27 protein-coding genes and 1 pseudogene are annotated in these 41,355 nt (G+C 72.5%); 15 read left to right on the top strand and 13 right to left on the bottom strand.

Annotated elements, in window-relative coordinates; translation table 11 throughout:
• Nucleotides 1-344: 344 nt before the first annotated feature.
• Both M1E25_RS18225 and ptsP read left to right on the top strand, forming a co-directional pair.
• A complete protein-coding gene (locus M1E25_RS18225; RefSeq protein ID WP_251416885.1) occupies nucleotides 345-794 on the top strand; it encodes a PTS sugar transporter subunit IIA in 450 nt (149 codons plus the stop codon).
• A gap of 59 nt (nucleotides 795-853) precedes the next feature.
• Complete coding sequence (gene ptsP, locus M1E25_RS18220; RefSeq protein ID WP_251416883.1) at nucleotides 854-2,524, top strand: phosphoenolpyruvate--protein phosphotransferase; 1,671 nt, start codon at nucleotides 854-856, stop codon at nucleotides 2,522-2,524.
• Between the two features lie 51 nt (nucleotides 2,525-2,575).
• Here the strand turns inward: ptsP and M1E25_RS18215 are convergent, their stop codons facing one another.
• Nucleotides 2,576-3,463 carry a DUF8829 domain-containing protein gene (locus tag M1E25_RS18215; RefSeq protein WP_251416881.1) on the bottom strand — a complete coding sequence of 296 codons (888 nt, stop codon included), beginning with the start codon at nucleotides 3,461-3,463 and terminating at the stop codon, nucleotides 2,576-2,578.
• A gap of 100 nt (nucleotides 3,464-3,563) precedes the next feature.
• Nucleotides 3,564-5,582, bottom strand: coding sequence for an acetoacetate--CoA ligase (locus M1E25_RS18210; RefSeq protein ID WP_251416879.1), 2,019 nt, complete (start codon nucleotides 5,580-5,582; stop codon nucleotides 3,564-3,566).
• Between the two features lie 222 nt (nucleotides 5,583-5,804).
• Here M1E25_RS18210 and M1E25_RS18205 point away from each other — a divergent pair, with 222 nt between their 5' ends.
• Nucleotides 5,805-7,919: a glycoside hydrolase family 31 family protein gene (locus M1E25_RS18205; RefSeq protein ID WP_251416877.1), complete on the top strand. Its 2,115-nt coding sequence runs from the start codon at nucleotides 5,805-5,807 to the stop codon at nucleotides 7,917-7,919.
• A gap of 27 nt (nucleotides 7,920-7,946) precedes the next feature.
• Here M1E25_RS18205 and M1E25_RS18200 read toward each other — a convergent pair whose 3' ends face one another.
• The gene (locus M1E25_RS18200; protein ID WP_251416874.1) at nucleotides 7,947-8,459 is read right to left on the bottom strand and encodes an NUDIX domain-containing protein; all 513 of its coding nucleotides are present in this window, start codon (nucleotides 8,457-8,459) and stop codon (nucleotides 7,947-7,949) included.
• Nucleotides 8,460-8,541: 82 nt separating this feature from the next.
• On the opposite strand from M1E25_RS18200, the gene M1E25_RS18195 reads away from it, so the two are divergent.
• The 5 genes and pseudogenes from M1E25_RS18195 (at nucleotide 8,542) to M1E25_RS18175 (ending at nucleotide 13,872) form a co-directional block, all read left to right on the top strand.
• The gene (locus tag M1E25_RS18195; protein ID WP_251416872.1) at nucleotides 8,542-9,351 is read left to right on the top strand and encodes a M15 family metallopeptidase; all 810 of its coding nucleotides are present in this window, start codon (nucleotides 8,542-8,544) and stop codon (nucleotides 9,349-9,351) included.
• 265 nt (nucleotides 9,352-9,616) lie between these two features.
• Nucleotides 9,617-9,970 (top strand): Mpo1-like protein, encoded by a 354-nt coding sequence (locus M1E25_RS18190; RefSeq protein WP_251416871.1) that lies wholly within the window; start codon nucleotides 9,617-9,619, stop codon nucleotides 9,968-9,970.
• Between the two features lie 332 nt (nucleotides 9,971-10,302).
• Nucleotides 10,303-11,019 carry an MIP/aquaporin family protein gene (locus M1E25_RS18185; protein WP_251416869.1) on the top strand — a complete coding sequence of 239 codons (717 nt, stop codon included), beginning with the start codon at nucleotides 10,303-10,305 and terminating at the stop codon, nucleotides 11,017-11,019.
• 13 nt (nucleotides 11,020-11,032) lie between these two features.
• Nucleotides 11,033-12,555 (top strand): annotated as a pseudogene (gene glpK, locus M1E25_RS18180) (glycerol kinase GlpK).
• 102 nt (nucleotides 12,556-12,657) lie between these two features.
• Nucleotides 12,658-13,872, top strand: coding sequence for a DUF4032 domain-containing protein (locus tag M1E25_RS18175; protein WP_251416868.1), 1,215 nt, complete (start codon nucleotides 12,658-12,660; stop codon nucleotides 13,870-13,872).
• 218 nt (nucleotides 13,873-14,090) lie between these two features.
• On the opposite strand, the gene M1E25_RS18170 is transcribed toward M1E25_RS18175, so the two are convergent.
• From M1E25_RS18170 to M1E25_RS18160, 3 genes are read right to left on the bottom strand one after another with little or no spacing between them, the layout of a single operon-like run.
• Nucleotides 14,091-14,501, bottom strand: a complete 411-nt coding sequence (locus M1E25_RS18170) for a DUF742 domain-containing protein (RefSeq protein ID WP_251416867.1) — start codon at nucleotides 14,499-14,501, stop codon at nucleotides 14,091-14,093.
• A 36-nt stretch (nucleotides 14,502-14,537) separates the two neighbouring features.
• Nucleotides 14,538-14,966: a roadblock/LC7 domain-containing protein gene (locus M1E25_RS18165; protein ID WP_251416865.1), complete on the bottom strand. Its 429-nt coding sequence runs from the start codon at nucleotides 14,964-14,966 to the stop codon at nucleotides 14,538-14,540.
• Entirely contained in the window at nucleotides 14,963-17,503 is a 2,541-nt protein-coding gene (locus tag M1E25_RS18160) for a sensor histidine kinase (RefSeq protein WP_251416864.1), read from the bottom strand. Before M1E25_RS18160 ends, M1E25_RS18165 begins: the two co-directional genes overlap by 4 nt.
• A gap of 516 nt (nucleotides 17,504-18,019) precedes the next feature.
• Between M1E25_RS18160 and M1E25_RS18155 the strand changes: the two genes are divergently transcribed.
• Nucleotides 18,020-18,322, top strand: coding sequence for a hypothetical protein (locus tag M1E25_RS18155; RefSeq protein ID WP_308290442.1), 303 nt, complete (start codon nucleotides 18,020-18,022; stop codon nucleotides 18,320-18,322).
• A 42-nt stretch (nucleotides 18,323-18,364) separates the two neighbouring features.
• Here M1E25_RS18155 and M1E25_RS18150 read toward each other — a convergent pair whose 3' ends face one another.
• From M1E25_RS18150 to M1E25_RS18135, 4 genes are all read right to left on the bottom strand, one after another.
• Nucleotides 18,365-23,119, bottom strand: coding sequence for a hypothetical protein (locus tag M1E25_RS18150; RefSeq protein WP_251416860.1), 4,755 nt, complete (start codon nucleotides 23,117-23,119; stop codon nucleotides 18,365-18,367).
• Nucleotides 23,120-23,147: 28 nt separating this feature from the next.
• On the bottom strand, nucleotides 23,148-24,077 hold the full coding sequence (locus M1E25_RS18145) for a hypothetical protein (RefSeq protein ID WP_251416859.1): 930 nt from the start codon (nucleotides 24,075-24,077) through the stop codon (nucleotides 23,148-23,150).
• Between the two features lie 57 nt (nucleotides 24,078-24,134).
• Complete coding sequence (locus tag M1E25_RS18140; protein ID WP_372501046.1) at nucleotides 24,135-25,688, bottom strand: hypothetical protein; 1,554 nt, start codon at nucleotides 25,686-25,688, stop codon at nucleotides 24,135-24,137.
• Between the two features lie 137 nt (nucleotides 25,689-25,825).
• On the bottom strand, nucleotides 25,826-26,545 hold the full coding sequence (locus tag M1E25_RS18135; protein ID WP_251416857.1) for a GntR family transcriptional regulator: 720 nt from the start codon (nucleotides 26,543-26,545) through the stop codon (nucleotides 25,826-25,828).
• Nucleotides 26,546-26,751: 206 nt separating this feature from the next.
• Here M1E25_RS18135 and M1E25_RS18130 point away from each other — a divergent pair, with 206 nt between their 5' ends.
• The 3 genes from M1E25_RS18130 to M1E25_RS18120 are packed head-to-tail and all read left to right on the top strand — an operon-like array spanning nucleotide 26,752 to nucleotide 29,038.
• Nucleotides 26,752-27,531 (top strand): LamB/YcsF family protein, encoded by a 780-nt coding sequence (locus M1E25_RS18130; RefSeq protein ID WP_251416854.1) that lies wholly within the window; start codon nucleotides 26,752-26,754, stop codon nucleotides 27,529-27,531.
• A complete protein-coding gene (gene pxpB / locus M1E25_RS18125; RefSeq protein ID WP_251416851.1) occupies nucleotides 27,528-28,148 on the top strand; it encodes a 5-oxoprolinase subunit PxpB in 621 nt (206 codons plus the stop codon). Before M1E25_RS18130 ends, pxpB begins: the two co-directional genes overlap by 4 nt.
• Nucleotides 28,145-29,038, top strand: coding sequence for a 5-oxoprolinase subunit C family protein (locus tag M1E25_RS18120; RefSeq protein WP_251416850.1), 894 nt, complete (start codon nucleotides 28,145-28,147; stop codon nucleotides 29,036-29,038). Before pxpB ends, M1E25_RS18120 begins: the two co-directional genes overlap by 4 nt.
• A gap of 4 nt (nucleotides 29,039-29,042) precedes the next feature.
• Here the strand turns inward: M1E25_RS18120 and M1E25_RS18115 are convergent, their stop codons facing one another.
• Nucleotides 29,043-32,681 (bottom strand): hydantoinase B/oxoprolinase family protein, encoded by a 3,639-nt coding sequence (locus M1E25_RS18115; protein ID WP_251416847.1) that lies wholly within the window; start codon nucleotides 32,679-32,681, stop codon nucleotides 29,043-29,045.
• Nucleotides 32,682-32,759: 78 nt separating this feature from the next.
• Nucleotides 32,760-34,181, bottom strand: a complete 1,422-nt coding sequence (locus M1E25_RS18110) for a HEAT repeat domain-containing protein (protein WP_251416845.1) — start codon at nucleotides 34,179-34,181, stop codon at nucleotides 32,760-32,762.
• A gap of 317 nt (nucleotides 34,182-34,498) precedes the next feature.
• Between M1E25_RS18110 and M1E25_RS18105 the strand changes: the two genes are divergently transcribed.
• Nucleotides 34,499-35,926: a PP2C family protein-serine/threonine phosphatase gene (locus M1E25_RS18105; protein WP_251416842.1), complete on the top strand. Its 1,428-nt coding sequence runs from the start codon at nucleotides 34,499-34,501 to the stop codon at nucleotides 35,924-35,926.
• Nucleotides 35,927-36,055: 129 nt separating this feature from the next.
• On the opposite strand, the gene M1E25_RS18100 is transcribed toward M1E25_RS18105, so the two are convergent.
• A complete protein-coding gene (locus tag M1E25_RS18100; protein ID WP_251416840.1) occupies nucleotides 36,056-37,528 on the bottom strand; it encodes a DNA-binding protein NsdB in 1,473 nt (490 codons plus the stop codon).
• A 262-nt stretch (nucleotides 37,529-37,790) separates the two neighbouring features.
• Here M1E25_RS18100 and M1E25_RS18095 point away from each other — a divergent pair, with 262 nt between their 5' ends.
• Both M1E25_RS18095 and M1E25_RS18090 read left to right on the top strand, forming a co-directional pair.
• Entirely contained in the window at nucleotides 37,791-38,909 is a 1,119-nt protein-coding gene (locus M1E25_RS18095) for an aminoglycoside phosphotransferase family protein (RefSeq protein WP_251416839.1), read from the top strand.
• A gap of 455 nt (nucleotides 38,910-39,364) precedes the next feature.
• Entirely contained in the window at nucleotides 39,365-41,293 is a 1,929-nt protein-coding gene (locus M1E25_RS18090; RefSeq protein WP_251416837.1) for an N-acetylmuramoyl-L-alanine amidase, read from the top strand.
• Nucleotides 41,294-41,355: the final 62 nt, after the last annotated feature.

Raw genomic sequence — 41,355 nt, 5'->3', positions numbered from 1 at the left:
CGGGCGCTTCCCTTCGGTGTTTCCAACACTACCAGGCATTTTCCGTCTCCCTGACCGAGTCCCGCGGACATGCAGAACGTGATCCGGAATTGGATTGCCATTCGAGGAGAGTGTTGCCACCCACGCTTCCGGTGCAGTGTGTCGTGCACCTCGCGTCGGGCAGGGCTACGACCCTACATCTCGACCCTGGGCAAGGCAAATTCAGCGTCGGGGGCATCGGCCGCGGCACCCCTGCGCGCGCCCAGGGGTGCCGCACTTCCTATGACTTACGCTTCTGACCACTGGCGTTGCCGCGAACAGAAGGTGGTGGCGCTTGACGTGACCCCATCCCCAGGAGGCCCTCCATGACCACCGTGACGTCCCCGATCGCCGGACGTGCCGTAGGGCTCTCCGCCGTGCCCGACCCCGTTTTCGCCGGCGAGATGGTGGGGCCGGGCACCGCCGTCGATCCGGTCCGCCGGGCGGGCGCTGCCGTGGCTCCGGTGGACGGCGTGCTCGTGTCGCTCCACCCCCACGCGTTCGTCGTCGTGTCGCCCGAGGGGCACGGTGTCCTCACCCACCTCGGCATCGACACGGTTCAGTTGAACGGTGAGGGTTTCGAACTTCTGGTGCAGAAGGGGGACACGGTGCAGCGCGGGGACGCGATCGTGCACTGGGACCCGTCGGGCGTGGAAGCCGCGGGCAAGTCCGCGGTCTGCCCTGTCGTGGCACTCGAGGCGACGGCCGAAGCACTCTCCAAAGTCGCCTCGGACACCGACCTGAAGGCGGGCGACACGCTTTTCGTGTGGCAGTGAGGGGACGCGTACAACATCCACTGCGGTGACCGGCCGCCGCACCGATCGGAGACGGTGACATGGAGACAACGCTGCGAGGCGTCGGTGTGAGCCACGGCGTGGCCATCGGCGAAGTCCGGCACATGGGAACGACCGTGCTGGAGCCGCCCGCCAAGCAGATCCCCACCGAGGAGGCACCGCGCGAGCAGGGACGCGCCCGACGGGCCGTGGAGGCCGTGGCCGCCGACCTGGTCGCACGGGGCAACCTGGCCGGCGGCGAGGCGCAAGCCGTCCTCGAGGCGCAGGCGATGATGGCGCAGGACCCCGAACTCATGGCCGACGTGGAGCGGCGCATCGCCGTGGGCAGCACCGCCGAGCGGGCCGTGTACGACGCCTTCGCCTCCTACCGGGCCCTTCTCGCGGGAGCCGGTGAGTACCTCGCCGGGCGGGTGGCCGACCTCGACGACGTGCGCAACCGCATCGTCGCCCGGCTGCTCGGCGTTCCGATGCCCGGAGTGCCCGACAGCGAGGACCCGTACGTGCTGATCGCCCGCGATCTCGCGCCTGCCGACACCGCGTTGCTCGACCCCGCTCTGGTCCTCGGCTTCGTCACCGCTGAAGGCGGTCCGACCAGCCACAGCGCCATCCTCGCCCGGGCCCTGGGCGTCCCCGCGGTGGTGGCCCTGCCCGGGGCAGTCGAGATCGCCGAAGGGACGACGATCGCCGTCGACGGCAGCACCGGCGACATCTTCGTCGAGCCGTCCGCGGACAAGCGCGAACAACTCGAGTCCGCCGCGGCCGAGCGCCGGGCCGCTCTCGCCGCGGCCACCGGGCCCGGCGCCACCTCGGACGGACACAGGATTCCTCTGCTCGTCAATATCGGAGGCCCCGCCGACGTGCCGGCGGCGCTGGATGCCGGAGCCGAGGGCGTGGGGCTGTTCCGCACCGAGTTCCTCTTCCTCGACGACAGCCGCAACGCCCCCTCCGAGGAGAAGCAGACCAAGGCCTACCGGCAGGTGCTGGAGGCCTTTCCCGAGGGCCGGGTCGTCGTCCGGGTCCTGGACGCGGGGGCCGACAAGCCGCTGGACTTCCTGACTCCGGCGGACGAGCCGAACCCGGCGCTGGGGGTGCGCGGACTGCGCACCCTCCTGGACCACCCCGAGATCCTGCGCACACAGCTGCGGGCGCTGGCCAGGGCCGCCGAGGGGCTTCCGGTCTACCTCGAGGTCATGGCCCCGATGGTGGCCGACCGGGCCGATGCCCGTGCCTTCGCCGACGCCTGCCGGGAAGCGGGCCTGCGGGCCAAATTCGGCGCGATGGTCGAGATCCCGGGGGCGGCCCTGCGGGCACGTTCGCTCCTCCAGGAGGTCGGGTTCCTCTCCCTGGGGACCAATGACCTCGCCCAGTACACCTTCGCCGCGGACCGGCAGGTCGGCGCCGTGTCGCGGCTGCAGGATCCGTGGCAGCCTGCGCTCCTCGATCTGGTGGCGATTTCGGCGGAGGCCGCGAAGGCCGAGGGCAAGAGCTGCGGTGTCTGCGGTGAGGCCGCTTCCGACCCGTTGCTCGCCTGCGTGCTGACGGGGCTGGGCGTCACCAGCCTGTCCATGGGTGCAGCCTCACTCCCCTTTGTAAGGGCCACGCTCGCCAAGCACACCCTCGCGCAGTGCGAGCGGGCGGCAGCCGCCGCCCGGGCCTGCGAATCGGCGGAGGACGCGCGGGCCGCCGCGCAAGCCGTGCTCTCCGGAGAGTGATCCGCGCCGTATCGGGTGTGCGCTGCCCGGCAGCGCACACCCGACCGGTTGTCATGCGTCCGGTGGCGGCAGGGTGAGCCCGGGGCGGTAGTCCACCCCGGGCTCCGGCGGCACGGGCTCCCCGGTCTCCGCATCGGTGCAGTATGCCGAGAACACCTCAGCCTCGGTGAGCGGGCGCAGCCAGCCGTCGCGCAGCGACCAGCCCCGCACCGTGTCCCGGCCGTCCTCCGTACTGCTCCGCAGGACCACGCCGCCGGGGCCACCCTCAGCCACGGCGACCGCGAGGACCGTGCAGAACACCAGGGCGTCCCACTCCCGGATGTGCACCTTGCCGGGTTCCGCACACTCTGCGTGCAGCACGGCGACCAGCTGCGCGCCGTCCGCCGGAACGCTGCACACCGCGTGATGGACACCGGGCTCCACCACCTCGGCCAGTCGCATCAGCGCCTGCGACGCCCGGAGGTACGCCGCGTGCCCGATGTCCTCCCCGTACCGGTCGCAGCCGCCCGCCCGGGCGAGGACGTCCGTGGCGTACTCGAACGTGGCGCGACGCGCTGCCTCGTCCACGAGCAGCGGCAGCAGGCCCCGGACGGGCCGCCCGTCGTAGACGACCGTGGCGCCGCTCGCCGCGACGCCCGCCGTGTACCTGGTCCGGCTCTCCGTCGCGTCCGGATCCAGGCCGTGCTCCTCGCAGAACTCCGTGAACTCCCCCGGATCGAAGACGGCGACGGTTGTGTGCACTCCCTGTGACTCCAGAGCGCGCAGCAGCGCCTCCATCCGTCCCAAGTACTCCTCGTGATCGGCGAACTTGAACGTGCGGTAGCCCGTCATCGCGGTGAAGTCCTGCTCGTCGACGAGCAGGGCGACCGTGCTCGGTGCTTCCCGGAGCAGCTCCCGCCAGCCGTTCGACCGGTTCCTGCCGCCACTGTTGGTTTCCATGACTCCCCCCTCAGCCCTCCGGTCAGCATGCGCGACCGACGATCACTCACAGTAACCGTGGACACTGACAGCGGAGGGTGACGAGGCGTCGCGCGGCGACCTACGGGGTGCGGGCGTCCGCGAGACTCGCGTAGAAGCGCAGCAGCTCGAGGTCGTCCACCGAGCCGGCGTTCACCGCCTTCTCCAACGGTGTGCCCTGCAGGAGACGTTTGACGGGGACCTCGATCCGCTTGCCGGTGAGGGTGTGCGGCACCCCCGGCACCTCGATGACGTCGTCCGGCACATGGCGCGGCGAGAGCTGTTCCCGGATGGTGCGCTTGATGCGTTCACGAAGGCCGTCGTCGAGCTCTGCCCCCGGCGCGAGGTGGACGAACAGCGGCATCCAGTATCCGCCGTCGGGCTGTTCGACGCCGATGACGAGCGATTCGCGAATCTCCGGGAGACGCTCCACCGCCTCGTAGATGTCCGCCGAACCCATGCGGACACCCTGGCGGTTGAGCGTGGAGTCCGACCGGCCGTGGATGACGACCGTGCCGCGCGAGGTGAGGGTGATCCAGTCCCCGTGCCGCCAGACGCCGGGGAACATGTCGAAGTAGCTCTCGCGGTACCGCTCGCCGTCCGGATCGTTCCAGAAGCGGATGGGCATCGACGGCATCGGATTGGTGACGACCAGCTCTCCGACCTCGTCCACGAGGGCCTTGCCGGTCGGATCCCAGGACCGGAGGTCGGTGCCCAGGCACGGTGCCTGGAGCTCACCGATGAAGACCGGGAGCGTGGGTACCGCGCCGGCGAAGCAACTGCAGACGTCCGTGCCACCGCTGACCGAGGCGATCCACATGTCCGCGGCCACTTCGTCGTGGATCCATCGGAATCCGTCGGGAGGCAGTGGCGACCCGGTGGTCGCCACGCACTTCACCGCGGAGAGGTCGAAGTCGCGGCCCGGGTGCACCCCCGCCTTGCGGCAGGCCATCACGTACGCGGCGGAGGTGCCGTAGACGGTGGCGCCGGTGCGCTCCGCGATGCGCCACTGCGCGGCAACGTCGGGATATCCGGGGCTGCCGTCGTACAGCACCACGGTGGAACCGACCAACAGGCCGGAGACGAGGAAGTTCCACATCATCCAGCCGGTGGAGGTGTACCAGAAGAAGCGGTCGTCCGGGCCGAGGTCGGTGTGCAGCCCGAGCTGCTTCAAGTGCTCGACGAGGATGCCTCCCTGGGACTGGACGATGGCCTTGGGCAGGCCGGTCGTCCCGGAGGAGTAGAGGACCCACAGCGGATGGTCGAAGGGCACCTGCTCGAATTCCGGTTCCACGTCGGCCGCGGTGAGGCGATCCCATGCGAGGGCTCCCTCGGGTGCCGTCGAGCCGAGCAGCGGGATGTGCACCACGGCGCGCAACGTGGGCAGTTCGCGGCGCAGTTCGGCGACGGTCTCGCTGCGGTCGTGCTCCTTGCCGCCGTAGCGGTAGCCGTCGACGGCGAACAGGACGACCGGCTCGACCTGCTGGAACCGGTCGAGGACACTGCGCGCGCCGAAGTCGGGCGCGCACGAGGTCCACACTGCGCCGACGGCAGCGGTCGCCAGGAGGGCGACGACGGCCTGCGGGACGTTGGGCAGGTATCCGCTGACCCGGTCGCCGGGACGTACCCCGAGAGCACGCAGCTCCGCGGCGAGGGAGCCGACCTGACGACGCAGTTCGGACCAGCTCAGCGGGGCGGGTTCGTGGGTCTCGTCGACGTGGAGCAGCGCCGGACGGGCGGAGCTGTCCGGATCCTCCGCCGCCCGCAGGGCGTGCTCGGCGTAGTTCAGTGTGGCTCCGGGGAACCACTGGGCGCCGGGCATGGCCGGGTCGGCGAGTACGGTCTCGGCGGGCGTGCCGAAGCGGACGTCGAACCAGTCGGCGACGGCCTGCCAGAAGGCCGGAAGGTCTTCGACCGACCAGCGCTGCAGCGCGGCATAGCTCGCGGCGGCGTCCCCCGGGACCGGCTGCGGGGCTCCGTGCCGCTCGGAAGCCCAGGTGTGGAACCGGGTCAGCCGGGCGTTCTCGATCCGGTCGGCACCGGGCTGCCACAGGGGCTCCGGCGGGGTGGCCGGCGACGATGCGGTGCTGGCTGCGGTCATGCGGGCGTCTCCCGGGGCGTTGCTCGTGTCGGGCGTCGCCGGCCGCACATGCGGGGCGCGGTCAGGACGCGGCTCATCAGGACCATGCCATGTGATCGACTTCCGCACCAGGGCGCACACCCCATATTCGGGGTGTGATCTGTGTGCGGGGACCACGGGTACCCAGGCGGCCGGGGCGTACCGGTTCTCGCGGTGCCGCGGGCCGATGGCAGGGTGACCGTCATGGATGCTCAGGACCTGGAGCGGTCGGCTGGGACGGACGGTGTGCGGCGAATGATGCGTGCCGTGCGGACGCTGTGGCGTCCTCGCCCGGACGGCGCCGGGGACGCCGGACGCGGCGAGCGGGCACGGGTGCCGGGCCCTGTGCACGGAGCGGACCCGGAGCCCGGCGGTGGGACGGTGCGTTTCGCCCGCTCGTCGCTGCGGGTCCGGGTGACGGTCGGCGGCGCGGTGTTCTGCGGGTGGGACGGCGCGGAGCCGGAGCCGTCGGACGCGCTCGGCGCGGGGTGCCCGGAGGCGGATCAGCGCGCGGTGCTCGAGCCCGACAAGGAGGGCGGGTGGCGCGTGGTGTCCGAGCGGGTGACCGTGGCGGTGTCCCGGTACGGAACGACGGAGGTACGTACGCCGGGCGGCGTGGTGCTGCGACGTGATCTGCCGCCGCGCTGGTGGGAGCCGGTGAACGGGGCCGGGCACGCCCCGCGCTGGATGCAGCGCTCGGAAGTGCCGGCGGACACCCGGTTCTTCGGGCCGGCCGGGCCTGCCACGGGTGCCCGGCTTCGAGACGGGTTGTACCGGCTGGGGGGCACCTCCACGGGTGGCGGCGCCGTCGCGGACGGCTGCCGACTGTCCGTGTCGATGCCGGTAGTGCTGGCGGTCGCCGACGCCGGAACGCATCTGCGCTTCCACGACACCCCGTCGGAGGGCCGGCTGCACGTGCGCGAGGGGACGGAGGGCGCCGGTTCGGGCCATGACCGGCCGGGCACCTGCGAGCTGCGGGTGGCGGGCGGTCCGCACCGGTCGTGGACGGTGGTGGGCAGCCCCGCACGGGTGCTGCATGCCTGGAGTTCGCTGACGGGGCCGCCGGTCGTGCCCCCGTCCTGGGCGCTCGGACACCAGCACGTTGTCCGGGGCAGCGGGAAGGACGTACAGCGGGCCGTGAACCGGCTCCGGGAACGGGGCCTTGCGCCGAGCTCCGTACATTTCCTGGAACCGGCCTGTCGTGCGGGGGCTTCCGGGGCAGTTGCCGGGGGTGGGGCAGACCGGCCCCGGCTGGCCCGCGAGCTGCATGCGGAGGGCGTGCGGCTGGTGTCGGTGCACGGCCCCGGGGCCGGCGCCCAGTACGCGGAAACCCCCTGCACGGAGTCCGAGGCCGGCCGGGACCGGCGCGAGGTCCCGATACGGGCTGCCGACCGTCCGGCGCCCCGCGGGGAGAGCCCGGGACCGCGTGAAACCCCGGCGCAGCAGCGCGTTCCGTCATCGGACGGAGGGCCGTTCCGGCTGTCGCGTCCGGTGCGGGCGGGCATGCAGCGGTCCGGCGGCACCTGGTCCGAGGGGAAGTCGAGCGGGTGGCCCGCCCTGCGCGAGGCGCTGGCAGCGGTGCTGGGACTGGGGCTGTGCGGCGTGCCGTACTCGGGGCCACACCCGGACGGCAACACGGGAGCGCGGCCTAACGAACTGGCACTGCGAAGCCTTCAGTTGAGGGCGTTGCTGCCATTGCTGCTCACCGACGGAACAGCGCTGGGCGAGCTTCTGGACCGGGGACCGGCGGACGAGCTGCTCGCCGGTGCGCGGGCAGCCCTGGCGCAACGGGACCGGCTGCTGCCGTACTTCGCGACTCTGGCGCAGGTGACGCGGCGCACGGGAGCGCCCTGGGTGCGCCCGCTGTGGTGGAAGTCGCCGCACGACCGGGCGTTGCGCGACTGCGACGACGCGTTCCTGCTGGGAGATGCGTTCCTGGTGGCCCCTGTGCTGGAGCCGGGCGTGCGTTCGCGGGAGATCCGGCTGCCGCGGGGCCGCTGGTACGACACGGCCACGGCAGAGGTCCACGAGGGTCCCGGACGGATCCGGTCGGCAGCACCGCTGTCCCGGATTCCGGTGCTGGCGCGGGCGGGTGCGGTGGTGCCGGTCACGGGGCCGGGGGGTTCGGCCGAGCTCGAGGTCTGGCCGCCGGCGCCGGGACGCAGGGGCGGCGGCCTGGCGGTGACCGCAGCAAGCGGAGCAGGCGGGGCGGTGGTCGAGCGGTTCACCACCCAACTGATCGACGGACGCGTCGAGGTACGCCGGGAGGGCGGTGCTCCGGCCGGACGAACCGTCCGGATCCGGGGCCGCTCCGTGTGAGCCGGCCGGGCTGCCGGGGCGTGCCGGTCAGTCCCGGAGGCGGCCTGCGAACCAGGCGTTCGCGACCCGGGTGTGCAGGGGGAACGCCAGCTCGCCGGGTCCGTGGCGGATCCCCCAGCCGTCGGTCTCGTCCGTGGGCACGGAGGGCGGGAGTTCTTCCCGGTCGCACACGGGCAGCAGCCCGAAGACCAGCAGGTGGTCGGGCCCGCTCAGCACGTCCGCGAGACGGACCGCGCCGGGAGCGGCCGCGATGCCGGTCTCCTCGGCGAGTTCGCGGACCACGGCACACCGCCAGTCCTCGCCGTGGTCGATGAAGCCCCCGGGCAGCGCGAGCAGCCCGAGCTGCGGCGGAACGGCGCGGCGGACGACGAGCAGGCCGGTGCGGTCACCGTCCCGGACGGGGAGGAGGGCGACGGCGACAGGCAAGGGGTTGCGGTGGTTCGTCCTTCCGCAGCCGGAGCACGGGCGCGCGCTTGCGGGGCCCGGTCCGAGCGGTGAACCGCAGTACGTGCAATGGGAGTTCGCCTCCGGCGGGGTCACAGCCAGGACCCTATCCGACACTTCCGGCCACGCAGCCCGCCACGGCTTCCCACGCGCCGCCCGGGGTGGTACACCCGAGGCCATGCCGAGACTTGCCGCAGCACTCCGCGCACTGGCTCTTTCCGCAGCCGCCGCCATGGCCGTCACCGCTGCTCCACCGGTGGCGCAGGCGGCGTCCGAACCGAAGGCCCCGAAGGGCTTCGTCGCCCTGCACGACGCCGACCCGACGATCCTGCAGGAGATCCGCTATCGCACGGAGCACAACTTCGTCGGGGAACCGATAGACGGCTACCGCGAGCCGATGTGCATCCTCACCGAGCAGGCGGCCCGCGGCCTGCACCGCGCTCAGGCCCGGCTGCTGCGCCGGGGCTACTCGTTGAAGGTCTACGACTGCTACCGCCCGCAGCGGGCGGTGGACCACTTCGTCGACTGGGCGAAGGATCTCGACGACCGGGCGATGAAGGACGAGTTCTACCCGGACGTCGACAAGTCCCGGCTGTTCGAGGACGGTTACATCGCCGAGAAGTCGGGGCACAGCCGGGGAAGCACGGTCGACCTGACGATCGTGCGGCTGCCCGCCGAGCCGACGCGGCCGTACGAACCCGGAGAGCCCCTGGTGCCCTGCTACGCACCGAAGGACGATCGGTTCCCGGACAACTCGATCGACATGGGCACGGGGTACGACTGCTTCGACACCCTGTCGCACACCATGGACCCGCGCATCCGGGGGGAGCAGCGGGCGAACCGGATGCTGCTCAAGAGCACGCTGGAGAAGCAGGGGTTCGTCAATCTGGCCGAGGAGTGGTGGCACTACACCTTCGAGCCGGAGCCCTTCCCCGACACCTACTTCGACTTCCCGGTGTCGCGGAAGTCGCTCACGTCCCGGCCGTGATCCTGAGCGTGGACGACGGTCTCGATCACCTCGGCTCCGAGAGGAACTGCGGTTCGCTCGGCATCGGGGCTTCGTCGGGACCGAGCGCCATGTGCTCCCGGGCGAGACCGTCCCCGCGAATCGACCTGCGTCTTCGGGGGGCCGTCCGCGCTCACGCGACCCGGTGGTCGCGAACCGAGGCCGGTCCGCGCTCGCACGGACCGGCTTCCGGTTCGCGGCTGCGCGAGGTCTCGCCGGGCCACGCCGCCTGCATTACGGTGCGCGCATGACGCAACAGACGTTCGAAACGTACGAGGGCTTCTGGCCGTACTACGTGGCCATGCACTCCAAGGCGGCGACGCGCCGGGTCCACCTCGTGGGCACCCTGACCGGCCTGGCGGTCAGCCTGTACGGACTGCTGAGCGGTGACTGGCTGTTCCTGCTGGGGCTGCCCGTGATCGGTTACGGAACCGCCTGGCCGGCGCACTTCCTGATCGAGAAGAACAACCCCGCCACCTTCGGGCACCCGCTGTGGTCGCTGCGCGGCGACGCGCAGATGATCGGCACGATGCTCGCGGGGCGCGACCGCGAACTCGCGGAGACCGCGGAGAAGTGGCTGGCGGAGCGCTCCACGGGCTGACCGGGCCGGCTGTCCCGCCTCGTCGCGTGCCCCGCACCGGCCCCCACGACGACAGCCGCGGGGTCACCGCGTGCCATTCCCGTCGGCGGCCTTGACGCCCCGTCACTCCGGGTGAAAACTTCCGGTGTTGTCAGTCGGCATCGCCGAACGCCGGTCCGCTGCCTCTGCGCCGCGGGGCCCGTGCGCGCTCGGCGATCCTCCGCATCGGCACGCTCGTCGCAGACGGCGGTCGGGGGCATCGGGACCCCGCCCACCTCGGCACCGCAGCAATGGGAACACGCACCCTGCACGGAACCGGGGCGAGCGCCCCGGGCGAGGGCCAAGGAGCCGCAATGGAATTCTCCAATGGGGACATATTCGTCGGTGAAGTGATCGGCACCGCGATCCTGATCCTCTTCGGCGCCGGTGTGTGCGCCGCAGTGACACTCAACCACTCCAAGGCGAAGGCCTCGGGATGGGTCGTCATCGCCTTCGGTTGGGGCTTCGGCGTTCTGGCCGGCGCGTACACGGCCGGGCCGCTGTCCGGCGGACACCTCAACCCCGCGGTGACCGTCGGCATCGCGGTCGACACCGGCCAGTGGGACAAGGTACCGCTCTACATCCTGGGGCAGATGGTCGGCGCGGCGCTCGGCGCCGTCCTCGCCTGGCTCGTCTACTACGCACAGTTCGGTCGCAACGACCAGCCCACACTGGGAATCTTCTCCACGAGCCCCGAGATCCGGAACCCGGTCGCCAACCTCCTCACCGAGATCATCGCCACCATGGGACTGGTGCTGCCGATCCTCGCTCTCGGGCTGACGAAGGGGCTGGGGCAGTCCGGGACGGGGACCCTGGTGGTGGCCTTCCTGGTCGTCGGGATCGGCCTGTCCCTCGGCGGGCCCACGGGATACGCCATCAACCCGGCCCGCGACCTCGGACCGCGCATCATGCACGCCGTGCTGCCCATCCCCCACAAGGGCACGTCCGACTGGGGCTACTCGTGGGTGCCGGTGGCCGGCCCGCTCATCGGGGCGGTTCTGGCCGGTCTGATCTTCAACGCTGCCTTCTGAACCAGGAGACGCCATGACGGAGAGTTACGTCGCTGCGATCGACCAGGGCACCACGTCCAGCCGCTGCATCATCTTCAATCGCGAGGGCGGCATCGTCGCCGTCGACCAGCAGGAGCACCGCCAGATCTTCCCGAAGCCCGGTTGGGTGGAGCACGACGCGGCCGAGATCTGGTCCAGGGTCCAGGCCGTGGTGGCAGGGGCACTGTCGAAGGCAGGTCTCCAGGCGGACCGGCTGAGCGCGCTGGGCATCACCAACCAGCGGGAGACCACGGTGCTGTGGGCCGGGCCACCGGTGAACCGGTGCACAACGCCGTGGTGTGGCAGGACACGCGGACGGCAGCCCTGTGCACCGAGCTGGGGGGACAGGACGGCCAGGACCGGTTCCGCGCGGCCACGGGCCTGCCGCTCGCCAGCTACTTCTCCGGGCCGAAGGTCACCTGGCTGCTCGACAACGTGCCGGGCCTGCGCGAACGGGCGGAGAACGGTGAGATCGCGTTCGGCACCATCGACTCCTGGCTGATCTGGAACCTGACCGGCGGGCCCGACGGCGGAGTGCACGTCACCGACGTGACCAACGCCGGACGCACCATGCTCATGAACCTGGAGACCCTGCAGTGGGATCCGGCGATCCTGAGCGCGATGAACATCCCCGAGGCAGTGCTGCCGGAGATCCGCTCCTCCGCCGAGGTGTACGGGACGGCCGTGGGCGGACTCGCGGGCGTCCCCGTGGCCTCGGCGCTCGGCGACCAGCAGGCCGCGGTGTTCGGCCAGACCTGCTACGGCGTCGGCGAGGCCAAGAACACCTACGGCACCGGCAGCTTCCTGCTGCTCAACACCGGTGAAACTCCTGTGGTCTCGAAGCACGGGCTCCTGACGACGATGGGCTACCAACTCGGCGGCGAACGGCCCGTGTACTGCCTCGAGGGTTCGATCGCGATCACCGGTGCCCTGGTGCAGTGGTTCCGCGACCAGCTGGGCATCATCGGCTCCGCGGACGAGATCGAGCCGCTCGCCGCAAGCGTCGAGGACAACGGCGGGGCGTACATCGTCCCGGCCTTCTCCGGTCTGTACGCACCGTACTGGCGCTCCGACGCGCGCGGTGTCGTGACCGGGCTCACCCGCTACGTGACCAAGGCACATCTGGCGCGCGCCGTCCTGGAGGCGACCAGCTGGCAGACCCGCGAGGTCGTCGACGCCATGTACCAGGACTCCGGCGTCAGGATCACCACACTGAAGGTGGACGGCGGCATGACCGCGAACGGGCTGCTGATGCAGCACCAGGCCGACGTGCTCGGGGTGCCGGTGATCCGGCCCGTCGTCGCCGAGACGACATGCCTCGGCGCTGCCTACGCGGCCGGGCTCGCCACCGGGGTGTGGCAGGACCTCGACGAGCTCGGTACGCACTGGAGGCGTGACGCCGAGTGGGCGCCGCGCATGGCGGAGGCCGAGCGCGAGCGCGAGTACGGGAACTGGCGCAAGGCCGTCGAGCGGTCCTTCGGCTGGCACGCGGAAGACCAGGGGGGCCGCGGGGCGTAGCCGGGAGATCCTGCCGTGGCGGCAGCCGCGCGTGCTGCCGCCACGGCCCCTCCGCAGGGGGCCTGCCCCGGGCCGGAAGGGCGTGGCGCACACTGGTGTGCCATGGAGCTGCAGATCACCGCCACCTCGCCCGAGCATCCGGCTGCCCTGCTCGACCTGCCGTGGAGCGTGCCGCTCGAGGAGTGGCCCGACGAACACCTGGTGGCGCTGCCTCGCGGCATCTCCCGGCACGTCGTGCGGTTCGCCCGGGCCGGCGACGAGGTGGTGGCGGTCAAGGAGGTCGGCGAGTGGGCGGCCGTGCGGGAGTACGGCCTGCTGCGCGATCTCGACCGGCTCGCGGTGCCGGCGGTCGACGCCGTCGCGGTGGTCACCGGGCGCGCCGACGAGCACGGCGACCCGCTGGAACCGGTCCTCATCACCCGCCATCTCAAGGGGTCCCTGCCGTACCGCTCCATGTTCGAGACGACCATGCGCCCCGGCACCATCAAGCGGCTGCTGGACGCGCTCGCAGTGCTGCTGGTCCGGCTGCACCTCAGCGGTTTCGCGTGGGGGGACTGCTCACTGTCGAACACGCTCTTCCGCCGGGACGCCGGTGCCTACGCCGCCTACCTGGTGGACGCCGAGACGGGCCAGCTCCAGCCGCGGCTCACCACGGGCCAGCGGGAGTACGACGTCGAGGTGGCCCGGGTGAACATCGCCGGCGAGCTGCTGGACCTGGAGGCCGGCGGGTCGCTGCACCCGTCGGTGGATCCGGTGCCCTTCGGCGAGGCGATCGCCGAGCGGTACCAGGAACTGTGGCATGAGCTCACCCGCCAGTCGGTCTACCCGCTCGCCAAGCGTCACTACATCGACCGGCGCATCCGGCGGCTGAACGATCTCGGGTTCGACGTGGCGGAGATGCAGATCCAGCGCTCGCCCGAGGGGGATGCGGTCACGTTCCTGCCGAAGGTCGTCGACGCGGGGCACCACCAGCGGCAGCTGCTGCGGCTGAGCGGCGTGGACGCCGAGGAGAACCAGGCCCGCAGCCTCCTCAACGACCTGGAGACGTGGATGGTCTCGCAGGAGGACTACGCGCCCGGTGACCCGCTGGGCGCGCGCCCCGAGGTACTCGCGCACCGCTGGGTGCGCGACGTTTTCCGGCCGACCGTACGGGCGGTGCCCCGCGAGCTGAGGGGGAACACCGATCCGGCGCAGATCTACCACGAGATCCTGGAGCACCGGTGGCGGCTGTCCGAGCGCGCCCAGCACGACGTCGGCCTGCAGGCCACCGTCGAGGACTATGTGACCACGCTGCCTGCTCCCGCAACGGAAGTCTGAGCGCCCGGAGCCCGGGTCAGCCGGCCCGTCGCGCGGTACGGCAGATCGCATCGGCGACCACGCTGTCATCCGAGCACCCAGCCCCATGACGAGCAGCATCGGTGACGCCGACGGGTCACCGAACGTGTCGTGATCGATGGTGCGCGGGCCCGGCTCGGCCCGTGCCATCGCACTCCCTCCAGTCCTCGACGGGCCGCAGGCCTCCCGCCGCCACCCCGTCACAGCGCGCGAAGGCCCTCGATTACCTCGCGCAGGATGCTCTCCTCGGGCAGTTCGGCCAGCGGCACCGGGCGTGAGACGCGGACCAGTTCCTCGTCGAGCAGGTCGCCGATCAGCACCCTGACCACCCCGACGGGCAGATCCAGTTCCGTGGCGACCTCCGCGACGGACTGCGGGTTGTCCTGGCAGAACCCGACGATGTCGATGTGTTCCGGCGTGAGGGAACCGCCGACGGGGTCGTCACCGTCCTCGAGTTCGGCGGGGGTGACCTCGGAGAGCACCAGAGCGATGAGGTCCAGGTGCTCGTCCGCCGCGGTGCTCGTGCGCCCCCGCGTCATGGCGTAAGGCCGGACGACCCGGCCGGCCGCATCGTCGAACCACCGCTCGTCTCCCTGGAACTCGTCGCTCATGCCGTCCCCCGCACTCGCCGCCGATACCCGCGCCCGTCAGCCTCCCGACCTCGGGGCGGTGGCCAGGTGCTGGCCCACTCGCTTGACCAACAGAGTCATCTCGTATGCCACTTGGCCGACATCGGAGTCCGCCTCGGCGAGCACCGCGAGACAGCTGCCCTCGCCGGCCGCGGTGACGAACAGGAAAGCGCCGTCGAGTTCGACGACGGTCTGGCGGACCTCGCCCGCGTCGAAGTGGCGTCCGACGCCCTTGGCCAGGCTGTGGAAGCCGGAGGCGACCGCGCTGAGGTGCTCACCGTCCTCGCGGGTGAGTTCCTTCGACGCACCCGTCATCATGCCGTCGCCGGACAGCACGAGGGCCTTGCGGATGCTGCCGACACGCTCGACCAGGTCGTCGAGGAGCCAGTTGAGGTCGCCCGCCGTGCCGGTCGCGGCGTCCTGTGCAGTTGTGTGCGGTGCGGTCATCGACCGTCCCCCTCCGATGTCGTTCCTGGTGCCGTCTCCCCGGCGGCTGCCGGGGATTCTCCTGTCTCCGCCCGGCCACGCTGCCAGCCGCGCTGGAGCGAGGCCATGCGGGCACGTACGTCCTCGGCGTCGCGATCGGGCTCGGTTGCCTCCGCCGGTTCCCCGCTGCTGCGGGATCCGGGCACGGGCCGGGCCTTCACCTGCGCGGTGAGACTCGCGTGCCGCTTGCGGCGCGGCAACCCGCCGGCTGTGCTCCCGCCGCCGCTCGCCGCCTTCCGCCCGGCCGCGTACTCCGCGGAACCGGCGCGCTGCTGCCCGCCCCGGTCGGGACGGGAGGATTTCCTCCGCGGCAGTTCCTGCCGCTCCCCGGGACGTGCCTGCCCCGTTCCGGACGTGGGCTCGCCGGCCTGCTGGTGCTGGTCCGCGGCGTCCGCATCCGGTGCCGGCTTGCGGAAGATCAGGCCCTCTTCGTCGCCCTCTTCGTCGGACGCGCCGACGGGCGCCTCGAGTTCGACGGACGTGTCCAGCACCGGAACGGAGCGCGGGGTGGCGGCCGTCGGCGTACGGCGGTGTGCACGTGCCCCGGAATCGATCCGGAGTTCTCCGGTGTCCTCCATGCCGTCCGTCCGGCCCGGGGCGTCCCCGGATCCGGCGGGCACTTCGGTGAGCAGGCCGGCCGGGAGGAACACCACTGCCGTGGTACCCCCGTACGGCGAGGGCTGGAGAGAGACCCGGACGCCCTGGCGCAGGGCCAGCCGGCTGACGACGAACAGGCCGAGCCGGTCGGTGTCGGACAGTTCGAACTCCGGCGTCTCGGCGAGTCGCAGGTTGGCGTCGAGCAGCACATCCGGGGCCATGCCCAGGCCCCGGTCGTGGATTTCGAGGGTGAACCCGTTGGGCACACGTTCGCCGATGACCTGCACCGTCGTGTGCGGTGGCGAGAAAACCGTGGCGTTCTCGATGAGTTCCGCGAGCAGGTGGGTCAGGTCGGCGACTGCGGGTCCCTTCACCGCCATGCGGGGCAGACGCCGCACCTCGACCCGTTCGTAGTCCTCGACTTCGGCAACCGCGGCGCGGACCACGTCCATCAGCCGGACCGGTTTGCGCCACTGACGGGAGGGGGCCGCGCCGGAAAGGATCACCAGCCCCTCGGCGTGCCGGCGCATGCGGGTGGTCATGTGGTCGAGACGGAAGAGGTCGGCGAGTTCCCCGGCGTCCTCGGTGCGCTTCTCCATGGTGTCGAGGAGGGTCAGCTGGCGGTGCAGCAGCACCTGGCTGCGCCGGGCGAGGTTGACGAAGACCTCGGAGACGCCCCGCCGCATGTCGGCCTGTTTGACGGCTGCTTCGACGGCCGCGCGCTGGAGCGTGTTCAGGGCCTGCCCGACCTGGCCCATCTCGTCGTGGCCGTAGGCCAGGCGGGGAGCCTCGGTCTCGACGTCCACCCGCTCCCCGGCCGCGAGCCGCCGCATGACGCTGGGCAGCCGGACGCCCGAGACCTCGTGGGCGGTCTTGCGGAGCCGGGTCAGGTCGCGGACCAGTCCGCGGCCGACCTGCACGGAGATGGCGATGGAGGTGATGACGCCGATGAGGCCGATGATTCCGGCGAATCCGGCCTTGGTGAGGACGGCGAGCGCGACCGGCTCGACCCGGTCGCGGTAACGGGCGGAGGCCTCGTCGGAGAGCTGGTCGAGGTCGTCGAGGACGGTGTCGGTCGCGGCGTGCCAGCGCTGGGCGTTGACGGCATCGACGGCACCGTTCGCACCGGCCGACACGACGTCGTCCTCGGCCACCCGGAGATCGACCGACTTGCTGCCGTGCCAGTAGGTGTCGAAGCGCACACCCTCCTCGGGCGGCAGGATGGCGAGGTTGGTCGTGTAGAGGATCCGGCGCTGCGCTATCCGGTCGGAGAACGCCCGCAGTTCGCTGAAGTCCATCCGGCCCGCGATGAAGGCGCCGGAGAGCAGGGCGTCCTCCTGGGAGAGCGCTTCGCGGGCCCGGGCCAGGCCGATGAGGGCGCGCCCCTGCTTGTCCATCTCGGCGTCCTCGAGGCCGTGCAGGGAGGCCAGCAGCGAGAAGCAGGCGTCGACCATGTCGTTGTAGCCGGTGAAGGCGGCGCTGCGGGTGACCGTTCCCTCCTCGACTTTGCTGCGCAGGGAGTCGAGTCCGTCCATCTCCTCGAGAACGGCGTTGAGCCGGCCCCCCGCCCCCGAAGCGGCCGCCCCGCTCGCCACGTTCTCGCGCAGCCGGTCGAGGTACCGGTCGGTGGTGATCTGGTGGATGTTCAGACGCTTGAGGGCGTCGGATCTGCGCGGGTCGGAGAGGTAGACCAGGGTCTGTCGGCGTTCCTGCTGCAGCTCGCCGACGACTTTCCGGGTCGGATCCCCGATGCGGTCGATGCTGCGCGAGACGTCGTAGAGCTGCTTGGCCTCACGGCCGGTGAGCACGGTCGCGAACGCCCAGATCGAGGTCAGCGACACCAGAGGCACCAGCAGCAGTCCCACGATCTTCCTGCGGACGGACTTCCCGCGAAAGCGCATGGCATCCCCCACGTCAACCCCGGCACATCGGAATGGTTTTCGGACAGCAAACGGCGCGAGCCTACTACTGCTCGGTCACCAACCCGAAGACCTGCCCAGTCCTTGATCGGCCGGAAGAGGAGTCCTCCGATCGGTCGATGTCGTCGGATGCACAGACAATTGCCCGCAGCCGGGACCGGTCGACGCGTGCACGGCGGGACGAACGGGGACAGAGCCCGGTCAATCCGTGTTCATCGCTCCCGTCACGGTCAGGAGGGAATTTCGGGGCGAGTCAGGACGTTATCGTTCAGGGATGTCCGAACCGCGCCGCAGGAGCGTGCGTCGTTCGTTTCGAACGCCGGCGAGCGGTCATGCGATCCGGCAGCGGGGGTGCATCGACGCGGGCGGAACGCCCATGGGAGGGGAGCCGAAAGACTCATGAGAGCCGGACACGAAGAAACCGTTGAGCGCCGCTCTCTGTGGACCAGCGAGCCAGCGGAGCGCCGGAGCACACCGGATCCGGTGCGCACTGCGGCCGTGCGCGCGTTCATACTCGCGTCCGTCGCCGTCGTCCTGGCGACCATCACCGTTCTGTGGATGCTTGCGGGCTCCTGGTTGGCGTTCCCCGCCGTGCCGGCCACGGTGCTGAGTGTGGTCGTGGCGACCTGGAGCGCGGTGGACGTGTGGGTGACGCGGCAGGTCTGGATTCAGCGCCACGGCATCGTCTCGGGACCGGGCAGTACGGCGCGGGCGCTCAGCCGTGAGCACCGCCTTGCCCGGCGCAGGGCCCGCACCGGGGCTCGGGTCCGCCCGGCGCACCGCTCCCTGCCCCAGGTCTGAGCCGGGGGCCGCGGCCCCCGGTTCGCACCGGACGGCCGCGGCTCATTCGGCGGCGACCTGAGGCCGCCGGAACATCCGCGTGGCGGTGATCTCGCCGTGCACGGCCTCCTCGTCGTCGGCCTGTTGGGGCAGCCCGGGCCGCAGGTGCTCCTCGACGCTGATGTACTTCAGGCCCGCCCGCAGGTCGGCGTCGTTGCGCAGCCTGATGACCAACGGGAACTCGGCGAGCGCCGTGGTGTCGAACAGGCCCGTCGTGTAGAGGAGCTGGACGCCCAGCGCATCGGCAACGGCCCGCTGCAGCTCCAGCAGATAGGTGGCGTTGGCCCGTCCGATGGGGTTGTCGAGGAACAGGGTGCCGGCGTGCCGGTGCCGGTCGCGGCCGCGGTCGTTGCTGCGCAGCGCGGCCATCGTGCAGTAGAGGGCGATGGCGGCGGTCAGCAGCTGGCCGCCGGAGAACACGTCGCCCATCTGTCCGACGGGAACCCGTTCGGCCCGGAGCACGGCGTCGGGCTTGAGGATCTCGACGGCCACGCCACGCGGTTCCAGCGCCGCGGCCACCGCGCGCAGGAGCAGGGACATGCCGTCACGGCGCAGGTCGGAGTTCTTCCGGACGGCCGACCGGGTGGCCTCGTCGACGACCTCTCCGAGGCGTTCGGTGAGCGTTGCCGGGTCCGGGTCGTCGAAGCGGATCCGCAGGAACTCCTGGCCGGACCACTCCCCCAGCCCTTCGGGAAGCCTCGAAAGACGCTGCGCGGAACGCAGGGTGGCGAGCGAGGACTCGACGAGGCCGCGGAGGCGGTCCACGATGCTGTCCCGGTTGCGTTCGAGCTGCTCCAGTTCGTCGGTCAGCACGCGCAGCCGCGGCGCGAACGCCTCCTGCCAGGCCTGTGCATGGTCGGGCAGTGCTGCGGCCGGCAGCTCACGGATCTGCTGCCGGGCCGGGGTGCGCACCTGCTCGTACCGGGTGGAGTTGGCGTGCCGGACGAGGACGTCGCAGGCGTCGCGCACCGTCGATTCGGCGGCGGACAGTTCGCCGGCGAAGCCGCGAAGGGATCTGCGCGAGGCGGCGGCCGCCTGCCGGGCCTCCTCGAGGCTTCCCTCGTAGGGCTCCGGCCGGTCGTGGTCCTCCGGGTCCTCGGCCGGGGCGGGCTCGCGAAGCAGATCGCCCAGGAGGGCGGCCGTCTCGTCGAAGCCCCCGGCGGCCTCCTCGGCCGCCCGGTGCGAACGCACCAGCGCCGCATGGGCCGCCTGAGCGGCCGCCAACTCCTCGGTGTGTGCGGCCAGTTCCGCCGTGGCGCGGCGCAGCAGCCGTTGGGCCTCCTCGGCATCGGAAGGGACGAGCCCATCGGGCAGTTCGGTGTGCGCTGCGCCATCGGCGGGCGCGAGCCGCTCGGCCTCGCCGCGGTACCGGCCGAGCTGCTCGCTGGCGGTCGCCGCCCGTGACTCGAGCATCTGCACCAGTGATACGGCCCGCGCGGCGGCGGCCTGCCGGGACGGGCCGTCCGCGCCGTCCGTGCTTTCGAGCAGTTGGGCAGCGCGGCTGCGGACCTTGTTGGTGAGACGGTCGAGTTCGGCGAGGGCGGCGCTTTCGTCGCCTTCGGCACGGGCCTGTTCGGCGCGCAGGTCGGTGCCGACGCCGACCTTTTCGTAGAGCCGGCTGGCCGCCCGGTATGCCTCGCGCAGCGCGGGCAGCGACACGCGTGGGCCCGATCCGCTCGAGGCGGGCAGGTCGTCGTGTGCTCCGGCCACCTCGGCGCGCTCGGCGCGCAGCGCACGGGCGGTGCGGTGTGCGTCGTCGGCGGCGCGTTGCGCGGCGCGACGGTCCTCGTCCGCGGCGCGGGCCCGTTCCAGGAGCGCCTCGGCCCGGCTCTCCGACTCCGCTGTCTCGTCGGCCAGTTCGCGCAGTCGGATCTGCCAACCCGACCGTTCGCGCAGCCGGAACGCCAGACCTGCCAGGGCGTCGGCGGCCCGGCGGGCCAGCTGGGCCGCCTCCTGGCGCTCGTCGCGGACGGTTGCGGCCTGCGCGGCAGCCTCCTCGGCCTCGGTGCGGGCGGCGCGGGTCTCGGCGAAGTGTTCCCGGGCCGCCTGGGCCGCTGTGCGTGCGGATGCCGCGGCGGCGGCGAGTTCGGCGAGGCGTCCGGGCGGGCAACCGGTGCACCACGAGGAGATGCGGGCGGCCAGCGCGCGGTCCCCGGAGAGCCGGGCGGCGAGTTCACGGATCTGCTCGTCACGCCGGCCGGCGCGGGCCCGCAGGGCCTGGCGCTCGTCATCGGCTGCGCGCTCGTCGTGCATCGCCGGGTTCGGGGGGACGAGGAAGACGTCCGGCTCGCCGGTGCCGGCCGGCGGTGTGGGTGCCAGGAGAGCCGCCGCGGTGCCCACAGCGACGGTCGAACGAGGCAGCAGTGCTGCGCCGTCCAGGACGGTGCGGGCCCGCTCATGGGTGGCGGGGTCGGTGATGACGACGCCGTCGACGAGCTCAGGGCGCGCCGCGAGTACGGCCGCGTGGTCCACCGGGTCGACCGACTGGGCCAGGTACCGCCAGCCGGGAAGCGCGGGGATGCCGTGCTCACCGAGGTACTCGACGGTGGCGAGCACGTCGGGCCCGGGCGGGAGCAGCCCGCCGTCACCGAGTGCTCCGAGGATACGGGAGTCGTCGGCGGCGGCCGTCCGCAGCTCGAACAGGTGGCGTTCGGCGGAGCCGACGCTCTCCTCCAGCAGGTCGCGCAGCCGCTCGGCGTTGCGGTCCAGGTCCTCGGCGGTGAGGTGCTCCGGATCCGCCGGTGCCGCGGTCGGGCCGGTTTCCCGGGGTCCGGCCGGGGAGGCGTGCCCGGCCGGGAGCGACTCGGCGCCGAAAACGAAGTCGTCGCCGGCTTCGCGTGGCCGGGGCGGACCGCCGGGAGCGGACGGGGGCCCGCTGTTCCGGGGGCCGGGCAGTACCGGGGCCGCGGCCGGGCCGGGCAGGCCGAGGAGTTCGGCAAGCCGTGGTTCCCGGGCAATGGCCTCGGCCGTGCGCCGCTCCGCCTCGTGGGCTTCCGCGGCGGCCTCGGCCGCGTCCGTGGCACGGGCCGCGGCGAGTTCGGCGCGGGCCTCCTCGGACGCTGCCTCCCTGGCCTGCTCGGCGGTGCTGCGGGCTCTTTCCCGGGCCAGGTCCCAGGCGGCGGTTGCGGACTCCTCGACCGCTCCGGCCTCCATCGCAGCGCGGGCCGGGTCGGCCTCGCCCGGGGTGTCGTCGAGCCAGCCGGCCCGGACCGCCTGCGCGGTCTCCTGTTCGACCTCGGCGAGACGCTCGCGCAGATGGTCGGCCTCGCTCCGGGCCCGCTGCGCGGCGGTCGCGGCGGCGGTCGCCTCGCGGTGCGCCGTCTCGCCCTCGGTGTGGAGCCGGGCCGCACGCTCCTCCTCCTGGCCGGCCAGTTGCTCGCCGTCCTCCGCGGCCGACTGCAGGGCCCGGACGAGGTCGGCTGCCGCCGTCGCACGGGCGGCGAGAGCGGGAGCGGCGTCACGCTCGGCTTCGCGGATCGCCGCGCTGACCCGGGCGGATCGGTCGGCGGCCGCACGGTGACGCAGCACCGCCTCGGCGGCTTGCCAGGCGGCGAGCAGGGTGCGGGCGTCGGAGAGTTCGCGGCGCTGCGCCGCCGCCGTCCTCTCCGCTGCCGTGAGTGCCAACGAAGCGTTGCGGTAAGCGAGTTCGGCGGCGATGCTGGAACTGCGGCCGCGTTCCTCCTCGGCCTTCGCTGCACTGTGCCCGGCCTCGGTGACCTGCTGGGCGAGGCCCGCGGCCCGGTCGCGTTCGTCGACGGACCGGGCGGCGAGCCGGCCTGCGAGGGCACGGGTGTGCCGTTCGGCTCCGGCGTGGACGTCGCGGGCGCGTTCCCGGGTGGCGGTCGCTTCGACGATCCTGCCGAGGAGTTCGACCGAACCGGCGGTGAAGTCCCGTTCTGCCATCAACTCCGCGCGCCGGCCCAGCTTGTGGGCGAAGCCGTGGACGAGGTCGGCGAGACCGTCGGTGTCACGGGTGTCGGTGACGGCCCGCAGCAGCAGATCCGTGAAGTCCGAGTCGTTCTTGACGGCGAACAGGCCGGCCGCCTCGCCTTCGTCGGCGTTCATCTCCCTCTGGTAGCGGAAGAGTTCGGGGTCGAGACCGAGGCCGCCGAGGTGCTCGTTCCACCGCTCGTGGATCTCCTCCCAGGCGACATCGAGGTTCGGGTAGGCCCGCCCCGCCTCGGTGATCGCGTCCCGGAACCCCTTCATGGTGCGGCGGCGGCCCTGAGCACCGGAGAGCCCCTCGACGGGCGGTCGCACGGCCGTGGACTCGGCGACCGGCAGCGAGTCCAGGCTCATGCCCGGCCCGGGACGGAAGGAGTACCAGGCCTCGGCGAACTTCCGCGGGTCGTTGGAGACCTGACGGCCCCGCCATTCGCTGACCTTGCCCACGACGACGCACTCGCCGGTGAGCGTGTGCTGCCACTCCAGGGCGACGTGCCCGCAGTCGTCGGCGAGCAGGAACTTGCGCAGCACTCCGCTGCTGGCGCCGCCGAGGGTGTTGCGGTGGCCGGGGAGCATCACCGAGAAGATCAGTTTGAGAAGGACGGACTTGCCACCGCCGTTCTCGAGGAAGAGCACGCCGGCGGGCGCGGGGCGGCGTGGCGGGCCGACGGGTTCGTCCTCGAAGAAGTCCGCCTGGGTGGGGGCGGGGCTGGTGACCGGTTCGCCCACCCCGCGCAGATCGAGGACGGTGTCGGCGTAGCGCGCACCCGCGGGCCCGATGGAGTAGAGGCGGACCCGGGACAGCTCGTACATGGCGGGGGACTCTCGTGTCTCGTGAGGTTCAGCTGTGGAAGGGCAGGCCGGCGTCGGCGACCAGGCCGGGTTCCGAATCGTCGGGCGGCAGGAGGCTGGGCGCTCCACCGCCGACCGGGACGACACCGAGCTCGAGCAGTTCCGCCATGGCGGAACTGCCGGCCATGTCCCGGACTTGGAGCTGGTACCGGGCGGTCGTGCGGTAGGTGCCGCCGGCGTCGTCCCCGGTGCGCTGGAGGAAGCCCGAGTCGGTGAGGAAGGCGACGGCCCTGCCGACGATGCCGGTGGTCGAACCGGCCAGCCGCCGGGCGTCCTTGGTGGCTCCGGTGGCGGTGCGACGCGCCCAGACCCGCCAGGCCGCCTCGAGGCCGGGGGCACCGGTCGCCGGATCGGTGTTCTCCCCCTGCTCCTCGGCCCGTTCCTCGAGCCGTCGGCAGGCCTGGCGCACGAACGCGTCGACGCCGTTGACGGTGATGCGGCCGACGTACCCGTCGTCGGCGAGGTCCGCCGGGCGGGGGAAGGCCAGAGCGGCGACGGCGAGGTGGGCCAGCCCGTGCAGGAAGCGGTCGGATGCCTCGGACGAGGCGCGGCGGGCGTAGTCGCCCATCCGCACGGCGAAGACCGAGTCGTCGGCCGCGGCCAGGGCCATGCCGGCGCGGGTGGAGACCTCGAGGACGACGAGCCCGAGCCCGGTGGCGACGGCGTCCGCGAGCCGGGCGAAGGCCGGTTCGTCACGGTACCGCCGCAGCAGCTCCGCGTATTCCGCGTCGCGCGCCGGCAACAGCTTGGGCTGGAGGCCGAAGGAGACGAGCCGGGCCGCGTCGGCGGCGTCCGCGGGCGTGGGACCACCGGGGGCCGCGGTACGGGTGCCGGGGTCGGCGGAAGCGGCGTACGTCTCGTCCTCGCCGGGGGCGGCGGCCCCGTGCCGGGTCCGCTCGTCGGCGTGGTGATCACTCAACTCTGCTCCTCCTCGGTGGCGTTCGGTGCCTGTGCCGGTGGGACGGGGACGGGGCGCTCACGCCGTTTCCGAGCGGCCGGCGGCCATGCCCGCCGCGTCCAGCAGGGCGGTGCCGACGATCAGATCGGCGCCGCCGAATTCGGGATCGTCGAGGTCGGTGCCGTCGTCGGCCGCGAACAACAGGCGCTGCTCACCCTGCCGGTACGCGGCGCCGACCGGAGGGCTGGCCGCGTGGACGGCCAGCAGGGCCACGAGATAGGGAAGTTCGGGGTCCTGCCGCCTGGCGTCGGCGAGCAGGCCGGACAGCCGTCGCGGGGCGTCGGGGGGGATCGCGAGGAGTTCCATGGCGGCCGTCAGCTGCTTCTCGCTGAACCGGCTGTCGTCCGGGGTGGCGACGAGGTCCGGCTCGGGCATCTCGGCACCGAGGTGATCGCGCTCCAGCGGCGGCGTGAGGAGCGACTCGACGAGGTCGCCGACGCGTACGGCGTGCGGGGTGCGCAGGCCGGTCCCGCGGGCGAAGAAGGCGTCGGTCACGCGGACGGCACGTTCGACCGGGAGCGGCAGCAGGGGCGCCAGGAGCTGGCCGTACAGGTCGAGGCCCGAGTGCGCGGCGGGGGCGGTGAACGCCTGGCGGTCCTGCTCGGCTCGGAAGAGCGGCCCCGCCTCCAGCAGGCGGGACTGCAGCTGGGTGTGACGCCGGATGCAGTCCTTGACGATGTCGACGAGTTCGGCCGCGCGCCGCTTGTGCTCGCCCGTCCGTTCGTCGGCGTTCTCCGCTTCGTCGCGGACCTTGCGGATGTTGGTGAGGATGGCGTTCTCGTGCCGGTACCGGTCGGCGACATGGTCGAGAGCTTCGGCGATCATGTCCGGAACGGCGTGCAGCCAGTCGACGGCCCGGACGTTGCGCCGGGTCGCCTCGAGGGTCCGGCGCAGCGTCTCGGCGTACTGGACCGTGCGGTAGCGGGCCTGCTCGGCGGCGAGCTGGGCGTCGGCGAGGCGTCCGCGGTTGATGAGGACCTCGAGCTTGACCTCGGCCGCGATCTGGGCGCTGGTGACGTCCGTGTCGAGGGCGCCGACGAGCACGTTGACCGCCTCGTCGGTGGTCCGCAGGTAGACCCCGCCACCGGCCCCGGGAACCTCCTCGATGAGCTTGAAGTCGTAGTCGCGGCGGACATAGGAACCGTCCGGGCCGAACGTGCCGTAGACGGCACGGAATCCGCGGTCGACGCTGCCGACGTTGATCAGGTTCTCCAGCACCCAGCGGGCCACCCGCTCGTACTCCGCGGCCGGCCGGTCCGGGGCCTGGACGGCGGCCCGGGGCAGCAGCCTGGCCACTATCTGGTCGTGGTCGGCACCGGTGTCGAAGTCCATGTTCAGGGTGACCAGGTCGATGGCCGCCAGGGCGAGTTCCGCCATGGCGTACACCGAGTACTCGCCGGCGAGGTTGGCCTTGCGCACGTCGAGGTCGTGCAGCGGTGCGGTGCAGGCGAGCGCGCGCAGCCGCCGGGCCAGTCCCTCGTCCGCGGCGGGCCCGGGGGCGGGTCGCGCGGAAGCGATGGGACGGCCGGACCCTGCAGGCCGGGAGGGGGCGGACGGCGCGTACGAATTCACGTGCACAGATTAGGTGGTCCTGCCGACATCGACCGAAACGGCGCGGACCGGACCCCCGGATCGCCGGGGCCGGCCGTCCGAGGGCGCCGGCCTGCAGCGAGGACGCGCCTGGCGTCCGTCGCCCGGTCCGCCGCGGCTCAGCCCCGGTCCGCCGCGACCTGCCGGCCGTAGGCCTCGGCCAGTTGCCGGCGGGAGTCAGCAAGGTAGGCGGCGAGCAGGCGTTCCGCACCCGGGGCGTCCCCGCTGCGCAGGGCCTCGAGGATCTCCCGGTTGCGCTCCAGGTAGGGCGCGTAGAAGCGCTGCGGGTCCTCCATCACATGGAAGGCGAGCCGCAGTTCGGCCAGGACGCCGCGCATCAGCTCGTCGGTGCGGGGGCTGCGGGCGAGTCCGGCCACTGCCTGGTGGAAACGGATGTTGGCGGTCGACAGGTCCTGCCAGGCGCGTTCCCCGGCCGCGCGCTCGCCGGCGGCGACCGCGGATTCGATGGCGTCGAGCAGGTAGGGGGGGTCGCCGAGGCTGCGGACGGCAGCGCATTCGATCAGCTCGCGCACCCGGTAGATGTCGACGAGGTCGTCGACGGTCAGCCTTCTGACGAAGACGCCGCGGTTCAGCCGGTGCACGAGCAGCCGCTCGTGAGTGAGCAGCCGGAACGCCTCGCGAAGTGTGTTGCGCGACACACCCAGCGCTCCGCCTATACCGTCCTCGGACAGCCGGACCCCCGGCGGGAAGAAGCCTTCGGCCACCCTGTCGCGCAGGATGTCCGCGACGCGTTCGGCAGTGCTGGTGCGCCCCAGCAGCGCCCGGTCGGTCTCCAGGCCGCTCAGCTCCGCCAGCCGCCGCTCGCCCTCGTCCGTCACCGCGTCCTCGTCTTTCGTTCCGCTGCCCCGCCGGTTCCTCCCGGTCAGGAGGATGTGGTCACCGGCCACCGTATCGCCGAGACGGTCTTGTCGGATCGTTCAACAATCCCCTAGGTTGTGCGTGGCCGACCGGCCCGGCATGCCCCCTCCGGCCGGACGACCGCCCCGCCCCTGCGCCTCCGGGCCGCCCTCATGAACGGACGGACATGACCGACCTGGTGACGACCGACGTGGTGATCGACCTCAACGCCGACCTGGGCGAGGGCTTCGGACGCTGGAGCCTCACCGACGACGAGGCCCTGCTCTCCGTCGTGACCAGCGCCAACATCGCCTGCGGTTTCCATGCCGGCGACCCCACCACGATGCGCCGGGTCTGCGCCCGGGCCGCCGAGGAGGGGGTACGGATCGGCGCCCAGGTGTCCTACCGCGACCTCGCCGGCTTCGGCCGCCGCCCCATGGACGTGCCTGCGCAGGAACTCGCCGACGAAGTCGCTTACCAGATCGGCGCGCTGGACGTCTTCGCCCGCGCCGCCGGAACCCGCGTCAGCTACGTCAAGCCGCACGGGGCCCTGTACAACCGCGCCTGCGCGGACCCGGAGCAGGCGGCGGCCGTGGCGGCGGGCGTCCGGCTCGCCGGCGACGGCCTGCCGGTCCTGGGCCTGCCGGGCTCCGCGCTGCACGCCGCCGCCGCGGAAGCGGGACTTCCGGTGGTGGGCGAGGCCTTCGCGGACCGCACCTACACCCCCGAGGGCCGGCTCGTCCCGCGGCGGCTGCCCGGCGCGGTCGTCACCGACCCCGGGGACGTGGTCGACCGGTCGGTCCGCATTGCCCGCCGGAGCGACATCGCGGACATCGAGGGCGGACGGCTGTCCCTGCGCGCCCGCTCGCTGTGCCTGCACGGCGACACCCCCGGAGCGGCCGACCTCGCCCAGCGTGTCCGCAAGGGGCTGGAGGCCTCCGGAGTCCGGATCGAGGCGTTCGCATGAGACCGCTGCCGGTCGGCCGGCACGGCCTGCTCATCGAGTCCGGCAGCGGCGAGGAGGCCGAGGCCCTGCACGCCGAACTCCTCCGCCGGCGAACCGCCGGGGACCTCCCTGACGTACGCGAGATCGTGCCGGCCGCGCGCACCGTGCTGCTCCAGGGCCTGGACGATCCGTCGCGGCTTGCGCAGGAGATGACGCAGTGGCAGGTCCCGCCGCTCACCGACACGCGCGGCGAGACGGTCGACATCCCGGTCCGCTACGACGGCCCCGACCTCGCCGAGGTCGCCGATCTGTGGGGGGTCACGGCGGACGAGGTCGCCGGCATCCACTCCGCAACGGCGTTCCGAGTCGGTTTCTGCGGCTTTGCGCCCGGCTTCGCCTATCTCACCGGGCTCGCCGAGCGGTTCCACCTGCCGCGGCGTTCGACCCCGCGGACGAAGGTCCCCGCGGGATCCGTCGCCCTGGCCGGCCCCTACACCGGCGTGTACCCGCGTTCCTCCCCCGGCGGCTGGCAGCTCATCGGGACCACCGGTGCAGCGCTGTGGGACCCCGCCCGCGACCGTGCCGCCCTGCTCGTCCCGGGTGTGCGGGTCCGCTTCGTTCCCGAGGAGGGCACATGACGGACAGGGGGATCGAGGTCGTCCGGGCCGGCGCGCTGACGACCGTCCAGGACCTGGGACGGCCCGGTCACGCGCATCTGGGCGTCACCTGCTCCGGCGCGCTCGACCGGACCTCCCACCGGCTGGCGAACCGGCTGGCCGGCAATCCGGCCGAGGCCGCCACCCTGGAAACCACGCTCAACGGCTGCGCGGTCCGGGTCACCGCGGACGTGACGGTGGCGGTGACCGGCGCGCCGTGCCCGGTCACCGTGGAGGGGCGGCCCGCACCATGGGGAGCCCCGGTGCGCGTACCCGCCGGATCCGTGGTCGCGGCCGGGGCGGCGACCCACGGGGTGCGCAGCTACCTGGCCTTCTCCGGCGGCATCGGGATCGAGCCGGTGCTCGGCAGCCGCTCGACGGACCTGCTGTCCGGGCTGGGCCCGGAACCGCTCGCCGACGGCGCCGCCCTGCCGCTCGGCGCTCCCTCCGGCCCGCCGTCGCACAGCCACCTGGTCGCGTACCCCGGCCCGCCCCGCTCGCTGGTCCTGCCGATGCTCCTCGGACCGCGCGACGACTGGTTCACCCCGGCCGCGCTGCGCACCCTCGCAAGCAGCAGCTATCGCGTCTCCACGGCGAGCAACCGGATCGGCCTGCGGGTGGAGGGCCCCGGGCTGGAACGCCGGGGCGCGGGTGAACTGCCCAGTGAGGGAATGGCGATGGGGGCCGTCCAGGTCCCGCCGGACGGCCTTCCCGTGGTCTTCCTCGCCGACCATCCGACAACCGGCGGCTACCCGGTGATCGGCATCGTGCCCGAGGAGGCGCTCTGCGCAGCCGCGCAGGCCGCGCCCGGTACGGCCCTGCGGTTCACCCCCGTCCGTCCGCGCCGCCCCCTGGTGCCCCACCAGCGGTGACGGGTCACCGGCCCGTGCCGGTGCCGTCCTCGCCACCGGCACCCGCGGACGGCGGCCCGTAGCCGCCACCGCCCGGGGTGCGGATCTCCAGGACGTCACCGGCGCCGACGTCCACCATGTCGCAGCCGGCCAGCCGGACGGTGCTGCCGTCGGCACGCTCGACGAGATTGGCGCCCTTCTCGCCGGGCAGGCCGCCGGCCATGCCGTACGGGGCGACCCGCCGGTGGCCGGACAGGACGCTCACCGTCATCGGCTCCAGGAACCGGATACGGCGGGTGACGCCACAGCCCCCGGGCCATCGGCCCGCCCCGCCGCTGCCGCCCCGGATCCCGAAGGACTCCACCCGCACGGGACAGCGCCACTCGAGGATCTCCGGGTCGGTCAGCCGTGAGTTGGTCATGTGCGTCTGCACGGCATCCGTGCCGGCGAAGCCGTCCCCGGCACCGGAACCGCTGGCCACGGTCTCGTAGTACTGCACCCGGTCGTTGCCGAAGCTGACGTTGTTCATGGTGCCCGAGCCCTCGGCCTGCACGCCGAGGGCGGCGTACAGGGCTCCGGTGACGGCCTGTGAGGTCTCCACGTTGCCCGCGACGGTCGCGGCCGGGAAGGCGGGGTCGAGCATCGAACCGCTCGGGACACGGATGTCGAGGGCCTCGAGGCAGCCGCTGTTGAGGGGGATGTCGTCGGCGACGAGGGTGCGGAAGACATAGAGCACCGCGGCCATGACCACCGCCTTCGGGGCATTGGTGTTGCCGGGCTGCTGAGGCGACGTCCCGGTGAAGTCCAGCACGGCGCTGCGCGCCCCGGCGTCAACGCGTACGGCCACCTCGATCCTGGCTCCGCTGTCGGTCTCGTAGTCGAAGCGCCCGTCGCGCAGCTCCGCGACGATCCTGCGCACGGACTCCTCGGCGTTGTCCTGCACGTGTCCCATGTAGGCCCGGACCACCTCGAGCCCGAACCGGCCGGTCATCCGGCGCAGTTCCTCGATGCCCCGCTCGTTGGCAGCGATCTGCGCGCGCAGGTCGGCCAGGTTGGTCTCCGGATCCCGGGACGGGTACGGCGCGGAGGTGAGCAGTTCACGCGTCTCGCGCTCGCGCATGTGTCCGTCCCGCACCAGCAGCCAGTTGTCGAAGAGGACGCCCTCCTCGTGGACGGTGCGGCTGAACGGCGGCATCGAACCGGGGGTGACACCGCCGATCTCCGCGTGGTGCCCCCGCGAGGCCACAAGGAACAGCAGCGCGTCGCCGGTCTGGTCGAACACCGGGGTCACGACGGTGACGTCGGGCAGGTGGGTGCCGCCGTGGTAGGGATCGTTGATCGCGTACACGTCGCCGGGCCGCATCCCCTCCCGGTTCCGGCACAGGACCTCCTTGATCGACTCCCCCATCGATCCCAGGTGGACCGGAATGTGGGGGGCGTTGGCGATGAGGTTGCCGTGCGCGTCGAACAGGGCGCAGGAGAAGTCGAGCCTTTCCTTGATGTTGACCGAGTGAGCGGTGTTCTCCAGGCGCACACCCATCTGCTCGGCGATCGCCATGAAGAGGCTGTTGAACACCTCGAGCATCACGGGATCGGCGGCCGTCCCGACGGCGACCCGGTGCGGCCGGGGCTGCGTCCGGCGCAGCAGCAGATGGCCGTGGCCGCCCACTTCCGCCCGCCAGCCGGGGTCGACGACGGTGGTGGCGTCGTCCTCCACCACGAGGGCGGGGCCGTCGACGCGGTCGCCCGGGCGCATCTCGTCGCGCCGGTACAGGGGCGTCCCCGCGCGCCTGCCGCCCGCGAACATCTCGACGCGGGCGCGGCAGCGCAGCGGGCCCCGACGGAGCTGCGGGGCGAGTCCGCGCGGCCGGTGGGAGCCGGCCGTACCCACGGCCTCCACCGAGACCGACTCGACGACCAGGGGCCTGTCCATGACGAATCCGTAGCGAGCGCGGTGGGCGGCCTCGAACTCAGCGGTCATCGCGTCGATCGACGCAGGCTCGACGACCAGGGAGGAATCGGTGCCCGCGTAGCGCAGGCGCACCCGTTCCACGGTGGTGAGCGACGACGCCGGGACCCCGTCGGCCAGCAGTTCGGCCCGGGTCCGCTCGGCGATCCGGTCGCCGGCCTCCCGCACACGGACGAGCGCAGCGTCGTCGAGGGAGAGTTCGACGGATTCCTCGCGCAGGGCGGTGGCATCGGCGCGTCCGATCCCGTAGGCGGAGAGCACGCCGGGCAGCGGGGGAACGACCACGGTGCCGACGCCGAGCACGTCGGCGACCGCGCAGGCATGCTGGCCCCCCGCGCCGCCGAAGCTGGTCAGGGCGTAACGCGTGATGTCGTAACCGCGCTGTACGGAGATCTTCTTGACCGCATTGGCCATGTTGAGCACGGCGATCTCCAGGAAGCCCGCGGCGACCTCCTCGGGGGAACGGCGGTCTCCCGTGGCAGCCGTGATGTCCCGGGCGAGCCGGATGAAACGCTCCCGCACGATCCCGGGGTCCAGGGGCCGGTCGCCGTCCGGGCCGAACACCGCCGGGAAGTGGGCGGGCTGGATCCTGCCGAGCATCACGTTGGCGTCGGTGACCGTCAGCGGCCCGCCGCGGCGGTAGCAGGCGGGACCGGGGTCGGCGCCTGCCGAGTCGGGGCCGACGCGGTAGCGCTGCCCGTCGAAGTGCAGGACGGACCCGCCGCCCGCGGCGACCGTGTGGATGTTCATCATCGGGGCGCGCATGCGCACGCCGGCCACCCCGGTGCCCTGGACGCGCTCGAACTCGCCCGCGAAGTGGGACACGTCGGTGGAGGTTCCGCCCATGTCGAAGCCGATGACGCGGTCGAATCCGGCCTGCTGGGAGAGACGGGCCATGCCGACGACGCCGCCGGCCGGTCCGGAGAGCACGGCGTCCTTGCCGCGGAAGTGGCCGGCTTCCCGCAGCCCGCCGCTGGACTGCATGAACATCAGGCGGATTCCGTGCAGTTCGCGGGCGATGTCCTCGACGTACCGTCGCAGGACGGGCGAGAGGTAGGCGTCGACGACGGTCGTGTCGCCGCGCGGAACCAGTCTGATGAGCGGGCTGACCTCGTGCGAGCAGCTGACCTGGGTGAAGCCGATCTCCCGTGCGGCGGCCTCGACCGCCCTCTCGTGGTCCGGGTAACGGTAGCCGTGCATGAGGACGACGGCGGCGCTGCGCAGTCCGTCGCGGTGCGCGGCGCTCAGCTCCCGGCGCACGGCGGGGAGATCGAGCGGACGGACGGTGCCGCCGTGGGCGTCCGTCCGCTCGGGGACCTCGATGACCCGCTCGTACACGGCCTCGGGGAGCAGGATGCGCCGGTCGAACAGCCGGGGACGGTTCTGGTAGGCGATCCGCAGGGCGTCACGGAATCCGCGGGTGATGACGAGGACCGTCGGCTCGCCCCTGCGTTCGAGGAGGGCGTTCGTCGCCACGGTGGTGCCCATCTTGACGACGGCGACCCGGTCCGCGGGCACGGGTTCGTCGGGCCCCAGTCCGAGCATCAGCCGGATCCCGGCGACCGCGGCGTCGCGATAGCGGTTCGGATCGTGCGAGAGCAGCTTGCGGGTGACCAGGGTGCCGTCCGGCCGCCGGCCGACGACGTCCGTGAACGTGCCGCCGCGGTCGATCCAGAACTCCCAGAGCCCGGCCATTCCATCATTCTGGCAAGTTCTGCCCGATCGGTCAGCCGTGGCCGGAGGGCGGCGGCCCGGGCCGACCCCGGCCCCGGGTCAGCCGGGCGGGCTCTCCGAGCGGATCCTGCTGCGCACTGCGGTCTGGACCTGCGCCTGCTCCGCGGGATCGGCCGCGAGCCTCCGCAGCTGGTCGGCGACGCGCTGGTCCCCGATGGCCGCGTGCCCCGCGGCCAGCTCACGGGTGCTCTCCTCGCAGTCCCACAGGCACTCGACGGCCAGCCCCGACGCGAACGTCGGATCGGTGGACACCAGGGCGCGTGCCGCGCGTCCCCGCAGGTGGGAGGAGCAGGTCTCGCGGTACACATGGCGCAGCACCGGGGCGGCCGAGGCGATGGCGAGGCGTCCGGTGCCGTCGACGAGCTGCGGGAGCCCGGGAGCGTCGGCGCCCGCCGTCCGCACGGTCCTGCGCAGCGCGGCGAGGACGGTTCCCGCGTCCTGGAGGCCGCCCCTGGCGGCGAGCATGCCGGCTGCGGCGACGCCGAGCCGGTCGTCACGGTGGGCCCACAACCGTGCCCGCTCCAGCGCCTCGACACTGCACATCCGTTCGAAGGACGCGACGGCCGACTCGGCCACCATCGGCGATGCTCCGGCCACCGCAGCCTCGACCAGGTCGAGCGCGTCCGGGTCCGCCCGCTCGGTCAGGTGGCGCACGGCGGCGCTGCGGGCCCCGTCCGGGCCGCTGCGCGCCGCGGCGAGGAGCTCCCCCCGGTCCTCGGGTCCGGCCACAGCGGTCAGGCAGCGGGCCGCCGCGGCGTGCCGCAGCCGGGTGGGGTGCTGGTCGACGTCCTCCTGCGCCCACTCCAGCACCTGGCGCACGCTCCAGCCGGGTCGGGGCCCGGGACCGCGCACCTGTCGCTGCCAGCGGTCGAAGGACCCGCGTTCACCGGCCGCGCGCACGCGGGCGGCGTCCGGGTCGTCGCCCGCGGCCCAGAGCCGCCAGGGGCGCGGTTCGAAGGCGTCCCGCACCGCCTGCGCGAGATCCGCCTCCCCCTCGGGAGTCCCGGGGAATCCGGCGAGGACCGGGGCGCGCAGGGCTGCGAGCCCGGCGTCGTCGTCGCGCAGCGCCAACTCGTCCAGGGCCCAGGACCAGTTGGCCCCGGTGGCGGCATAGCGGCGCAGCAGGGCCACGGCGTCGGCGCGGCCGTAGGAGGCGAGGTGGCCGAGCACGGAGAGGGCGAGGCCGGTGCGCTCGGGCGCGGTGTCGAGGTGATCTTCCGCGCAGAAGAGATGATGTCCGATCTCGTCGAGGGCGCCGTCGAGGTCCCTGCAGAGGCGCGCGTAGTACAGGGAGCGGTTCTCGAGTTGCCAGTCCTCCCGAGGGTCGTGCAGCACACAGTGGTGCACCGCCGCGAGCGCCTCCGCCCGCGGCGCCGCGAGGGCATGCAGGGTCCCGTCGCCGCGGCCTCGCTGGAGGAGGCCGAGCAGGGTGCCGCTGGGCGCTATGTCTGGATCGAACATGAGGTCAGCATCCGGTGCGGAGAGTTCGCTGGCAACGGGATTTCCTGCACCTGCGCTGTCGCCGGCCCCGGAGGTCCGCGCCCGGTGTCCGGCACGGATGCCCTCGTCCCGAGCCGTGCAGCCTAACCGAACCCGTGGTTTCCGCCGAGTCCGGAGGACCGGGGCCGCCATGACCGACAGTGCGCCTCGGACATATGACAGAAGCACCACCGTATCGGGTGTCGCCAAACCACTTACCTGCCGTCGCAGGCTGTGCAACAGTCGTAACCGGCCTTCGTGTCGCCAACGGTCGCGCCGCGCCTGTATCGGAGTTCGACATGCCTTCCCGAATGTTTGCGGACCGCCCCTCGGGACAGCCGCCGGAGCGCGGCGCGGTCGAGGCGCTCATCTCCCAGACCCGTCGGCTGCGGGGCGGCGTGGACGCCGTGCGGCGGGACACGGATGAGACCGACGACGCCACGGGCCGCTGGCAGCGCGCCCTGTGCGACCTGGCCGTGCACCACCTCGAGGATCTCGGACAGCAGCTCAGCCAGCTGCACGACGGCTTCCCTCCCGATCTCGCGGAGGACGGCCCGGCGCCCGGCGCACCGCCGCTCTCCGATGAACGCGGGTCGTTGCTGCGCCGCGTCGGCAGCGCCGAATGGAACCTGCTCACCGACGAGGTCGAGTGGTCCGCGGAGCTTTTCCTGATCTTCGGCCGCACGCCGCAGGAAGGTCCGCTGTCCCTGGACGAACTGCCGTCCTGGCTCCCCGAGGAGGACCAGCCGCTGCTGACCGCGATGGTCACCGACTGCCTGGTGGACGGCAAGCCGATCGACGGCGAGTTCCACATCGTGCGGCCCGACAGCAGCGTCCGCACCCTGCACATGACGGGTGAGCCGGTCCTCGACACCGGTGGCACCACCGCCTCGATGTGGGCGGTCGTCCGGGACGTCAGTGAACTGCGCCGCAGCCAGCGGGTGCTGGAGGAAAGCCGGGACAGCCTCCGGTTCCAGCGCCGCATCGCCCGCACGGAACACCGCCTGGCGGTCGAGTTCCAGGAGGCCGTGCTGCCGCCCTGGCGCGGATCGCTGCACCTCGGCCCGAGCGGGTCCGCCGCCCTCGACGTGGCCGCCCATTACCTGCCCGCGGACACCACCGCGCAAATCGGAGGTGCGTGGTACGACGCCCTCCAACTACCCGGAGAGCGGACCGTGTTCGGTATCGGGGAGCTGACCGGGCACGGCGTGACGGCTGCATCGGCCACCGCCGTGCTGCTCGGCGCCCTGCGCGGGCTGGCGCTGGCCGGCACGGAGCCCGGAACGCTCCTGAACGGGCTGAACCACCTGCTCGAGACCTCGGCCCATCCGGCGCTCGGCAGCGCCCTGTGCTGCCTGTTCGACGCAAGAACCCGGACCCTGACCTGGGCCGGGGCAGGCCACCCTGCCCCGGTGCTGCTCCGCGACGGCGTGCTGCGCCCGCTGAAGCACCACGGGGGCGCGCTCCTCGGGGCGTCACCGGCAACGCAGTTCAGCCAGAGCGGCACACAACTGATGCCCGGTGACCTGTTGCTGCTGTGCTCCGACGGACTCGCGCCGGACTGCGGAATCGGCAGCCGTGAGGAGGGCGGACGGGCATCGGCCATCGGACCAGGGCACCTGCGCGGGCGCAGCGCGCAGGAGTGCGTCCGGATCCTGGCCCGGGAGTTCGGCCGTGAGGAGCGCGGGAGTGATGCCTGCGTTCTCGCCGCGCGGCTCGGTGACTGAGGCCCGTCCACGGAACACGGCTCCCGCCCGCGCCGATGGCGCGCCTGCCGGTCACGCACGGCAGCTTCCCGTGCGCCGTCGGGGCTCGCCGGGTCTTCGGTGCGGCGGCCCGCACCCGTCCGGGGCGCTTCAGACCGCGGCGCTCGCCCCTCCGGCGCCACCCGGCAGAGCGAGCTGCAGTTCGTCCCTCAGGTCGGCGATCTTGGCGTACCCGGAGTACTGGGCGGTCAGCCGGTACATCTCCCGCAGCCGGTCCCAGGTGCGGTGCGAGGAGGTCTCACCGATCGACACCAGCGCCAGCCGGGCGTAGCGGTCGGCCTGTTCGGGGTCGTCCGCGATGAAGCAGGCCGAGGCCATCGAAATGTAGTCGAAGATCCGTGACCGCTGGCGGCCGTTCTCCCGCAGCCGCAGCGCCTCCTTGGCGTGACGCTGGGCGGTGTTGGCCGCAGCCGGCTGGTGGTCGGCGAGCGTACGGAAGGCGAGGGCCTGCATGCCGTGCAGGTCCGCCTCGTCGAACATCTGCATCCAGCTGGGAGGGGGCACGTCGCCCTCGTCCGACACGAAGAGCTCCTCGGCCTCGCCCAGGGTGCGGCGCATCGCCTGTTCACGGCCCATGGAGGCGTGCGCCCAGGCCTCGATCGTGCGCAGCATGGCCCTGGTGCGCGGCAGGGCCTCGTCCCCCGCACCGGAGTTGGCGAGCTTCATCAGGTCGAGGGCGTCGTCCGGCCGGCCGAGGTGGACCATCTGCCGGGCGGCACGCGAGAGGGCCTCGCCGGCCCGCGGCCGATCCCCGCCCTCGCGTGCGGCATGCGCAGCGATGACGAAGTACTTCTGCGCGGTCGGTTCCAGGCCCACGTCGTGGGACATCCAGCCGGCGAGCACGGCCAGGTTCGCGGCCACCCCCCAGAGTCTGCGCTGGAGATGGTCGGGGTGGCGGTAGGCGAGCATGCCGCCCACCTCATTGAGCTGACCCACGACGGCCTTGCGCTGCAGCCCGCCGCCGCGTGCGGCGTCCCAGGCCCGGAAGACCTCGACGGAACGTTCGAGCTCCTCGACCTCCTGTGAGCCCACGGGAGCCGCGTCGTAACGGTCGAGATCGACGCGTGACGCCGTTGTGTGGGCCCCGCCGGGGCCGTGCTCGCCCCGGGCGAGGGCGGGGTCGGTGTGAAGCCAGTCGTGCATGGCGCCCGTGAGGGCCGATCCTGCGGCGAGCGCGGCGCCCGCACCCACCAAGCCGCGTCGGTTGAGCATGAGGTCCATTCCCGTGAATTCGGTGAGGACCGCGGCCGTCCGTTCGGGCGCCCAGGGCAGTTCGTCTTCGGACTGCCGCTTCGCCGTACGCCCGTGCCGTTCGAACCCGAGATCCTCGATGGTCACGACACGGCCGAGTCGCTCGGTGAACAGGGCTGCCAGCACCCGCGGCACCGGATCGCGCGGCACTTCGCCGGTGTCGATCCAACGCCGCACCCGGGAGGTGTCGGTCGCCAGCTGCGGCTGCCCCATGGCGGCCGCCTTCCGGTTCACGAGCCTCGCGAGTTCGCCCTTCGACCAGCCGGTGAGACCGAACAGATCCGAAAGACGAGTGTTGGGTTCCTTGTTCACGTCAAGCCCCCAGGTTCTCGGCTGAGTTGACAGTAACGGCCCGTCAGGCGCCGCAGGCCCATTCGCCAGGGTTCGCCAGGGTTCGCCAGATGGTGTGCCACCCGTGGACGGGTGTGGTGTAGGAACGCGCCGATTCCCCGGTCTGCGACCGAGGGCCCCCGCCGGACGGGGGCGGGCGGGCACTTCCCCAGGGTGTCCGCCCGCCCCCGGACCCGGGGGCCGACCGGCGTCCTGTCGGCACACGAAGGGATCCGTATCGCTCATGTACGCAGCCATGTCCTCCGTGTCCGTTCCGTCCCGGCAGTACCGCGTCCGGCCGGCCGGGGTTGCCCCGTATCCGGACGCCGCCCCTGCCGCGGCCGCCGGCGACGAGCGGAGGCGGCGCGGTGTGAGCCCGGGCGGCCAACCGCTCAGCGGGAGAATCGACTTGTCCGGCACCCAGGGTGCTCAGCTGCGCACCGTTCTCGCCTCCGTGCACCGGATCTGCCCGGAGTTCAAGCCTGTCCAGGTGCTCCGCCGCAGCGGCCGGTCCGTGCTGCTGCTCGGAACCACGGGCCGCACAACGGCCGTTGCCAAATGCTTACTGGACCAGTCACCGGCGTGGGCGGAGCGGTACCGGCACGAAATAGCTGCATACCGGGCGTTCGTCCGGCACCGCCCGCCGGTCCGGGTGCCCCGGCTCATCGCGGCCGACCCGGGCAATGGAACGCTGGTGATCGAGCGGGTGCCCGGCCGGGTTGCGGCGTTGTACCGGCACCCCTCGGACGGCCCGCCGGCGGCCGACGTACGGGCGGTGCTCGGGGCGATCTGCCGGATCAACCAATGGCGGCCACCGGGGGACCTGTTCGACGCTCCGGTCGACTACGCCGCCCGGATCACCCGGTACCACGAGCTGGGTCTGTTCACCGACCGCGACCTGGGCGACCTCCAGCAGTTGCTGCGCGGGGTGGCGCACTCGTCCAAGCAGGGACAGGGGCAGTTCTGCCACGGGGACGCCCTGCTGTCGAATGTGCTGCTGTCGGCCACCGGCCCGGTCCTCGTGGACTGGGAGCACGCGGGCTGGTACCTGCCCGGCTACGACCTGGCGACCCTGTGGTCCGTACTCGGCGGCGCTCCGGCGGCACGCCGTCAGATCAGCCAGCTCGCCCAGGCCGCCGGGCCGGCCGCCCGGGACGCGTTCCTGATCAACCTGATGCTGATTCTCACCCGGGAGATCCGGACCCACGAGACCGCCCTGCAGCGGAGCATCGAGACCCAGCCGTCCGCACCCACCGCGACTTCGGTCTCGGGCGCCGAGGAGCAGCGCCTGCTGCTGCGCCGGCTGCACGACGACTGCGCCCTCGCTCGCAGGGCCGTGCGGGCGGCCGTCGGCACCCGCTGAGATCGCCCCCGGTTCCGGCGCCCCGCCCCGAGGGCGCCGGAAGGCTCGCCGGTCGGCCGCTCCCGGGCGGCCGGCCGCCGCCATTTCCCCCTGAAGGGCGGCTTCCTGAGCCGTCGGGGCCCCGGCTGACCGCCTACCCGGTTCCCACCCCTGACGGACATCGCGCCGACTCCCCGCGCGGCACCGGGACAGCGGTCGTGCCCGGAAGACGAGGGCAATCCTTTCCCCGCAGCACGATTGACGGACGGTCGGCCAGCCGATACCTCTAAGGCGTGTTTTCCCTGCCCGCCGGAGCCCGGGTGGCACTCCGGAGCGGGAGCGGAAGGCACTCCCCAGTCGGGTCCGGCCCGCAGAACCGTCTGCGCATCGTCCGGAACGGCCCACTCGAGGAGGCTGCATTGCGAGGTTCCCAGCAGGAGGGTGCGAGAAGCACACGACGGAGAGCGGCGAGGGCGGTGACCGCCACGGCGACCGTCGCGCTGCTGCTGCCGCTGGTCTCCGCGGCCCCGGCCGCCACGGCCGGCCCGCCCCGTCCCGGTTCGCTGCAGGACGCGTTCGCGGACGCGGCGCGCGAGTACCAGGTGCCGCAAAGCGTTCTGCTCGGTGTCTCCTACCTCCAGTCCCGTTGGGACGGCCACAGCGGTGCGCCCAGCGTTGCCGGCGGCTACGGCCCGATGCACCTCACCGACGTGCGCACGGCGATCGCGTCGGCGCCGCACCACAGCGAGGGCGCCGAGGATGCCCGCGGGGACGACTCCCGTCCGCGCAGGACGGCCGGTGAGCGGCACGGCACGGCCGCCGCCCCGGACAAGGTGCCGGCAAGCCGGCGCACGCTCGAGAAGGCCGCCGATCTGACCGGAATCGAGGCCGGCGAACTGCGCGGGGACGACGTCGCCAACATCCGCGGCGGAGCAGCGCTGCTGGCAGCCTCCCAGCGCGAACTGGGACTGCCGTTGAGCTCCGACCCGGCCGACTGGTACGGCGCTGTGGCCGGTTACGCGGGCGCCGACGACTCGGCTACCGCGACGGCGTTCGCCGACGACGTCTACTCGGTGATCCGGGAGGGCGAGCGCCGGACCACCGGCTCCGGGCAGGTCGTCTCCCTGCCGGCGTCCCCGGGCGTCACGCCCCGCGCAGCACAGGTGAAGAAGCTGGGCCTGCGGACCGCGGACGCCGGTGCCTCCGAGTGCCCGCGCAGCGTGCCCTGCGAGTGGATCCCCGCCCCGTACCAGGAGTTGCCCGGCGACGACTACGGGAACCACGACAAGGGCGACCGTCCGCGCTCCCAGAAGATCGAGTACATCGTCGTCCACGACACCGAGGCCACCTGGGACACCACGCTCAAGCTGGTGCAGGACCCGACGTACGTCTCCTGGCAGTACTCGCTGCGCTCCTCCGACGGGCATGTCGCCCAGCACGTACCGCTGAAGGACGTCGCCTGGCATGCCGGCAACTGGTACGTCAACGCCAAGTCGATCGGTCTGGAGCACGAGGGCTTCCTGGTGGCGCCCGACGCCTGGTACACGGAGGCCATGTACCGCGCCTCGTCGCGGCTCGTGCGGTACCTCGCGGCGAAGTACGACATCCCGCTGGACCGTCAGCACATCCTGGGCCACGACAACGTCCCGGGGCCGACGGCCGTCAACATCCCCGCCATGCACACCGACCCGGGGCCGTACTGGGACTGGGACCATTACTTCAGGCTGCTGGGCGCTCCGCTGCACGCGAACGCGGGGCGCACCGGCGGGCTGGTCACCATCCGCCCGGAGTACGCCGAGCACCAGCCCGCGTACCGGGACTGCGAGAAGTACGGCGACCCCTGCGCCCCGCACGGCTCCGGAGCGGTGCGGCTGCACACGGAACCCAGCGGCGACTCCCCGCTGGTGACGGACATCGGCCTGCGGCCCGACGGCAGTCCGGCCACGACCGGCGTGAACGATGTCGGCGCCCGGGCCTCCACCGGTCAGCAGTTCGCCGTCGCCGAGCGCAAGGGCGACTGGACGGCCATCTGGTACCTGGGGCAGAAGGCCTGGTTCCACAACCCGGCCGCGAAGCCCACGGCGCTGAACAACAAGGGCCTGGTGATCACGCCCAGGTCCGGGGCGGAGAGCGTGCCGGTCTACGGCCGGGCCTACCCGGAGAAGAGTGCCTACCCCGAGGGCGTGAGGGTGCAGTCCGTGACACCGCTGCCGTACAGGCTCGAGGCCGGGCAGAAGTACGTGCTGGGCGGTGCGACCCGCGGCGAGTACTACTGGGCGGTCACCTACGACAGCACGAACCACCGGGTGGTGCGCGGCAAGGACGTGTACTACGAGATCCAGTTCGGTCACCGCGTCGCCTACGTGAAGGCCGACGACGTGAAGGTCCGCAGTTCGCGCGGCTGATTTCCGCCCGGACAACCCGAACGGTCAGGGCCCTCACCGACGCCGGACACTGTTGGCGAATG

This window comes from Streptomyces meridianus (assembly GCF_023703325.1).
Taxonomy (GTDB): Bacteria; Actinomycetota; Actinomycetes; order Streptomycetales; family Streptomycetaceae; genus Streptomyces; species Streptomyces meridianus.
Note: the sequence above shows the minus strand (reverse complement) of the source record. Positions and strands in the feature narration are given on the sequence as shown.

Bases quoted from the DNA above. Each gene is read 5' to 3' on its own strand.
- M1E25_RS18225 (WP_251416885.1), top strand. From the start codon at position 345: ATGACCACCGTGACGTCCCCGATCGCCGGACGTGCCGTAGGGCTCTCC.
- ptsP (WP_251416883.1), top strand. From the start codon at position 854: ATGGAGACAACGCTGCGAGGCGTCGGTGTGAGCCACGGCGTGGCCATC.
- M1E25_RS18215 (WP_251416881.1), bottom strand. From the start codon at position 3,463: ATGGAAACCAACAGTGGCGGCAGGAACCGGTCGAACGGCTGGCGGGAG.
- M1E25_RS18210 (WP_251416879.1), bottom strand. From the start codon at position 5,582: ATGACCGCAGCCAGCACCGCATCGTCGCCGGCCACCCCGCCGGAGCCC.
- M1E25_RS18205 (WP_251416877.1), top strand. From the start codon at position 5,805: ATGGATGCTCAGGACCTGGAGCGGTCGGCTGGGACGGACGGTGTGCGG.
- M1E25_RS18195 (WP_251416872.1), top strand. From the start codon at position 8,542: ATGCCGAGACTTGCCGCAGCACTCCGCGCACTGGCTCTTTCCGCAGCC.
- M1E25_RS18190 (WP_251416871.1), top strand. From the start codon at position 9,617: ATGACGCAACAGACGTTCGAAACGTACGAGGGCTTCTGGCCGTACTAC.
- M1E25_RS18185 (WP_251416869.1), top strand. From the start codon at position 10,303: ATGGAATTCTCCAATGGGGACATATTCGTCGGTGAAGTGATCGGCACC.
- M1E25_RS18175 (WP_251416868.1), top strand. From the start codon at position 12,658: ATGGAGCTGCAGATCACCGCCACCTCGCCCGAGCATCCGGCTGCCCTG.
- M1E25_RS18170 (WP_251416867.1), bottom strand. From the start codon at position 14,501: ATGAGCGACGAGTTCCAGGGAGACGAGCGGTGGTTCGACGATGCGGCC.
- M1E25_RS18165 (WP_251416865.1), bottom strand. From the start codon at position 14,966: ATGACCGCACCGCACACAACTGCACAGGACGCCGCGACCGGCACGGCG.
- M1E25_RS18160 (WP_251416864.1), bottom strand. From the start codon at position 17,503: ATGCGCTTTCGCGGGAAGTCCGTCCGCAGGAAGATCGTGGGACTGCTG.
- M1E25_RS18150 (WP_251416860.1), bottom strand. From the start codon at position 23,119: ATGTACGAGCTGTCCCGGGTCCGCCTCTACTCCATCGGGCCCGCGGGT.
- M1E25_RS18130 (WP_251416854.1), top strand. From the start codon at position 26,752: ATGACCGACCTGGTGACGACCGACGTGGTGATCGACCTCAACGCCGAC.
- pxpB (WP_251416851.1), top strand. From the start codon at position 27,528: ATGAGACCGCTGCCGGTCGGCCGGCACGGCCTGCTCATCGAGTCCGGC.
- M1E25_RS18120 (WP_251416850.1), top strand. From the start codon at position 28,145: ATGACGGACAGGGGGATCGAGGTCGTCCGGGCCGGCGCGCTGACGACC.
- M1E25_RS18115 (WP_251416847.1), bottom strand. From the start codon at position 32,681: ATGGCCGGGCTCTGGGAGTTCTGGATCGACCGCGGCGGCACGTTCACG.
- M1E25_RS18110 (WP_251416845.1), bottom strand. From the start codon at position 34,181: ATGTTCGATCCAGACATAGCGCCCAGCGGCACCCTGCTCGGCCTCCTC.
- M1E25_RS18105 (WP_251416842.1), top strand. From the start codon at position 34,499: ATGCCTTCCCGAATGTTTGCGGACCGCCCCTCGGGACAGCCGCCGGAG.
- M1E25_RS18095 (WP_251416839.1), top strand. From the start codon at position 37,791: ATGTACGCAGCCATGTCCTCCGTGTCCGTTCCGTCCCGGCAGTACCGC.